61 protein-coding genes and 2 tRNA genes (1 of these 63 cut by a window edge) are annotated in these 54289 nt (G+C 60.3%); 24 read left to right on the top strand and 39 right to left on the bottom strand.

Features of this window, described 5'->3' with window-relative positions:
- On the top strand, positions 1–303 hold the final stretch of the coding sequence (gene thiL / locus PUQ42_RS02915) for a thiamine-phosphate kinase (RefSeq protein WP_273370827.1). Its footprint begins 636 nt before the window's first position; 303 of the gene's 939 nt are visible here — the last part of the coding sequence; its start codon lies off the left edge, out of view; its stop codon occupies positions 301–303.
- 157 nt (positions 304–460) lie between these two features.
- Here thiL and PUQ42_RS02910 read toward each other — a convergent pair whose 3' ends face one another.
- From PUQ42_RS02910 to trkA, 19 genes are all read right to left on the bottom strand, one after another.
- A complete protein-coding gene (locus tag PUQ42_RS02910; RefSeq protein WP_087311631.1) occupies positions 461–736 on the bottom strand; it encodes an FtsB family cell division protein in 276 nt (91 codons plus the stop codon).
- A gap of 6 nt (positions 737–742) precedes the next feature.
- Positions 743–1378 (bottom strand): 7-carboxy-7-deazaguanine synthase QueE, encoded by a 636-nt coding sequence (locus PUQ42_RS02905; RefSeq protein ID WP_122120495.1) that lies wholly within the window; start codon positions 1376–1378, stop codon positions 743–745.
- The gene (hpt, locus tag PUQ42_RS02900) at positions 1378–1920 is read right to left on the bottom strand and encodes a hypoxanthine phosphoribosyltransferase (protein ID WP_122120494.1); all 543 of its coding nucleotides are present in this window, start codon (positions 1918–1920) and stop codon (positions 1378–1380) included. The genes PUQ42_RS02905 and hpt overlap by 1 nt, the downstream gene beginning before the upstream one ends.
- A gap of 193 nt (positions 1921–2113) precedes the next feature.
- Positions 2114–2692, bottom strand: a complete 579-nt coding sequence (gene rsxA / locus PUQ42_RS02895) for an electron transport complex subunit RsxA (RefSeq protein WP_087311637.1) — start codon at positions 2690–2692, stop codon at positions 2114–2116.
- A gap of 2 nt (positions 2693–2694) precedes the next feature.
- Positions 2695–3279, bottom strand: coding sequence for an RnfABCDGE type electron transport complex subunit E (locus tag PUQ42_RS02890; RefSeq protein ID WP_087405051.1), 585 nt, complete (start codon positions 3277–3279; stop codon positions 2695–2697).
- Entirely contained in the window at positions 3272–3937 is a 666-nt protein-coding gene (locus PUQ42_RS02885; protein ID WP_232009178.1) for an RnfABCDGE type electron transport complex subunit G, read from the bottom strand. The genes PUQ42_RS02890 and PUQ42_RS02885 overlap by 8 nt, the downstream gene beginning before the upstream one ends.
- 13 nt (positions 3938–3950) lie before the next feature.
- Positions 3951–4919, bottom strand: a complete 969-nt coding sequence (locus PUQ42_RS02880) for an RnfABCDGE type electron transport complex subunit D (protein ID WP_087311639.1) — start codon at positions 4917–4919, stop codon at positions 3951–3953.
- 42 nt (positions 4920–4961) lie between these two features.
- The gene (gene rsxC, locus PUQ42_RS02875; RefSeq protein WP_273370822.1) at positions 4962–6311 is read right to left on the bottom strand and encodes an electron transport complex subunit RsxC; all 1350 of its coding nucleotides are present in this window, start codon (positions 6309–6311) and stop codon (positions 4962–4964) included.
- 17 nt (positions 6312–6328) lie between these two features.
- Positions 6329–7306 (bottom strand): RnfABCDGE type electron transport complex subunit B, encoded by a 978-nt coding sequence (locus tag PUQ42_RS02870; protein WP_122120490.1) that lies wholly within the window; start codon positions 7304–7306, stop codon positions 6329–6331.
- Positions 7306–7728, bottom strand: coding sequence for a SoxR reducing system RseC family protein (locus PUQ42_RS02865; RefSeq protein WP_273370818.1), 423 nt, complete (start codon positions 7726–7728; stop codon positions 7306–7308). Before PUQ42_RS02865 ends, PUQ42_RS02870 begins: the two co-directional genes overlap by 1 nt.
- Positions 7729–7731: 3 nt before the next feature.
- Positions 7732–9318: an NAD+ synthase gene (locus tag PUQ42_RS02860; protein WP_273370816.1), complete on the bottom strand. Its 1587-nt coding sequence runs from the start codon at positions 9316–9318 to the stop codon at positions 7732–7734.
- A gap of 267 nt (positions 9319–9585) precedes the next feature.
- Positions 9586–10347, bottom strand: coding sequence for a zinc ribbon domain-containing protein (locus tag PUQ42_RS02855; protein WP_087311663.1), 762 nt, complete (start codon positions 10345–10347; stop codon positions 9586–9588).
- A gap of 23 nt (positions 10348–10370) precedes the next feature.
- Complete coding sequence (locus PUQ42_RS02850) at positions 10371–11153, bottom strand: Nif3-like dinuclear metal center hexameric protein (RefSeq protein ID WP_087311747.1); 783 nt, start codon at positions 11151–11153, stop codon at positions 10371–10373.
- Between the two features lie 102 nt (positions 11154–11255).
- Positions 11256–11924, bottom strand: a complete 669-nt coding sequence (locus tag PUQ42_RS02845) for a MerR family transcriptional regulator (RefSeq protein ID WP_273370812.1) — start codon at positions 11922–11924, stop codon at positions 11256–11258.
- A gap of 2 nt (positions 11925–11926) precedes the next feature.
- The gene (locus PUQ42_RS02840) at positions 11927–13513 is read right to left on the bottom strand and encodes a methyltransferase RsmF C-terminal domain-like protein (protein WP_273370810.1); all 1587 of its coding nucleotides are present in this window, start codon (positions 13511–13513) and stop codon (positions 11927–11929) included.
- Positions 13510–14130, bottom strand: a complete 621-nt coding sequence (locus tag PUQ42_RS02835; RefSeq protein WP_087311669.1) for a deoxynucleoside kinase — start codon at positions 14128–14130, stop codon at positions 13510–13512. The genes PUQ42_RS02840 and PUQ42_RS02835 overlap by 4 nt, the downstream gene beginning before the upstream one ends.
- Before the next feature lie 75 nt (positions 14131–14205).
- Positions 14206–14640: a DUF3997 domain-containing protein gene (locus PUQ42_RS02830; RefSeq protein ID WP_087311671.1), complete on the bottom strand. Its 435-nt coding sequence runs from the start codon at positions 14638–14640 to the stop codon at positions 14206–14208.
- A gap of 51 nt (positions 14641–14691) precedes the next feature.
- A complete protein-coding gene (locus PUQ42_RS02825; protein ID WP_273370803.1) occupies positions 14692–16176 on the bottom strand; it encodes a GH3 auxin-responsive promoter family protein in 1485 nt (494 codons plus the stop codon).
- A gap of 111 nt (positions 16177–16287) precedes the next feature.
- Positions 16288–17628: a Trk system potassium transporter TrkA gene (gene trkA / locus PUQ42_RS02820; protein WP_273370802.1), complete on the bottom strand. Its 1341-nt coding sequence runs from the start codon at positions 17626–17628 to the stop codon at positions 16288–16290.
- Between the two features lie 156 nt (positions 17629–17784).
- Here trkA and PUQ42_RS02815 point away from each other — a divergent pair, with 156 nt between their 5' ends.
- Positions 17785–18057: a hypothetical protein gene (locus tag PUQ42_RS02815; protein WP_087260611.1), complete on the top strand. Its 273-nt coding sequence runs from the start codon at positions 17785–17787 to the stop codon at positions 18055–18057.
- A 115-nt stretch (positions 18058–18172) separates the two neighbouring features.
- Here the strand turns inward: PUQ42_RS02815 and PUQ42_RS02810 are convergent, their stop codons facing one another.
- Entirely contained in the window at positions 18173–19018 is an 846-nt protein-coding gene (locus PUQ42_RS02810) for a 3'(2'),5'-bisphosphate nucleotidase CysQ family protein (protein WP_273370800.1), read from the bottom strand.
- 254 nt (positions 19019–19272) lie between these two features.
- Between PUQ42_RS02810 and rplU the strand changes: the two genes are divergently transcribed.
- A complete protein-coding gene (gene rplU, locus PUQ42_RS02805; RefSeq protein WP_122120483.1) occupies positions 19273–19584 on the top strand; it encodes a 50S ribosomal protein L21 in 312 nt (103 codons plus the stop codon).
- Positions 19585–19605: 21 nt separating this feature from the next.
- Positions 19606–19866: a 50S ribosomal protein L27 gene (gene rpmA / locus PUQ42_RS02800; RefSeq protein ID WP_087311677.1), complete on the top strand. Its 261-nt coding sequence runs from the start codon at positions 19606–19608 to the stop codon at positions 19864–19866.
- A 335-nt stretch (positions 19867–20201) separates the two neighbouring features.
- On the opposite strand, the gene PUQ42_RS02795 is transcribed toward rpmA, so the two are convergent.
- The gene (locus PUQ42_RS02795) at positions 20202–20624 is read right to left on the bottom strand and encodes an META domain-containing protein (RefSeq protein WP_232009177.1); all 423 of its coding nucleotides are present in this window, start codon (positions 20622–20624) and stop codon (positions 20202–20204) included.
- A 360-nt stretch (positions 20625–20984) separates the two neighbouring features.
- Here PUQ42_RS02795 and PUQ42_RS02790 point away from each other — a divergent pair, with 360 nt between their 5' ends.
- From PUQ42_RS02790 to PUQ42_RS02745, 10 genes are all read left to right on the top strand, one after another.
- Entirely contained in the window at positions 20985–21494 is a 510-nt protein-coding gene (locus PUQ42_RS02790) for a hypothetical protein (RefSeq protein WP_122120481.1), read from the top strand.
- 382 nt (positions 21495–21876) lie between these two features.
- Positions 21877–21950: transfer RNA gene (locus PUQ42_RS02785), tRNA-Arg, on the top strand.
- 109 nt (positions 21951–22059) lie between these two features.
- Positions 22060–22614, top strand: coding sequence for a 30S ribosomal protein S16 (locus tag PUQ42_RS02780; protein WP_087311683.1), 555 nt, complete (start codon positions 22060–22062; stop codon positions 22612–22614).
- Positions 22615–22701: 87 nt separating this feature from the next.
- Entirely contained in the window at positions 22702–23220 is a 519-nt protein-coding gene (rimM, locus tag PUQ42_RS02775; protein WP_273370794.1) for a ribosome maturation factor RimM, read from the top strand.
- Position 23221: 1 nt separating this feature from the next.
- On the top strand, positions 23222–24427 hold the full coding sequence (gene mnmA, locus PUQ42_RS02770) for a tRNA 2-thiouridine(34) synthase MnmA (protein ID WP_087311687.1): 1206 nt from the start codon (positions 23222–23224) through the stop codon (positions 24425–24427).
- Between the two features lie 309 nt (positions 24428–24736).
- A complete protein-coding gene (locus PUQ42_RS02765; protein ID WP_273370793.1) occupies positions 24737–24964 on the top strand; it encodes a helix-turn-helix domain-containing protein in 228 nt (75 codons plus the stop codon).
- A 15-nt stretch (positions 24965–24979) separates the two neighbouring features.
- Positions 24980–25795, top strand: coding sequence for an endonuclease/exonuclease/phosphatase family protein (locus PUQ42_RS02760; protein WP_273370790.1), 816 nt, complete (start codon positions 24980–24982; stop codon positions 25793–25795).
- 167 nt (positions 25796–25962) lie between these two features.
- Positions 25963–28692: a pyruvate, phosphate dikinase gene (ppdK, locus tag PUQ42_RS02755; protein WP_273370787.1), complete on the top strand. Its 2730-nt coding sequence runs from the start codon at positions 25963–25965 to the stop codon at positions 28690–28692.
- Between the two features lie 450 nt (positions 28693–29142).
- Positions 29143–29604: an outer membrane beta-barrel protein gene (locus PUQ42_RS02750; protein WP_273370784.1), complete on the top strand. Its 462-nt coding sequence runs from the start codon at positions 29143–29145 to the stop codon at positions 29602–29604.
- Between the two features lie 191 nt (positions 29605–29795).
- On the top strand, positions 29796–31259 hold the full coding sequence (locus PUQ42_RS02745; protein WP_122120476.1) for a polysaccharide lyase 6 family protein: 1464 nt from the start codon (positions 29796–29798) through the stop codon (positions 31257–31259).
- A 266-nt stretch (positions 31260–31525) separates the two neighbouring features.
- Here the strand turns inward: PUQ42_RS02745 and PUQ42_RS02740 are convergent, their stop codons facing one another.
- From PUQ42_RS02740 to PUQ42_RS02720, 5 genes are all read right to left on the bottom strand, one after another.
- On the bottom strand, positions 31526–32008 hold the full coding sequence (locus tag PUQ42_RS02740; RefSeq protein WP_273370781.1) for a hypothetical protein: 483 nt from the start codon (positions 32006–32008) through the stop codon (positions 31526–31528).
- A gap of 211 nt (positions 32009–32219) precedes the next feature.
- Positions 32220–32528 carry a TRL-like family protein gene (locus tag PUQ42_RS02735; RefSeq protein ID WP_087311699.1) on the bottom strand — a complete coding sequence of 103 codons (309 nt, stop codon included), beginning with the start codon at positions 32526–32528 and terminating at the stop codon, positions 32220–32222.
- Between the two features lies 1 nt (position 32529).
- On the bottom strand, positions 32530–33075 hold the full coding sequence (gene def, locus PUQ42_RS02730) for a peptide deformylase (protein ID WP_273370777.1): 546 nt from the start codon (positions 33073–33075) through the stop codon (positions 32530–32532).
- Positions 33072–33485 carry a Holliday junction resolvase RuvX gene (gene ruvX, locus PUQ42_RS02725; RefSeq protein WP_087311703.1) on the bottom strand — a complete coding sequence of 138 codons (414 nt, stop codon included), beginning with the start codon at positions 33483–33485 and terminating at the stop codon, positions 33072–33074. Before ruvX ends, def begins: the two co-directional genes overlap by 4 nt.
- Before the next feature lie 22 nt (positions 33486–33507).
- Positions 33508–35052, bottom strand: a complete 1545-nt coding sequence (locus PUQ42_RS02720; protein WP_087405101.1) for a glycine--tRNA ligase — start codon at positions 35050–35052, stop codon at positions 33508–33510.
- Between the two features lie 352 nt (positions 35053–35404).
- Here PUQ42_RS02720 and PUQ42_RS02715 point away from each other — a divergent pair, with 352 nt between their 5' ends.
- Both PUQ42_RS02715 and PUQ42_RS02710 read left to right on the top strand, forming a co-directional pair.
- A complete protein-coding gene (locus PUQ42_RS02715) occupies positions 35405–35776 on the top strand; it encodes a BACON domain-containing protein (protein ID WP_420534944.1) in 372 nt (123 codons plus the stop codon).
- 20 nt (positions 35777–35796) lie between these two features.
- A complete protein-coding gene (locus tag PUQ42_RS02710) occupies positions 35797–36018 on the top strand; it encodes a hypothetical protein (RefSeq protein ID WP_273370768.1) in 222 nt (73 codons plus the stop codon).
- Positions 36019–36346: 328 nt separating this feature from the next.
- Here the strand turns inward: PUQ42_RS02710 and PUQ42_RS02705 are convergent, their stop codons facing one another.
- The 4 genes from PUQ42_RS02705 to PUQ42_RS02690 form a co-directional block, all read right to left on the bottom strand.
- Positions 36347–36985, bottom strand: coding sequence for a JAB domain-containing protein (locus tag PUQ42_RS02705; RefSeq protein ID WP_273370766.1), 639 nt, complete (start codon positions 36983–36985; stop codon positions 36347–36349).
- A 398-nt stretch (positions 36986–37383) separates the two neighbouring features.
- Positions 37384–38157 (bottom strand): ribonuclease III, encoded by a 774-nt coding sequence (gene rnc / locus PUQ42_RS02700; protein WP_232009173.1) that lies wholly within the window; start codon positions 38155–38157, stop codon positions 37384–37386.
- 26 nt (positions 38158–38183) lie between these two features.
- Positions 38184–39431 carry a beta-ketoacyl-ACP synthase II gene (gene fabF, locus PUQ42_RS02695; RefSeq protein ID WP_122120472.1) on the bottom strand — a complete coding sequence of 416 codons (1248 nt, stop codon included), beginning with the start codon at positions 39429–39431 and terminating at the stop codon, positions 38184–38186.
- A gap of 40 nt (positions 39432–39471) precedes the next feature.
- The gene (locus PUQ42_RS02690) at positions 39472–39708 is read right to left on the bottom strand and encodes an acyl carrier protein (RefSeq protein ID WP_018694937.1); all 237 of its coding nucleotides are present in this window, start codon (positions 39706–39708) and stop codon (positions 39472–39474) included.
- Positions 39709–39885: 177 nt separating this feature from the next.
- Between PUQ42_RS02690 and pepE the strand changes: the two genes are divergently transcribed.
- The 4 genes from pepE to PUQ42_RS02670 all read left to right on the top strand — a co-directional run bounded on the left by pepE (position 39886) and on the right by PUQ42_RS02670 (position 43239).
- Positions 39886–40587: a dipeptidase PepE gene (pepE, locus tag PUQ42_RS02685; protein WP_122120471.1), complete on the top strand. Its 702-nt coding sequence runs from the start codon at positions 39886–39888 to the stop codon at positions 40585–40587.
- Positions 40588–40649: 62 nt separating this feature from the next.
- Positions 40650–41492 (top strand): prephenate dehydrogenase, encoded by an 843-nt coding sequence (locus tag PUQ42_RS02680; RefSeq protein ID WP_122120470.1) that lies wholly within the window; start codon positions 40650–40652, stop codon positions 41490–41492.
- A gap of 2 nt (positions 41493–41494) precedes the next feature.
- Complete coding sequence (locus PUQ42_RS02675) at positions 41495–41875, top strand: YraN family protein (protein WP_232009172.1); 381 nt, start codon at positions 41495–41497, stop codon at positions 41873–41875.
- Between the two features lie 134 nt (positions 41876–42009).
- On the top strand, positions 42010–43239 hold the full coding sequence (locus PUQ42_RS02670) for a 3-deoxy-D-manno-octulosonic acid transferase (RefSeq protein WP_273370714.1): 1230 nt from the start codon (positions 42010–42012) through the stop codon (positions 43237–43239).
- Positions 43240–43750: 511 nt separating this feature from the next.
- Here the strand turns inward: PUQ42_RS02670 and PUQ42_RS02665 are convergent.
- On the bottom strand, positions 43751–45037 hold the full coding sequence (locus tag PUQ42_RS02665) for an L-cysteine desulfidase family protein (RefSeq protein ID WP_273370711.1): 1287 nt from the start codon (positions 45035–45037) through the stop codon (positions 43751–43753).
- Positions 45038–45091: 54 nt separating this feature from the next.
- Here PUQ42_RS02665 and PUQ42_RS02660 point away from each other — a divergent pair, with 54 nt between their 5' ends.
- Positions 45092–45718: an NUDIX hydrolase gene (locus tag PUQ42_RS02660; RefSeq protein ID WP_087405550.1), complete on the top strand. Its 627-nt coding sequence runs from the start codon at positions 45092–45094 to the stop codon at positions 45716–45718.
- Between the two features lie 20 nt (positions 45719–45738).
- On the top strand, positions 45739–46593 hold the full coding sequence (locus PUQ42_RS02655; protein WP_122120466.1) for a 4Fe-4S dicluster domain-containing protein: 855 nt from the start codon (positions 45739–45741) through the stop codon (positions 46591–46593).
- Positions 46594–46715: 122 nt separating this feature from the next.
- Here PUQ42_RS02655 and PUQ42_RS02650 read toward each other — a convergent pair whose 3' ends face one another.
- The 6 genes from PUQ42_RS02650 to PUQ42_RS02625 form a co-directional block, all read right to left on the bottom strand.
- On the bottom strand, positions 46716–47906 hold the full coding sequence (locus PUQ42_RS02650) for a transglutaminase-like domain-containing protein (RefSeq protein ID WP_122120465.1): 1191 nt from the start codon (positions 47904–47906) through the stop codon (positions 46716–46718).
- Positions 47903–48637 carry a copper homeostasis protein CutC gene (locus PUQ42_RS02645; RefSeq protein ID WP_122120464.1) on the bottom strand — a complete coding sequence of 245 codons (735 nt, stop codon included), beginning with the start codon at positions 48635–48637 and terminating at the stop codon, positions 47903–47905. The genes PUQ42_RS02650 and PUQ42_RS02645 overlap by 4 nt, the downstream gene beginning before the upstream one ends.
- Before the next feature lie 74 nt (positions 48638–48711).
- On the bottom strand, positions 48712–49290 hold the full coding sequence (locus tag PUQ42_RS02640) for a LutC/YkgG family protein (protein ID WP_273370706.1): 579 nt from the start codon (positions 49288–49290) through the stop codon (positions 48712–48714).
- 1 nt (position 49291) lies between these two features.
- On the bottom strand, positions 49292–50662 hold the full coding sequence (locus PUQ42_RS02635) for a lactate utilization protein B (RefSeq protein ID WP_273370703.1): 1371 nt from the start codon (positions 50660–50662) through the stop codon (positions 49292–49294).
- A complete protein-coding gene (locus PUQ42_RS02630) occupies positions 50659–51399 on the bottom strand; it encodes a (Fe-S)-binding protein (protein ID WP_273370700.1) in 741 nt (246 codons plus the stop codon). Before PUQ42_RS02630 ends, PUQ42_RS02635 begins: the two co-directional genes overlap by 4 nt.
- A gap of 304 nt (positions 51400–51703) precedes the next feature.
- Positions 51704–52141, bottom strand: coding sequence for an Hsp20/alpha crystallin family protein (locus PUQ42_RS02625; RefSeq protein ID WP_087311735.1), 438 nt, complete (start codon positions 52139–52141; stop codon positions 51704–51706).
- 409 nt (positions 52142–52550) lie between these two features.
- On the opposite strand from PUQ42_RS02625, the gene PUQ42_RS02620 reads away from it, so the two are divergent.
- A complete protein-coding gene (locus PUQ42_RS02620) occupies positions 52551–53150 on the top strand; it encodes a GNAT family N-acetyltransferase (RefSeq protein WP_273370697.1) in 600 nt (199 codons plus the stop codon).
- Positions 53151–53233: 83 nt separating this feature from the next.
- Here PUQ42_RS02620 and PUQ42_RS02615 read toward each other — a convergent pair whose 3' ends face one another.
- Both PUQ42_RS02615 and PUQ42_RS02610 read right to left on the bottom strand, forming a co-directional pair.
- Entirely contained in the window at positions 53234–53467 is a 234-nt protein-coding gene (locus tag PUQ42_RS02615) for a helix-turn-helix domain-containing protein (protein ID WP_122121634.1), read from the bottom strand.
- Between the two features lie 126 nt (positions 53468–53593).
- The gene (locus tag PUQ42_RS02610; protein WP_162992865.1) at positions 53594–54004 is read right to left on the bottom strand and encodes a hypothetical protein; all 411 of its coding nucleotides are present in this window, start codon (positions 54002–54004) and stop codon (positions 53594–53596) included.
- Positions 54005–54217: 213 nt separating this feature from the next.
- Between PUQ42_RS02610 and PUQ42_RS02605 the strand changes: the two genes are divergently transcribed.
- A tRNA-Phe gene (locus PUQ42_RS02605) sits at positions 54218–54289 on the top strand.

Raw genomic sequence — 54289 nt, 5'->3', positions numbered from 1 at the left:
GACGGGCTGGCTTCGGATCTGCGCCACATCCTCGACCTCTCGCACGTCGGGGCGGAGATCGACCTCGAACAGATTCCCGTGGCCGCGGACTCCGACCTGCAGACGGCGCTCTGCGGGGGCGAGGACTACAAGCTGCTGCTGACGGCCGACACCGCCTCGGCCGAACGGCTCACGGCGGAGTTCCGCACACGCTTCGGCACGTCGCTCTACCCCATCGGCCGCATCACCTCCGAGGCGGGGCTCACCTGGCTGCGCAACGGCCGCCCCGAGCCCCACGACTGGCAGGGATTTTCGCACTATTAGCGGAGCACCCGCGCGGACCGAAACGACAGCCCGTACTTTCGCTCCACCGTCGTTCCGGGAGCAACTCACCTGCCACTCCCGCCAGCCCCCCCCCAAAAAAATCGGGCCCTCTCCCAATGGAGAAGGGCCCGATTCGTTGGTGCCGCCTATCGGCCGTCTACTCTTCCAGGATGTAGACGTGTTCGTTGCGCCGCTGCATGTGGTAATGCTCGCGGGCATACTCTTCGAGATAGTCGTCGTAACGCAGTCTTTCGAGCAGCGTACTGTCTTGAGCGATCTTTTCGACGTAGAAGTCATACTGCCGCTCGAGGCCATTGATCTGCCGTTTGATCTTCACGGCATGCAGGGCGTTCCGCCCGATCACGAAGACCGAGAAGACCACGATGCCTGCCGTGAGGAGGATCCAGAAACGACGTCCAATCCGAATCTTCATCACCGGCTACGGAATATGCATGTACTTGTGGGTCTGGATCGAGATGTTCCAGCGCGGATGGGCCTTGGCATACTCCACCAGCAGGGGCATGACCTCCTCCGAACGGCTCCACTCGGGCTGCAGGTAGAGCAGGCAACGCCGGCGTACGCGGGCGGCATTCTGCTCGGCCCACTCCAGATCGGCCTCCGATTCGATGATTACCTTCAGTTCGTCGGCCCGGCCGTATGCCTCGTCCAACGGGGGCTGCTGCCGCTTGGGCGAGAGGCAGACCCAGTCGAACACCCCGCTGAAGGGGTGCGACCCGGAGGTTTCGAGGAAGATCTCGAGACCCTTTTTGCGCAGTTCGTCGGTCAGCACGCCCAGAGGATAGAGCAGCGGTTCGCCGCCCGTAATGACGATGGCCTGCGCCGGACACGACGTGGCACGCTCGATGACCGTCCGCACGTCGGTCGGCGGATAGAGCTTCGGGTTCCACGTATACTTGGCGTCGCACCACCGGCAGCCGACGTCGCAGCCGCCCAGCCGGATGAAATAGGCGGGCTTTCCGGCGTGGAAACCCTCGCCCTGAATCGTATAGAAGTCCTCGACAAGGGGCAGCAGCCGCCCGCCGTCGAACAACGCGGGATCAGTTGTCACAGCCATTACTCCGTCACGACGTAAATATCCTTCAGACTGCGGCCCAGCTGGTTGTAGTCCAGACCGTAGCCGACGATGAATTCATTGCCGATCTCCATGGCGCGGTACTTGATCGGGCGTGTCTTGCGGTAGGAGCCGGGCTTGAAGAAGAGCGTGCAGACCTCGATCGAGGCAGGTTTGCGCTTCTCCAGATCGCGGATCATGTGGTCGATCGACTCGCCCGTGTCGACGATGTCCTCGACGATGATGACGTGACGGCCCTCGATCGGCGTGGTCAGACCGATCAGACTGCGCACCTGTCCCGAGGATTCGGTGCCTTCGTAGGAGGCGAGTTTAACGAACGAGAGTTCGTTCTGGAACTCGATCTTCTTGATCAGATCGCTCATGAACATGAACGAACCGTTGAGAATGCCCAGAAACAAGGGGGTCTCCTTGTCGGCGTAATCGTGATTGATCCGTTGGGCGACCGCCTCGACCGCCTGGTCGATCTTGGCCGCGGGAATCATGATCTTGAACTTCCTGTCGTGAAGTTTTATGATATCCTCCATGCAGTTCGGGAATTTTTTGGGATTATGAGATTACAATAGTGCAAAAATAGCGAATTGCCGTCAAGAAACGAAGAAACGCCTCATTTTTTTACAAAGAAACGATCCGCACGTCGCTGCACGAAGGCAGAACGACGTACGGACCGAATCGTTGGCGGGCGGCGGACCGGCGCAGGTCCGTCCCCGGGAGCATTCACTAAACCAGACCCGAGAAGCCGAGGAAGGCCATGGCCAGGATGCCGGCCGTGATCAGGGCGATGGGGACACCGCGGAAGGCCTTGGGCACCTCCTCGAACTCCAGACGCTCGCGGATGCCGGCGAAGATCACCAGCGCCAGGGCGAATCCCAGGGCCGTGGAGACCGAATAGGCGACGCTCTGCAGCAGGTTGAACTCCTTCTGGATCATGAGGATGGCGACGCCCAGCACGGCGCAGTTCGTGGTGATCAGCGGCAGGAAGATACCCAGCGCCTGATAGAGCGAGGGGGAAACCTTCTTGAGGATGATCTCGACCATCTGCACCAGCGCTGCGATGACAAGGATGAAGACGATCGTCTGCATGTACTCGATGTGCAGCGGGACGAGGATATAGGTCTGAATGGGCCAGGCCACCAGCGCGGTCAGGGCCATGACGAACGTAACAGCGGCACCCATACCCATCGAGGTTTCGACCTTCGACGACACGCCCAGGAAGGGGCAGATGCCGAGGAACTGGGCCAGAACGACGTTGTTGACGAAGATGGCGCCGATGATGATTGCGAAATAGGAGATCTCCATGACTACTTCTTGGCTAATTTGTTAAACAGAACCATCAGATACCCCAACACGAGGAAGGCACCGGGTGCGAGGACGAAGATCAGGGGCGTGTAGTCGGAGATACCGAGGCTGACGCCGAAGATGGCGCCGCTGCCGAGGATCTCGCGCACGGCGCCGATGACCGTCAGCGAGAGGGTGAAACCCAGACCGACGCCCAGACCGTCCATCATCGAGTCGACGGGCGAGTTTTTCGAGGCGAAGGCCTCGGCGCGTCCGAGGATGATGCAGTTGACGACGATCAGCGGGATGAAGACGCCCAGCGAGGCGTAGAGTGCCGGCACGAAGGCCTGCATCAGCATCTGGATCACGGTGACGAACGAGGCGATCACGACGATGAAGGCCGGGATGCGGACCTTGTCCGGGATGAGGTTCTTGATGAGCGAGATCACGAGGTTCGACAGGGTCAGCACGGCGGCCGTAGCCAGACCCATACCCATGCCGTTTTCGGCCGAGGTGGTGGTACCCAGCGTGGGGCACATGCCGAGCACCAGTACGAACGTCGGGTTGTTCTTGATGATGCCGCTCAAGGCGATTTTCAGTTTATTCATATTGCCCTCCTTCCTGAGCCGCAGGCTCATTGGTTTGTTCAGCGACGGGATGCGTGGCACCGGAGGCGGTATCCGTAGCCTCGACGCCCGCAGCCACACTCTTGTAGGCCATCCAGGCGCGGTTGACGGCATCGACATAGGCACGCGAGGAGATCGTAGCGGCCGTCAGCGCATCGACATCGCCGCCATCCTTCGTCACGGCGAGTTTTCCGTCGACGAGTTTCTTGTTTTCGAGTTTCTGGCCCTGAATGCTGCCCAGCAGCGGGTTGCCTTCATCGGCCATTTTGGTTCCCAGACCGGGGGTCTCGGACTGTTCGAGGACGTTGACGTTGACGACCTCGCCGTCGGGCGTGAAGCCCACCATCAGCCGAACAACGCCGTTGAAGCCCTGTTTGGTCATCGTCTGCACGGCATAACCGGTCACCTGACCCTCTTTGGTGGCGGTGTAGACCGTAATGGGGAGTTCATCGACGGTCAGGGTCTGCTCCTCGGTCGAATCGAAGGCCGGGAGCACTTCGGCAAGAGCGGCCTTCGTGGCGGCCTCCTTGGCCAGGGCGATCGGCTCTTCGGTGATCATGTTCACGACGCCGACGCCGGCCGACGCCACGAGCGTAATGACGAAGAGGACCGCAGTCATGTTGACAAGTGTACTTTTCATGGATCCTTCCTCCTTATTTTACGCCGAAGCGTTTGGGTTTGACATACTTGTTGATCAGGGGCACGCAGGCGTTCATCAAGAGAATGGCGAACGACATGCCCTCGGGATAGGCGCCCCACAGACGGATGAGCATCGTGATGACGCCGATACCGATACCGAAGATCACGCCGCCCTTGACGGTCATCGGCGAGGTCGAGTAGTCGGTGGCCATGAAGACCGAACCGAGGATGGCGCCGCCGGCCAGTACGTGGAACAGGGGCAGCTGCCAGAGCATGGCGCCCGACTCACCCTTGCACAGGGCCACCACGAAGGCGAACAGGGCCATCGTCACGAGGATCGTCACCGGGATGTGCCACGTGATGACGCGGCGCCACAGCAGGTAGACAAACCCGACGAGCAGGGCCAGTGCGGCAACCTCACCCAGCGAACCGGGCATGTTGCCCAGCAGCAGATCCTGCACGCCGAGGGCATCGGGGGCGGCCAGACCCTGTTTGACGGCCGCCAGCGGCGTAGCGCCCGACAGGGCGTCGAAGGCGCCGTTGACGGGCAGGGGCCAGGTAGTCATCTGCACGGGATAGGCCACGAGCAGGAAGACACGTCCGACCAGAGCCGGATTGAAGGGGTTCTTGCCCAGGCCGCCGAAGGTCATCTTGGCGATGGCGATGGCGACGAAGGCGCCGATGAGGACGATCCACCAGGGGATCGAGGCCGGGAGGTTGAAGGCCAGCAGCACGCCCGTAACGACGGCCGACCAGTTGGAGATGGTCAGCGGGCCGCGGACCACGTATTTCTGAATCAGGAATTCGAACACCACGCAGGCAGCGACCGAGAGGGCCGTCACCCGAAGCACGTCGACCCCGAAGACGATGGTCGAGACGACCAGCGCGGGCAACAGGGCGATCACCACGTCGCGCATGATGTGGGCCGTCGACTGCAAGGTCTGGACGTGCGGCGAGGGAGCGACAATAAGTTTGTTTGCCATAAGTGTTATCGTAAGTTTTAATTTTCGGATTGACGGACCGCGTTATTTTTTGGGGGCAGCGGCGGCCGCACGGGCGCGGATACGCCCCATGGTGGTCTGTTTGCCCAGACGGATCCAGTCCAGCAGCGGCAGATAGGCCGGGCAGGTCGACTGGCAGCAGCCGCACTCGATGCACGAGGTGATCATGCGGGCCTCGATCTCGTCCCAGTTCTTCTTCTGGGTCATCTTCGAGAGGTAGTAGGGCTCCAGACCCATCGGGCAGGCGGCGACGCACTTGGCGCACTTGATGCACTGCGTGGCCACCCGGCGGCGGGCGTCGTGCTCCGACATCACGGTGATACCCGAGCAGCCCTTCGTGACGGGCGAATCGAGGTTGACCATCGCGCGACCCATCATCGGACCGCCGTTGATCACCTTGCCCGTATTTTCGGGCAGACCGCCGGCGGCGGCGATCAGCGTCGAAACGGGGGTACCCATGCGCGTCAGCAGGTTCTTGGGCTCCCTGAGGCTCTTGCCGGTGATCGTCACCACGCGCTGAATGAGCGGCATGCCCTTCTGCACGGCCTGGTAGACGGCATAGGTGGTCGAGGCGTTGCAGACCACGGCGCCGACGTCGATCGGCAGTGCGGGCGGGGGCGGCACCTGACGGCCCGTCACGGCAGCGATCAACTGCTTCTCACCGCCCTGCGGATAACGCACCTGCAGCGGCACGACCTCGATTCCCTTGTACGCAGCGACGATCTTGCGCAGATGGGCGATGGCATCGGGCTTGTTGTTCTCGATACCGATGTAGGCCTTCTCGACGCCCACGGCCTTCATCAGGATCGTGACGCCAACGACCAGCTCTTCGCCGTGTTCGAGCATCACGCGGTGGTCGGAGGTCAGATAGGGTTCGCACTCGACGCCGTTGATGATGACGCATTCGGCCTTCTTGCCGGCCGGGATCGAGAGTTTGACATGTGTGGGGAAGGTGGCGCCGCCCATGCCGACGATGCCGGCCTGCTTGATGCGGTCGATGATCTCCTGCGCGGAGAGGCGGCACTCCTTGACGAGCGTTTCGGAGCGGTCAATACCCTCGGCCCAGTCGTCGCCCTCGCGTTTGATGGTGATCATCATCTGGCGCAGGCCCTGACCGTTGGCCACCAGGTCGACGGCCGTCACCGTACCCGAAATCGGGGAGTGGATGTTTGCCGACATGAAGCTGCCGGCTTCGGCGATGAGCTGCCCCGTGAGGACCTTGTCGCCCTTGGCGACCTTGGCCACGGCCGGAGCTCCGATGTGCTGCGCGAGGGGAATCGTCACCACCTCGGGCAGCGGAAGCACCTCGATGGCCTTGGCGCTGCTCAGTTTGTTTGCCGACGGATGGACTCCGCCTATTGGAAATGTCTTCATATCTCTGCTAACGTTATTTACGATTCATGATTGGGCTCTTTCGGGGTCGAAGGAGCCTCCGCCGGAGCCGCTTTCGGGGCAGCCGGAGCGGCCTTTTCAGCCGGTGCGGCCTTGGGAGCAGCCTTTTCGGCGGGCGCCGCGGCCTTCGGGGCAGCGGGAGCCTTGGGCTCCTTGGGCAGCGGATCCATGCCGACGAGCTTGATGGCACCCGTCGGGCACTCGTTGACACACTTGCGGCAGAGCTTGCACTTCTGCGGGTCGATGTAGGCCAGGTTGTTCGTGACGGTGATGGCCCCGAAGGCGCAGACCTTCTCGCACTTGCCGCAGCCGATGCAACCGGCCTTGCAGGCCTTCATCACGACGGCGCCCTTGTCCTTCGAGACACACGACACATAGACGGCGCGGTTCTTGGGCCACTTCTTGCGCAGTTCGATGACCATCTTGGGGCAGGCCTTGACGCAGGCGCCGCAGGCCGTACACTTGTCGGGATCGACCTCGGGCAGCCCCGTTTGGGGGTTCATGTGGATGGCGTCGAAGACGCAGGCGGCCACACAGTCGCCGAATCCCAGACAGCCGAACGCACATCCGGTCTCGCCGACATAGAGCGATGCGGCCACGGCACACGACCGGGCACCATTGTACTCGTTCGTGCGGGGGCGCTTTTCGCACGTACCGCCGCAACGGACAGTAGCGACTTCGGGCTGTTTTTCGGCCGCAGCCTTGCCCAGATAGCCGGCAATGGCCTTCATGCAGTCGCCGCCGCCGACCGGGCAGAAGAGTTCGGAGATGTCATCGCGCTTGACCAGGGCATCGGCCATACCGCGACATCCGGCGAAACCACAACCGCCGCAGTTCGCTCCGGGCAGCATTTTCTCCACCTCGTCGATCCGGGGATCCTCCTCGACGCGGAACTTCTGGGCCACGAAGTAGAGGATCACGGCGGCGAGCACACCCAACACGCACAGTGTCAGGATCGTGTAAAGTAATACTTCCATCAGATTTTAGTTATTGTAAATTGAATTGTGTGTTCGATTCTGCGGCGGAAGATCCACAGCAACAGGTAGTAGATTGCCACACTGCCCAGTGCGGCCAGCAGCCCTGCGCCCTCGGAGGCTCCGCAGACGACGATCGTCACGACGAGCGCCGCCAGCAAAACGACAAGCGCACCGCCATATGCCAGCATAACGGCGATGCGCCCGGCCTTTTTCCGGACACCGACCCGGACCTCCTCCCCGGGGCGATACTGCTCCGCGTCGGACGTCGGGACGACAATGATCTTCTCCTGCGCCTCGGCCATACCGCACGCCTGCCGGGCCTTGCAGGCTCCACAAGCGCTTTGCGAGGTGATCTTCACGCGAACGCACCTTTTTTCGACGCGTTCGACGATCCCGTCGTGTTCGATGATTCCAGCCTCCACGGTTCAGTCTCCGTATTTGTTCGTCAGTGGCATGAGGCGCTCGTGCCCGAACGAGCAGGAGGACAAACGCAGCACGGGCGGGAACTGGAAACGTTTCTTTTCGTTGTGCATGATCATCGAGTGGATCTTCTCGACCACGGCGGAGTCGAAACCGGCGTTGACGATCTCCTCACGGTGCTGCCCCTCCTCGATCATGCGGAACAGAATGGCGTCGACCACCTCGTAGGGCGGAAGGATATCGCTGTCCTTCTGACCGGGGTGGAGTTCCGACGAAGGCTCCTTGTTGAGAATCGAGTCGGGAATCACATCGCCGAAGCGGCGGTTGATATAGCGGGCCACGTCGTACATTTCGCTCTTGTAGAGGTCGCCCGTGGGGCTGAACGCACCGGCCGTATCGCCGTAGAGGGTGCAGAGGCCCAGGGCATTTTCGCTCTTGTTCGAGGAGTTGAGCAGTACGTATCCCGTCTTGTTCTGCAGGGCCATGAGCAGCACCGTGCGGATACGGGTCTGGATGTTCTCCTCCGTGGAGTCGAACTCCGTGACGCCGATGGCGGGTTTCAGCGTATTGACCACGCTGGTGTAGATCTCCGAGATGGGGATGACGTTGTATTCGATGCCGAGGTTCCGGGCCAGTGTCTTGGCATCCTCGACCGAGGCGTTCGACGAGAACTGCGAGGGCATGAGCAGCGCCCGGACATTCTTCGCGCCCAGCGCGTCGACGGCCAGACAGGCCACTACGGCCGAGTCGATACCGCCCGAGAGGCCGATGGCGGCCTTTTCGTAGTTGTTCTTGCGGAAGAAATCGCGCAGACCGCAACGGGCTGCCTCATAGACAAGCCGGTTGCGGTCGTTGTAGGTCGAGGGGATGACGACGGGGGGCATGGTTTCGGCGACCTCCGTGTCGAAGATCTGGAAATCCTCCTCGAAGTTCTTCATCATCAGCACCGGGACGCCGTGTTTGTTCAGGGCGCCGGACGTGCCGTCGTAGACGATCTCGGTCGAACCGCCGACCTGATTGACCATCACGAGGTTCTTGCCCTCGACGAAGGCCAGGTTGTGCATCATTTCGTAGCGGTAGATCATCGTACCCTTGCCGTAACGGCGGGCGTTGATGGAGATGATGGTCTCGACGGACTTGTCGAAGTCGTGTTCGCGACTGAGGTCATCGCCGACGATGATGGCGCACTTGTGCCCCTTGATGGTGGCGTATTCGTATCCTTTGGAGGGGACCAGGAAACCCATTTCACGGCGTGCGGAGATGTATTTTTTGCCGACATAGCGAAGGACCTTGCGATCCTGGATGAGGGCTGCGGCACTGACGGTTCCCTTGTCGGTAAGAATCGGGAGGCCGACGATGGCGGCGATACCGTCGCAGCAGGAGGCGATCTCCACCAGGGCATCTTCACACAGTTCGAGGAACGTCGTTTTGCGGAGGAGGTCGAACGCCGGAGTCCCGCTCACGGCCTGCTCGGCGAAAATGACCAGATCGGCATGCTGGGCCTTTGCTTTGTTAATGGAATCGATGATTTTCGAAGCATTGCCGTCGATGTCACCGACCGTGTAGTTCAACTGGGCTATGGCTATTTTCATGGCAGTAATTTAAGTCGGAAAGATCCAATCGCGGCAAATTTAAGGATTATTTGGAAAAGTAGGAAAACTTTTCCGTGTTAATAAATTAACATCCGCAGTTCCGAAAAAACTTAAAAAAATAGAGGCATACGAAAACGGGACTCCGCCTGTGCGGAATCCCGTTCCATGATTCGATACTTTCAAGGGAGAAGGCTTTTCAAAGGTGGGACCTTCGGATGACGGCCCCTGCCCCGGCCCCCGGCCCCCTGCCTGCTCCCCCGGGCCCCCTTATTCCTGGGCGGCCTCGGGATCGGCTACGAGAATGCGGCCGCAATACTCGCAGACGATAATCTTCTTGCCCTGACGAATCTCCACCTGACGCTGGGGCGGAATGCGGTTGAAGCAGCCGCCGCAGGCATCACGCTTGACCGTCACGACGGCCAAACCGTTGCGGACATTGCGACGAATGCGATCGTAGGCGGCCAGCAGACGTTCGTCGATCTTGGCCTTGACCTGCTCGCGCTGAGCCTCGTACTCGGCTACCTGCGGGCCGGTTTCGGCCTCGATGCCGTCGAGTTCGGCCTTTTTGGCCGCCAGGTCGGCCGAGCGGTCCTTGGAGAGGTTTTCGGCCTCTTCGAGCTGGAGTTTCTTGGCCTTGATGCCGGCCGCATACTCCTTGAGGCGCTTCTCGGCCAGTTCGATCTCGAGTTCCTGATATTCGATCTCCTTGGAGATGGCATCGAACTCACGGTTGTTACGCACGTTGTTCTGCTGCTCCTTGTAGTTGCCGATCATGATTTTGGCCTGATCCACCTCGCGTTTGCGCTGCTTGGTCAGGGCATTGAGCTCCTCGATCTCCCCGTTGATGTGGTCGATGCGGGTCTTCATTCCGGCCATTTCATCCTCGAGATCCTGGACCTCGAGAGGCAGTTCACCTTTCACCTTGTTGATCTGGTCGATCTTGCTGTCGATCTTCTGCAGCTCGTAGAGTGCGAGGATCTTCTCCTGCATCGAATAATCAACGTCGGCGGTTTTCTTTTGCGTTGCCATATAATGTACTGTATAGTTTAGACTTACACGAGATAATTCACCGGATTGCGCGAGCGTTCACTCTTGCGAACCGCAAAGGTACATAAATTTTTCGACAAAACCTCAAATAATAACTGAATTGCACAATATTCGCTCTCAAAATGACCGACATCCGCCACCATGAGACGCTTGTCGGGGGTCATAAAGTCGTTATACTTGAGATCCGCCGTGATGTAGAGATCGGCCCCGGCCTGCAGGGCATCGCCGATGAGCGAGGCTCCGGCACCCGTGCAGAGGGCCACACGACGCACCGCCGGGATGGCGATATCGCTGTATCGGATGGCACCGCAGCCGAGCCGTTCGCGCACCGTGCCCAGATAAGCGAGGGGCTCCACGGCTTCGGGCAGTTCGCCGACAACGCCGAAACCGACCCCTTCGACCGACGAGGGCTGCAACAGTCGCAGATTCCCGATACCGAGGATCCCGGCCAGACGCCAGCTCATGCCGCCGGGCGCACTGTCGAGATTCGTGTGACAGGCGTAGAGGGCAATGCGGCTGCGGATGGCTCGCTCGACACAGCGCTGCACGGGATCCGCCGAATTGAAGCGTTTCAGAGCGTGGAAGATGATCGGATGGTGCGTGATGATCAGATCGCACCCCGTCTCTTCGGCCTCGTCCAGCACCTCCTCGGTGACATCGACAGCCAGCAGCGCCCGACGTACCTCGTCGTCACTGCGGCCGACCACAAGTCCTGCATTGTCATAGGATTCCTGCCAGCCAAGCGGAGCAAAGCGTTCGATGACATCGGTTATCTCTTTTATTTTCATGGCATTCATAGGTATTTTCAGGTTTCAGGTTTTCGATTCCGGGTGATCGTAAAGCAGGACACGGCGCTGACCGACGGCCTCTGACCGGTGGCCTCGAACCGTTCAGAAAAGTGACTGCTCGTAGAAGGCAAAGAGCTCTTTGTTTTCGGTTTCCTCCTTTTTGCGGCGAGGTTTCCGGGCCGTACGTCGGGTCGGTTGTCCGGGGACGGGTTCGGCAGCGGGTTCAGCAACGGGCTCGGCAACCACGGGGTCGGCAACGGACTCGGCAGGTTCAGCAGCAGGCTCGGAGGCCTCGGGTTCGGCGGCTGGCTCTACATCCACCATCTTCGGTTTGCGGAGCCGATCCGCAGACACTCCCCGGCGTCGCGGCTCCTTGCGGGGCATCTCCTCCTCCGGAGCCGCAACGGAAGATTCCTCCTCTTCATCGACAACCTGTCCGTTGTCGGCCTTCAGATCCTCGCGGACCTCAACCAGCAGCGAACGGATCCGTTGCAGATGCTCCATGAGCTGCGTATCCCGTTCGACCGCCGTGGCTGCCCCCTCCTTGCGAAGCACCTTCCGGGCCCCGTCGAGTGTCATGCCGCACTCCTTGACCAGGTGGTAGATCATCTTCAGATGCTCGACATCCTGCGGCGTGAAGAGGCGGTTGCCCTTCTTGTTGCGCTTCGGGCGGAGAATCGGAAACTGCGACTCCCAGTGGCGGATGAGCGACGTGTTGACGTCGAACATCTCGGCCACTTCGCCCATCGTATAAAAAATCTTTTCGGCCATATCTATTGTTTCATGATTCGCAATGAGTTCGGATAGAGGTTGTTGACCCGCGATCCGATCCGTTTGGCAAAGCCCAGTCCGCGGTCCCGCACACAGATGAGGTTCATCCCCTCGGCCAGTCCGGCTGCCGCAATCTCCTGACGCCGCAGGTAACGCAGCGCCTCCTCCTCCGCCAGTTCTGCCACGGGTACCGCCGTGCGGTTCAGCCCCGGGAAGAAGGCCAGCGCCGGATCGGGTTTCAGCACCCCCTTGAAGATCTGCCCGAGGGCCACCCCCGAGCCGATCACCGGCAGCACTTCGGAGAGCGTCCGCACCGCCTCGGCCTGTCCGGCATACCAGGCGTAGCAGGTGTCGCCCGCCATCCCGAAACGCATCGCTTCGGGTTCCGTCAACCAGCGCCACAGCTCCGCCGCGCATTTGCGGTCGACGGGCGTCAGCACCGAACGGCGCGATTTCGGAGTGCGCGTCCGTGCATCGGCTTCGGCCGACTTGCGGGCCACGGCGGCAAAGAACCCCTCGCCGCAAGTCCGATGGGGATAGAAGCGGAAGGTACGGAAGGCCCCTACCCTGCCGCAGCAGATCCCCCACGCCGGGTCGACCTCGACCGGTCCGGTCTCCTCCACCTCCGTTTCGGCCCATGCGAGCATCCGTTCAAGCGACCCCTCGTCCTCCTCGCGGTTGAAGGTGCAGGTGCTGTAGAGCAGCACGCCGCCGGGCTTCAGGGCCCGCCACGCCTCGCGCAGAATCTCGTCCTGACGCGCGGCACAGAGACGCACGTTCGCCTCGCTCCACTCCTCGCGGGCAGCCGGGTCCTTGCGGAACATCCCCTCGCCCGAGCAGGGGGCGTCGACCGTCACGGCATCGAACCACGCCTCGAAGCGTCCCAGCGAGGCGGCGTCGCAGCACGTCACGGCCACGTTGCCCGTTCCCCACTTGCGCACGTTGTCGGCCAGCACCGAAGCCCGCCGTCGGTCGATCTCGTTGGCCACGACCAGCCCCTCACGTCCGACCAGCGAGGCATAGAGGGTTGTCTTGCCTCCCGGCGCCGCACAGAGATCCAGCACACGGGCCCCCGCGGGGAGCCGGCCGCGCAACAGGTGGCCGACGAATTGCGACGAGGCCTCCTGCACGTAATAGGCCCCGGCGTGGAAATCGGGGTCGAACGTGAACGAGGGGCGTTCACGCAGATACCAGCCGTCAGCGCACCACGGAACCCGTCTCAACAGCGGCAGATGGGGCAAATCCGGCAACAGCCGGGCAACAGCATCGGCATCGGCGGAGTCAGTCGGGAGACATGGGGCTGCGGGTGCAGCTGCGGCCGGCAGCTCCGCGGCTTCCGGCCGTTTATCGGCATCTGACCGGCCTCCGGCATCCGGCAGGCCATCGGCATCCGTCGGCATCGCGACACCCGGCAACGTCGCAGTCTCTTGTCGGTTATCGGCCGGTGAAGCTCCCGCCGGCCGGCACTTCGACGCATTGAGACGCACCGAGGTCGGGGACTCCGACTCCAGCGCCTCGCACAAGGCCCGACCCTCCTCCACGCCGAGTTCGCGCAGCGTGCGTTCGACGAATCGTTCGGGCAGACTCATCGCTCTTCGCGGGCTTTGAGAGCATCCAACCGCGCGCAGATCCGCTCGAAGACCGCCGGATCCGAAACAAAATCCTCGTGGTCCTTGTCCACGACAAAGACCTCCCCTTCGTAGATCGTGTCGATCCAATGGTTGTATTTGTCGTTCAGACGTTTCAGATAGAGTTCATCGATATTCATCTCATACTCGCGGCCCCGTTTGCGGATCTGCGAGATGAGCGTCGGAACGCTCGCCTTGAGGTAGATCAGCAGGTCGGGTTGCGGAATGAGCGACGTCACCAGGCGGAAGATCTTCATGTAGGTCTCGATGTCGCGCGTCGACATCAGTCCCATTTCATGGAGGTTGTCGGCGAAGATGTGAGCATCCTCGTAGATCGTGCGGTCCTGAAAGATCACCCCCGATTTGTTGTCCGAAAGCATATCCATCGTCTGCTGGATCCGGCTCCCGAGAAACGAGATCTGAAGTTGGAACGCCCAACGGTTCATGTCCTCGTAGAAATCGCCGATATAGGGGTTGTCACACTCCTCCAGATAGCATTTGGCATCGTATCGCTGTGTCAACATCTCAGTCAGCGTCGTCTTCCCGCTCCCGATATTTCCTGCAATGGCTATGTACATGACCGTATCCGTTAATGGTTTGAAAAGAGATAACGTAAAGCGTTATCCTCCCGTTAATATCGTTAATAATTTTTATTACAGCTTCTTGAATGTTATATCATCCGGTACTCCCAGCTCTTTCCGCCTCACTTCAAAGGCCTCTTCATCGAATGCCCCGAATTTGTTTTCCTGCGCCTCCCAGGCCTCCTGCGCGTTATTGACGGGAATGATGTAATATTCGGTTGTATGCCTGTCATAACGCGGTAAGGAAACTCCCATACTGTCCTTCAACGCACGGTACGCCTTGACCAGAATAAAATCATCGTCATATCCCACGGCATAAACACTCGCCCCGGTTATGCCCGTATAAGGTGCATCATCTTCCGGTTGATGATAACACACATCCATATCCTCTTTGGTATCCACTGCGATCAAGTAATAATTCCCAGTAAGATGCCGTTCATAGACAAATCCGCAGCTTTGCATGATCAGGAGCAACAACAAAATGAGGAATGATGAAACCGTTTTCATACGCTCGTTTTATCGGATCTGATGACGCCCAGTTTACGAACGACGACAGGCTCAGTGCCCCTCTTCGCCGCCGATCCCCGCAAACGACTTCACGTTGTCGGCCACCCGGCGGTCGTTCATCAGCCGCGGAACCTTGTTCTTCCCCCGCGCCCGCATCCACGCCAGGAACCCCCCGCGCGGCATGTACAGCAGATGCTGCTTCTCGAGCGTCGTGCGGCGCTTGGCGTCATAGTCCGAATTGACGGCCCGCAGCTCCTCGTCGAGCGCCGCCGCAAACGACTCCATCGAATCGGGTTCGCGGTCGAACTCCACGATCCACTCGTGGGCGCCCCGCTCGCGCAGCGACATGTAGCACGGCGAGACCGTATATTCGCTCACCACGGCTCCCGTCCGGCGGCAGGCGGCCGCGAGCGCCCGCTCGGCATTATCGACAATCAGCTCCTCGCCGAATACGTTGATATACTGACGCGTGCGCCCCGCAAAACGGATCCGGTAGGGGTTCGTCGAAGTGAACTCCACCGTATCGCCGATCTCGTAGCGCCACAGGCCGTTGTTCGACGTGATCAGCACGGCATAAACCTTGCCGCACTCCACCCCCTCGAGCGGAACGATCCGTTCGCCGTCGCGGAACTCGAAGAAGGTCCCGTAATCCAGCATCAGCAGCATGTCGCTGCGCGAAGGATCGTCGGCCAGGGCAAAAAAGCCCTCCGAGGCGTTGTAGGTCTCCATGTAGTGCATCCCGTCGGAGGGGATCAGCTCCTCGAACGAACGCCGGTAGGGGGTGAACTCCACCCCGCCGTGGGCGAACATCTCCAGATCGGGCCAAACCTCCAGCAGATTCCGACGCCCGGTGTACTCCAGCACGCGGCGCATCAGCGCCAGGTTCCACGACGGAACCCCCGCAAAGGCCGTGATGTGCTCGCCCGTACATTCGCGGCAGATCGCCTCGCACTTGGCATCGAAATCGGCAATGATGGCCGTCTCGATGCGCGGCGCCCGGAACCACCCGCTCCAGAACTTCGTCTCGTGGATCAGCAGCGCCGAAAGATCACCCACCAGATTGCGGCCCTCGGCAATGCACGAACCGCCCAGCGTCAGCGTCTTGCCCTCAAGCACCCGGCTGCGCGGGTAGTTGGCCGCATAGACCGTCGCCACGTCGCGCATGCCGAGCGTATGGTTGCGCCACAACGACTCCCGCGTCACGGGGATGTATTTGCTCCGGTCCGACGTGGTGCCCGACGAGCGGGCAAACAACGAAACCCGGCCCGGCCACGTGACGTTCCACGCCCCGGCACGCATCTGCTCGATGTAGGGCTTGAAGGTCTCGTAGTCGAACGTCGCAACCAACGACTCGAACTGCTCCACCGTACGGATATGCCGCAGGTCGTAACGTTCGCCGAACTCCGTCATGCGGCCGCGGCGCAACAGCCGGCGGAACATGCGCATCTGGGTCTCGACCGGATGGCGGCGGAACCGGTCTATCGACCGTTCGCGCTGCGAGAACCACGCTCTGAGTATGCTGTTTCGAAAAGACATTTTCTCCAGTTTTCGGCGGATGACGCCGCGTCGTCCGGATCGGAATGCCCGGCGCCCGTCCGCCTCCCGACCGGTATCTCTCCGTCCCGGGGCACCGCCCCGTCAGTTAAATCAGTTAAAGTAATATCCTATGCGCCCTACCGACGCCGGCATGGCAAAGACCACCACGCGGTCGTAGGGGTTGATCTCCATGTTGTCCACGGCGATGAAAACCTTGTCGCCGCGCACGATGCCGCCGATGATCGTATCCTCGGGAAGTCCCAGATCCTTGATCCGGCATTTGGTCGCCGGCGAATTGGGCTTGACGATGAACTCCAGCACCTCGGCGTCGCTCCCCGTCAGGCACTTGATCGCCTGCACGTCGGTCGACATCGTGAAGCGAAAGATGTTCGACGCCGTCACCAGCTTCTTGTTGATGATCGTATCGATGCCGATCGACTCCGCCAGGTTGATGTAGTTCAGGTTCTCGACCTCGGCGATCACCTTCTTCACGCCCATCCGCTTGGCCAGCATCGCCGCCAGGATGTTCGTCTCGCTGCGGCCCGTCACCGCCACAAAGGCGTCCATGTTCGACAGGCCCTCCTCCATCATGGCTTCCGTATTGCGACCGTCCTCGTTGATGATCAGCGTCTTGTCCAGCATCTCGGCCAGCCGGTAGGCCTTCTCGGCGTTGTAGTCGATGAGCTTGATGTTGACCTCGTCCTGCAGCTCCGTGGCTACCCGGATGCCGATGCGCGAACCGCCCAGGATCATCATGTTGCGGATCTCGATGTTCGTCTGCCCCGAAAACTCCATCACCTCGTGCACGGCGTCCTGGCGGGCTATCACGTAGATCATGTCGCCCTCCATGAACTCCTCCCCCGCACGCGGGATGATCGTCTGACCGCCCCGCGTGATGGCCACCGTACGGTAGCTCAACGGAGTCTGGTCGTCGGCAAAGCCCGTCAGCACCTGTCCCACCAGCGGCGAGGCCGGCTCCAGGCGGAAGACCACCAGCGAAAGCTTGCCGCTCGAAAAATCCACGTATTCGGTCGTCGAGGTGTGGCCCAGCAGGTTGATCACCTCCCGCGCCGCCACCTTCTCCGGATAGAACAGGTAGTCGATGCCCATGTCGATGAACATCTCCTTGTTGTTGGGCTCGAGATACTCGTTGTTGTCGATGCGCGCGATGGATTTCCGCGCTCCGAGCTTCTTGGCCAGCATCGCCGCCACGATGTTGTCGTTCTCCTCGTGGTTGACGGCGATAAAGAGGTCACACTTGCGGACCGACGCCTTGCGCAGCACCGCAAAGGTCGTCGAGTCCCCCTCGACGGTGATCACGTCGGCCAGCGCCCCCACCTCGGCCAGCAGTTTCTGATCGCTGTCGATGACCGTGATGTCGTGTCCGTTTCCGCTGAGCATCCGGGCCAGATGGCTCCCCATCTCCCCGGCTCCCGCTATTACGATTTTCATACGCGACTCCGATTAAATACGCATTCAACCCGCTGCCGTTCAGAACGGTACGGACCCCGACCGCTACCTGTCGGGCAACATTTTTGCAATTTATCCTACAAATATATACATTTGTCCCCGAAAGCCAAAATTTAAACCCCCAAAAACCGTCCCGCCATGCCCGCCTGGTTAATCGTCCTGCTCTGCGCCATCGCCGCCGTCGCCTTCTTCGTCGTGGGGATGTCCCTCACGCTGATGATCAAGGGGCACCACATCGACTCGGAGATCTCCACCAACAAGGAGATGCAGCGCCTCGGCATCAAGTGTGCCGTGCAGGAGACCCGCGAGGCCGACGGCAGCGCCGAGTGTTCCGACAGCCACGCGGCCGCCGGTTGTTCCGGAAACTGCGGCGCCTGCGACATCGAACACAAGACGACCCGGCAGGCCTGACCTCCGACATGCCATCCAATAAAAAGTCCCGGTCCGTATCGGAAGACCGGGACGGTTCATTTCAAATCCCATCTGCGGCGGACGTCCGACACCGGACGCCCCCGGCCCGGACGGATCAGAACGGGCAGAATTTCGACCGGCAGTGGAACCACGGGTTGTGCAGGTCCTCCTCGTTGTAGCGCAGCTCCCGCTCCTCGGGCAGCGCCCGCGTCGAACCGCCCGCCTCCGCGAGGATCAACTCCCCGGCCGCCGTATCCCATTCGTAGGTATGCGTCGTGCGGACATAATAATCGACCCGCCCCTCGGCCAGCAGGCAGAACTTGTAGGAACTCCCCTGCTCGACAATTTCCAGATCGGGGAAACGCTCCCGCAGGCGCGCCACATGCTCGTGCGTCTCGGAGGTCTGATGGGAGCGCGACAAGGCCACCCGAAGGTGGTCGTGGTGCGACTCCCCGGCCAGCGGCAGCGGCGTCCAGTCGCGGACGATCTCGTCGTAGGTGTACTCCGCCGCCGCATCGGGAGCGACGCCCTCCTTGACATACGAACCCGAATCCCGCCCCGCGACATACATCTTTTCATAATAGGGCACATAGATCACCGCTCCCATGCAGACGTTGTTCTCCATCAGCGCGATGTTCACCGTGAATTCGTTGTTTCCCTTGATGAACTCCACCGTCCCGTCCAGCGGATCCACCAGCCAGTAGAGCTCCCAGTTGCAGCGCTCCTCGTAACGCATCTCGCGTCCCTCCTCCGAAAGAATCGGGATCCGCGTCGGGCCCAGGTACTCCCGGATCGTGCGGTGGGCCATGCGGTCGGCCAGCGTGATGGGCGTATGGTCCTCCTTGAGGCTGATATCGTAATCGTCGCGGTTCTTGTATACTTTCATGATCGAGGCTCCGGCTCTGACTGCCGCATTGAAAAGCGGCGGCAGCAGATACATGCGCACCTTGTCGTTAATCATCGTAACTCGTAATTTTGGGTCGGATATTCGTATTGCCATGGTAAAGGTAGCAAGAATTTATGAGACCGTAAAATTTTTCGGCACCCGGATCGGCTCTTCCCGTCAAAGTGTACAGATTCGATCCGAAAACCGTCATCCGCCCCACGCCAAAACCGTGCCCCGGAGCCCCGTGCGAAATTTTTTCTGCGCGACCGTATGGTTTATCGGAAATTATCCGTATATTTGCAACCCGAATTCATTCAATTACACGTAGAATGTACGTAATCGTAGAGATCGCAGGTCAGCAGTTCAAGGCTGAAAAAGGTCGGAAACTTTATGTTCACCGTCTCCAGGGCGAAGAGAATTCGTCCGTAAGTTTCGACAAAGTCCTGCTCACAGACAATGACGGTCAGGTCAAAGTCGGCGCACCTGTAGTTGAAGGCGCCGCAGTAAAGTGCAAGATCCTCAAGCATCTGAAGGATGACAAGGTTCTGGTCTTCAAAAAGAAACGTCGCACCGGATACCAGAAGTGCAACGGACACCGCCAGTTCCTCACCCAGATCCTCGTGGAAGAAATCGTTGCATAAACCTTTAAAAACTGAAGCATCATGGCACACAAAAAAGGTGTAGGTAGTTCGAAGAACGGCCGTGAGTCCGAAAGCAAGCGACTCGGCATCAAATTGTTCGGCGGTCAGTTCGCAAAGGCGGGCAACATCATCGTCCGCCAGCGCGGTACGGTGCACAATGCCGGTGAAAATGTCGGCATGGGCAAAGACCACACGCTCTTCGCTCTGGTGGACGGAACCGTCGAGTTCTGCAAGAAGCGCGAAGGAAGATCCTATGTCAGCGTTACCCCGCTGAGCGAGTAGTCTCCCTCTGTCTGAAGATAACGGTCCTCTTCCTTGCGGAAGAGGACCGTTTTTGGTTATCGCACCCCGCTACAACTTCGCCAGCGCCCCTTCACCCCACAAAAAGGGTCCCGCGTCCTTGACTGACGCGGGACCCTTTTTCGAAACCCGAAGCCCAGACCGCTGCAGGTTCGGGTATCGGGAAGAGAGATGGATCGGGACCACAGCGGGCGAATCGGGCCTGAGAGCGAGAGAATCAGACCATTCGCAGACGGTCCCAACCACGGCGGAGGGTTTTGACATTGCCGCCAGACCAAACCGCAGCGGGCAGAACGCACCCCACCCCGGACATCCGGCTATTCGGCGGCAGCCTGCGTTCCCTGGAACTCGGCCAGAACCCGATCGCCGTCGAGAAGCTTCAGATCCGAACCCTTAATCTCGAATCCGTTCACCTTCGAGAGCATCTCGACAAACGAAGTCTCGTACTGCAGATCGGGGCAGGCCATCCGCGTCATGCCCAGATTCCCGAACTTCAGGCTCTTGCCATTGAGGATGTAAGGGCCGAAGAAGCGGTTGCAGTTCGTACGTCCGGCCACCAGCGTATCGGCGGCATTGAACATCAGCGTGAAGGCATCCTCCTCGGCCGAAACGGCCGTTGCGGGGATCGACTCCATCTTGGAGAGTTTCCACGAAGTGCCTTCGAGAGGCAGGTTCTCCTGCTGGCAGCAGCAGGCGGTCATCGCCAGAAGCAGCCCGGCGGCTGCAAGAATCTTTTTCATAATCGCTACAATATATTTAGTTTAGGTGTTATTGCTTCCGCTGTCGGAGTTCAAAAGCCGGGCCAAAACAGGATCGGGGCATGGACTCCGCAACCAAGACAAGCATCGCGGCCAGGCCGGAAGAACCGTTCCTCTCCGCATCGCTCATCGGTCTCCGAGGTTCGTGCCACGGTGCAGATCGCCCCGAATACCGTGTGCAAAGATATTCAATATTCTCAACGCCGGCAATATTGCACGATTGTATTTTTTTCGTATCTTGACATCAGAAGACATGACACCCTCCGTCGCAGGGCGTCGGCCGCATCGACTTCCGATCAGGCCGGAACCGTCACCGAAACATGGACAAAAAGAGATAAAAACATGAGACACGTTGCATATCTTTTTTTACTGACGCTGGCCGCCCTGCTGTCGGGCTGTGCCTCGCAACGGCGGGCAACCGCCACGGCGGACTCCGGCAACCAAACCTTTCAAACGGCGCTTGCAGCGCTCGAATCGCAGCGGTTTGTCGTCGACATCGACGAGGTCTACACCCGAAAGGGGAAAAGACTGGACACCTGCCAGAGCTACGTCCGCATGCAGGGGCCGCAACTCGAGGTCAGCTTCGCACCCGACCTCTTCGGGCCGCGGAACTCCCACAGAATGGACCAGATGCGCGCGACCGACGAACAGGGCCGCATCGAAAGGATCGGCACGAAGGCAAACGGAGATGTGCAGTTCCGAATTCACGGCCGCTGGGGATGGCAGCAGCGAAGCCGCTCCTGTCTGGTGACCCTCTTCCACAACTCCGACCGGGTCTTCCTGGAGTTCCGCACCGAACGGGACCGTCCGGAAGGAACCGCCAAAGGGACGCTTCGCCCGCTCGACCGCTAAGCACCACGCCCCGTTTCGCACCGAAGGAGGACCGGAGGTAGGCCGGAGCCGAACAGGCCTCCGACAGATCCGGTCTGAGGTGGGGCCGGGCTATGTAATCCGAGAGGGGCCGGCCAAAGTAATCCGAGAAGGGCCGGGCTGTGTCGAGTGCCCGGCTGCCGCAGAGCGATCCGAAAGAGGTCCGGACGGGGATGAGAGAAGCGACCCGGAAAGGAACGAGCAATCCGGAGCGAAAACAGAACTGCCCGGGAGAGGATTCTGCCGAGGCTTGGCGATCCGGGCGGACAAAATGCCGTCATCCGCGCATTTCGGCCGGCAAGGGCTTTGCATTTGAGGATTTATTTTATAATTTTGCACCGATTTCCCCGTCATCGGGCAAATTGGTCCCGTAGCTCAGTTGGATAGAGCAGCAGATTTCTAATCTGCCGGCCGCGCGTTCGAGCCGCGCCGGGATCACTTTTTTCTCCCATTATTTGGCCAATCTGTTTTTTTTCCCTACATTTGCACGCTTAAATGCCCGAACCGGGTGAGCGTTTTTACTTTAATTAACAAAATTTTATAGCAAATGGCTGTTAAAATTCGTCTGGCACGCCATGGTAAGAAGGGCTACGCCTTCTATCATATCGTTGCCGCAGATAGCAGAGCGCCACGTGATGGTAAATTCATCGAAAAGTTGGGTACCTACAACCCCAACACGAATCCTGCTACGATCGATCTGAACTTCGAGAAAGCTCTGGATTGGTTACTCAAAGGCGCACAACCTACGGATACTTGTCGGGCTATCCTCTCGTACAAGGGCGTACTTTACAAAAAGCACCTGCTGGGTGGCGTTGCCAAGGGTGCATTCTCGGAGACCGAGGCCGAGGCTCGCTTCAACAAGTGGATCGAGGCCAAGAACGGTAAGATCGAGGCCAAGAGCAACAAGATCGCTTCCGACGCCAAGTCGGCCGAAAAGGCCCGTCTGGCTGCCGAAACCAAGATCAAGGAGGAGCGTGCCGCTGCCATCGCCGAGAAGAAGGCCGCTGCCGAAGCTGCTGCCCGTGAGGCCGCAGAGGCCGCTGCCGCCGAGGCTGCCGCTGCCACCGAGGAGGCCGCTCCGGAAGCTCCCGCTGCCGAATAAGCAGGTTTTCTATTCCGATAAGACAGGAGATCACCCGAAGGGGAGATTTCCTGTTTTTTTTGTACTTTTGTCCCAAACTCTTTCGTAATGGCTGCATCCGCTGGACGTATCAACAAACTTTTCGGCACGGACGGGGGCCTCATGCTCTCGCTCTACTCCACGTTCCCCGACAACTTCGACCCTCAGACCATGCCGCTGATGGTCACGATCGACGCCCTGGAGGTGCCGCTCTGGTGCGACCGGTTCGAGCGCCGCGGAATCGCTGGCGCTACGGCCTCGTTCGCCGACTTCGACACCGAACGCCGCGCTCAGGAGCTCATCGGTCTCGAATTCCGCGTAGACGATCCCGCCGACGAGCAGGATGACGAATTCTATCTCGAGGATCTCATCGGTTTCGAAGCCGTGGCCGAAGAGGCCGGATCCGAGACGAAACATGCCGGAATCGTCACCGACTTCTACGACAGCGAGATGAATCCCCTGTTCGAGGTGGAGACCGGCGGGCATCAGGTGCTCATCCCCGCCGCCGAGGAGTTCATCGCCCACATCGACTTCGAGGAGCGGCGGATCCACTTCGTCCTACCCGAGGGGCTCTTAAATCTGGAATAACATGGCACGCGTTGTAATCGGTCTTTCGGGCGGCGTCGATTCGTCGGTGGCCGCCTGGCTGCTCAGGCAGCAGGGACACGAGGTTATCGGCCTCTTCATGATCAACTGGCACGACACAACTGGTACGCTCGAGGGCGACTGCCCGTGGCACGACGACCGCCTGTTCGCCGAACTGGTGGCCAAGAAACTCGATATTCCGCTCCATGTCGTCGATCTCTCGGCCGACTACCGCACGCGTGTGGTCGACTACATGTTCGCCGAGTACGAACGCGGCCGCACACCCAATCCCGACGTGCTGTGCAACCGCGAGATCAAATTCGACGTCTTCCTGCGCGAGGCGCTCAAACTGGGGGCCGACTACGTCGCCACGGGCCACTACTGCCGCAAGGAGGAGGAGCTGCTGCCGGACGGACGCATCGTCTACCGGCTGCTGGCCGGTTCGGACCCCAACAAGGATCAGAGCTATTTTCTGTGTCAGCTTTCGCAGGAGCAGTTGAGCCGGGCCCTCTTCCCGGTCGGCGGGCTGCTGAAGCCCGAGGTGCGGCGCATCGCCGCCGAGCAGGGACTTGCCACGGCCAAGCGCAAGGATTCGCAGGGAATCTGCTTCGTCGGAAAGGTCGATCTGCCGGTTTTCCTCCAGCAGAAGCTCGCCTCGAAGCACGGAAACGTCCATGAGATTCTCCCCTCGTGGCCCAAGTATGCCCGCAAACCGGCCATGCCGGCTCCGGACATGGAGCCTTCGGACGAGGAGCTGGCCGCTCTGGCCGAACCGTGGCACTATACGGTGCGCGACGGAAAGAAGATCGGCGAGCACAACGGCGCCCACTTCTACACGATCGGTCAGCGCAAGGGGCTCGGAATCGGCGGCCGCAAGGAGTCGTTGTTCATTCTGGCCACGGACACCGTGCAGAATGTGATCTATGTGGGTGAGGGGGACGCCCATCCGGGGTTGTGGCGGCCGGCGCTGCGCATCCTGCCGGGCGACATCCATTGGGTCAACCCCACGCGGGAGATGAAGGTCGGAGAGAGCGCCCGCTTCTCGGTGCGCATCCGTTACCGGCAGCCGTTACAGGGGGCCCGGCTCTTCATCCGCCGCGAGGGGGCCTATCTGCTCTTCGACGAACCCCAGCGGGGCATCACCCCGGGGCAGTTCGCCGCCTGGTATGACGGCGACGAGCTGGTCGGCTCGGGGGTGATCGACGCATGATCCCCGCAGGCAACTGAGACTCACCGGGCTTCAAACTCTATACGACGCACCCGTCGCCGTTTTTACGGCGCTTTCGCGGGAATCGGACAAAGACCGAGCGCCCGATTCTTCGTCCGCTGCAAGCGAAGTGCGGAATTGGCGTGGTGCAGATCGTCGATGTCGATGTTTATACTTGTGAGGTAAAAGGCATACCTCAACCAATCTAAGAAGCTAATAGGTATTTCCACTCTACATTAGTGAGCATGCTCACGTATAGCAGAGCATAACGAATGGCACGTTTTTTAGTTTTGTATACAAAAATACAAAACTTTGAAAACGCCGGTCGACTTGTATGTTATTGATGCAATACGGAAAGAACGGATTGCTCAAAAAGTGTCGCAGGCCATGCTGGCCTATGGCATCGGCGTTTCCAAAGGATTCATCGGCATGGCTGAAAGTCCGAAATACAATATCAAATACAACATCAACCATATCAACGAAATCGCCAAGTTCCTCGGCTGCTCGCCCCGCGATTTCCTTCCCGAAAAACCCCTTTAACCCCTCCGGCCGGTCATGATGCGTCTGCTGTCGATCATCATCGCACTCGTCGCGGCGGGGTTCGCCGCATTCGGACGCCAGCCCGTCGGAATCGCCTTCTACGACGTCGACCGGATCTACGACACCATCCCCGCCCTCTTCTACAATGACGAGGCGTACACGCCACAAGGCCGTTACGGCTGGAACTCGGAGCGTTACGAACGCAAGATCCGAAACACGGCCGCTGTCATCGACTCCATGGCGCTGGAGATCGTCGCCCTGTGGGGCGTCGAAAACGAACAGGTCGTCCGCGACCTCTGCTCGGCCTGCCGCGGCGAATACTCCTACCTCCACCGAACACTCAACACGCTCGACGGCATGGACTTTGCCCTGCTGTACTACGGCGACCGCTTCTACCCGGAACGCGCCGAAGTCGGACGTCGCTATCTGCTGGTCATCGGCGAGCTGGACGGGCTGCGCGTAGGGCTGGCGATGTGCGGCGATCGAAGCACGGGACGATGGCTCGCGGAGGATTTGCGCGACAACTATCCCGAGTTGCCGCTCGTGGTCATGGGCCGTGTCGACGGCCAAAAGGCCGCACGCCTCGGGCTGCGCGATGCCATGGCACGTGCCGAAAAAGCCGGACGCGGAAATATCCGCCGCGCGGGACGCTGGGAGATGCGCGACCGGATTCTCGTCGACACGGCATTCAAATGCCCGGCAGGCGATGTCTACATCCGCCGCCAACTGGTTGACCAAAAGAGCGGTAACCCCCTTGGAACCTTCTCCGGAAGCATCTATCGGGGCGGATACGGGTATTCACTGCCCGTGTTTGTATATATCGGCCACTGAGATTTGTTTTTTCCGGAAAGTTTTGCTATATTCGCAATCCCTCCGGGCAAAAGCCCCTTTTTTACAGGTGGCAAAACGGTTATCACCGCAATTTTTTCGACTTCGGAGGCTCCTTTTTGCGAAAAATTTTTTATATATTTATCATACAATTCAAAAATCTCGAAACTATGGCAGACGTTAAACGAGTCTACACCTTCGGCAACAAAGAGGCCGAAGGAAATGGCAAAATGCGTGAGCTGCTCGGCGGTAAAGGTGCAAACCTCGCCGAGATGAACCTCATCGGCATACCCGTTCCCCCGGGATTCACCATCACTACGGAAGTGTGCACGGAGTACTACAGCCACGGCAAGGAGGCCGTCATCAAACTCCTCAAGCCCGAAGTCGAAAAGGCCATGAAGAATATCGAAAGCCTCACCGGCATGAAGTTCGGCGACAAGGAGATGCCGCTGCTCGTCTCGGTTCGCTCGGGCGCACGCGCCTCGATGCCCGGAATGATGGACACGATTCTCAACCTCGGTATGAACGATCAGGCCGTCGAGGCCGTCGCCAAACGCACCGGCAACCCCCGCTTCGCCTGGGATTCGTACCGCCGTTTCGTCCAGATGTACGGCGACGTCGTGCTCGGCATGAAACCCGCCTCGAAGGAGGATCACGACCCCTTCGAGGAGATTATCGACGCCATGAAGAAAAAACGCGGCGTGAAGAACGACACCGATCTGACGACCGACGACCTGAAGGAGCTCGTCAAGGAGTTCAAGGCCGCCGTCAAGAAGCAGACCGGCGAGGATTTCCCCACCAACCCCTGGGATCAGCTCTGGGGTGCCATCTGCGCCGTGTTCGGCTCGTGGATGAACGAGCGCGCCATCCTCTACCGCAAACTCAACAACATTCCCTCGGAATGGGGTACGGCCGTTTCGGTACAGGCCATGGTCTTCGGAAACATGGGAAACAACTCCGCAACGGGCGTCGCCTTCTCGCGTGACGCCGCCACGGGCGAGAACATCTTCAACGGCGAGTATCTGATCAACGCCCAGGGCGAGGATGTCGTGGCCGGTATCCGCACCCCGCAGCAGATCACCATCGAGGGTTCGAAGCGCTGGGCCAAGGCCCAGAACATCTCCGAGGAGGAGCGCAAGAGCAAATACCCCTCGCTCGAGGAGGTGATGCCCGAGGTCTACAAGGAGCTCAACGAGATCCAGCACCACCTGGAGCAGTACTTCACCGACATGCAGGACATCGAGTTCACGATCCAGGACGGCAAGCTCTGGATGCTGCAGTGCCGCAACGGCAAGCGTACGGGTGCCGCCATGGTCAAGATCGCCATGGACATGCTGCGCGAAGGGCTGATCGACGAGAAGACCGCCGTGTTGCGCTGCGAACCCGCCAAGCTCGACGAACTGCTCCACCCGGTATTCGACAAGAAGGCCATCGCCTCGGCGCAGGTCATCACGAAGGGTCTGCCCGCTTCGCCCGGCGCCGCCACGGGTCCCGTGGTCTTCTTCGCCGAGGATGCCGAGAAGGTCTTCGCCAAGACCGGTCAGAAGGCCGTGCTGGTGCGCATCGAAACCTCGCCCGAGGATCTGAAGGGTATGCTCGACGCCGCAGGTATTCTGACCGCCCGCGGAGGTATGACCTCGCACGCCGCCGTCGTGGCTCGCGGTATGGGCAAGTGCTGCGTGTCGGGTGCCGGTGAGCTGCAGATCGACTACAAGACCCGCACCATTCACGTCAACGGATTCACCGTCAAGGAGGGCGACTGGATCTCGCTCAACGGTTCGACGGGCGAAGTCTATCTGGGTGAGGTAGCCACGAAGGACGCCGATCTGAGCGGCGACTTCGGCAAGCTCATGGAACTGGCTTCGAAATACGCCGTGCTGAAGGTCCGCGCAAACGCCGACACGCCAAAGGATGCCGCTCAGGCCTTCGAATTCGGCGCCGAGGGTATCGGCCTCTGCCGCACGGAGCACATGTTCTTCGAAGGTGACCGCATCAAGGCCATCCGCGAGATGATTCTGGCCGACGACGAGGCCGGACGACGGGTCGCCCTGGCCAAACTGCTGCCGATGCAGCGCGGCGACTTCGAGGGTCTCTTCAAGGTCATGAAGGGTTATCCCGTCACGGTCCGCCTGCTTGATCCCCCTCTGCACGAGTTCGTGCCCCACGATGAGAAGGGCCAGAAGGAGATGGCCAAGGAGATGGGCGTGCCTCTGCAGAAGATCGTCGAGAAGGTCGAGTCGCTGGCCGAGTTCAACCCCATGCTGGGTCACCGCGGCTGCCGTCTGGGCAACACCTATCCCGAAATCACCGAGATGCAGACCCGCGCCATCATCGAGGCTGCCATGAACGTCCGCGCAACGGGTACGCCCGTTCACGTCGAGATCATGGTCCCGCTGGTCGGAAACCACAAGGAGCTCCGCTACCAGAAGAAGATCATCGACCAGACGGCCGATCAGGTATTCTCCGAGCGCAACGACAAGATCGACTACATGGTCGGCACGATGATCGAAGTACCGCGTGCCGCCGTCACGGCCAACCAGATCGCCGAAGTGGCCCAGTTCTTCTCGTTCGGCACGAACGACCTCACGCAGATGACCCTCGGATTCTCGCGCGACGATATCGGCAAGTTCCTCCCGATCTACCTCGAAAAGGGTATTCTGAAGAACGACCCGTTCCAGATCCTCGACCGCAACGGCGTGGGCCAGCTGATCCGTGAGGCCGTCTTCAAGGGCCGCGGCACGCGTCCGACCCTCAAGTGCGGTATCTGCGGCGAGCACGGCGGTGAGCCCTCGTCGGTGGAGTTCTGTCACTATGCCGGTCTGAACTACGTGAGCTGCTCGCCCTTCCGTGTGCCCATCGCCCGTCTGGCTGCCGCTCACGCTGCCCTCAACCAGAAATAACCGGGGCCGTAGAGGGGGGGGGTCAAGCGGAGCCGGGACCAAGTGGAACCGGGGCCATGAGGAGCCGGGGCCATGAGGAGCCGGTGCCATGAGGAGAACAAGCTGAGCTGAGCCGGACCGCCCGGAAGGAGGAATCGGACCGAAAAAACGCCCCGAAAAAAGGCTGGACCTGTCGGGAAGAGAAACGGACCGAAGCAAGCCGCCTGAAAGCGGGAAACAGCCTTAACGTGCCGCCTCAGAAAGATGGCCAACCTACCGGATTCTGCCCCGAACAACCCCCTACCCTTCCAAAGATCATTCGTCAAAATCCCGCAGCCTCGGGCTGCGGGATTTTCCGTATGTTGACAAATCTGCCGGTTTGGTTGAATTTATTTGCACGACACTCCCTTTTTTGCTATATTTGACTTGGTAAAGTTTTTGAACGGACGTTTTTAAAATCTCAACGAAACCATGAAAAAGATCCTCCTTTCGGCGATCGCCGCTTTGTGCGTAGCCACGGCAGCTTCGGCTCAGGATGCAGGGAATTGGGCAGTCGGTCCCCGTATGAACATCTACACCAATACAGGAGACGGCATCGTCGGATTGGGTGCATTCGCCCGATACAGCTTCACGGACAACTGGCGCATCGAACCCTCGATAATCGCCTTGCTCCACAACTATTGCTCGATCGATCTCAACGTCGATGTGCAGTATGTATTCGACCTCGGTAGCGGTTGGAAAATCTATCCCGCAGCCGGTCTGACTGCAAACGATATCGGTCGATGGGCTGCCGGTCTGAATCTCGGCGGCGGTTTCGACTACAAGGTCGCTCGCGACTGGGACATCACGGCCGGACTCAAATGGCAGCCCATGTTCGATGATCTACGCAAAAACCCAGTCACGATCAGTATTGGGGCCGCCTACCGGTTCTGACCAGCCTCTCCCCCAATCCATCCCGGAATGTCATTCATCTGACTTCCGGGATTTTTTCTGCCCCTGTTGAATCATCCTGAACAACGGATTGCAGGTTTCGAATAGATGAAATCAAGAGGCTCCGAATTTGGTTAACCAATTTATTTTCGTTAATATTGCAATTGGCAAACCAATTTCAACCCAAAACAAAGATGAAAAAGACCTTTTGCGCGTGGGTACGGACCGGAATGCTCGGTCTGGCCCTCCTGGCATGCGCAGCGTGCGGCGGCGACAACGACGAAATGCCCGCGTCCGGAACAGAAACCGAAACGGACGGCGGCTCCGGTTCGGATTCAGGGGAGAAGCCCGACGAAGGCAATCCCGACGAGGAGAATAATCCGGACGAAGAGATTCCCGAAGGGGAGGTGACCAGCACCATCTCCTCGGCGGCGGAACTCGAGGCTCTCGGGCCGCTCGAAGCCGGTCGCACCATTATCTGGAAAGACGGCACCTACGATGCCCAGAAGATTCACCTTACAGGTACGGGAAGCGAAGCGGAGCCGATTCTCTTCCGCGCAGAAAACCCGGGCGGAGTCCGCTTCACGGGAGCTTCGACTCTCAGTATCGACGGCAGCTACCTGCACGTAAGCGGATTCCAATGGATTGACCCGGTACCCGACGGCGAACATCTGATCCGCTTCGAAAGCGGTTCACAGGCATGCCGACTGGAGGATTGCGCCATCGACGGTTCGGGGTCGGAGTCCGATGCCGTGAACAGCACGAAATGGGTGTCGCTCTACGGCACACACAATGTCGTTACGCACTGCCGCTTCGAGAACAAGAACAACATGGGCGCACTGTGCGTCGTCTGGCTTGAGGAGGGGGTGACGGCCGGTCACGAAATTTCATACAACCACTTTTCGCGTCCCGAGACAATTCTCGACGCGGACGGTGAACCGGCCAACGAGCAGGAGACCATCCGCGTCGGCGACAGCGCCCACTCGATGCAGAAGGGCGGATGCGTCGTCAAGGGCAACTACTTCTACCGGTGCAACGGCGAGGCGCAGGAGATCGTCTCGAACAAGTGCTGCGGCAACACCTACTCGGGCAACGTCTTCTACGAAAGCAAGGGGACGCTGACGCTGCGTCAGGGAAACGGCTGCACCGTCAGCGGCAACTACTTTCTGGGCAACGACATCGCGGATACGGGCGGTGTGCGCATCATCGGCGAAGATCACGTCGTCGAGGAAAACTGGTTCGAACGGTTGAACAGCGTCGGATACAAGGCGGCATTGTGTCTGGTCCGCGGGGAGGAGAACGTCTCGCTGAGCGGCTATGCGCAGGTAAAGAATGCCCTGGTGAAGGGCAACACCTTCGTGGACTGCAATCTGGCCATGCACATCAACTACGGCTCGTCGAACATGACCCTGCCGGTCATCTCATCACGCATCGAGGACAACATAGCGGTCGTACCCGAGGGCAACACCAGCAACTATGTCGTCCGATACGAGGACTCGGATCCCCAGGCCGAAATCACGTGGAGCAACAACCGGTTCTACGGGCGTTTCAAAAACGACCACTTCGGTCTTACCGCCCTCAAGGTGCGCCCGGACGTCGGCAACGCAGCGGCTGAGATGGATGCCATCGAACAGGCTGCCGGCACCTCCTGGGAGTAGGTAGATCCGTCTTCTGCAGGTACGAAAAACCCCGGCAGCCGTGTTCACGACTGTCGGGGTACTTTTTCGGGGAAAGCCCTCACGCGGAACCGACATCCGAAGCCGATCCGGTAAGATTCAGGAGAATCTCAGAGGATTCGAGAGCAGGCTTCCAGCCCTTCGGAACTATCTGTACCACAGCGCGACGCCTCGCTCAGCCCCCATATTCGGCCTCATATCCGGTCATTGCACCAGGTCCATTCACCGGTCCAGCCCCTATTCGGCCCCTATTCTGCCCCCTCGTTGATGCGGATCATCTCGAAGATCCGGTAGCCGATCGGCGCATAGCTGCGCCAGGCCGAACGTTTGGCCCGATAGAGCCACGGGCGTCCATCGATATAGAGCATCACTTCAGGGAGCTGGCGCTCGTCGAAGAAGCCGCACAGCTGCGAAGCGTCGAGATCGAACGTATAGCGATGTTTCCAGCCTCGCTTTTCGGGCTCTAGGTAGAGTCGGCCGACCGGCCCGGAGAGAATTACGCCGCCCGAAACAAAACGCACGGAATCAACCGTCTCGGGACGTGCCATCCGGCACGTGAAGTTCAGCGTCGCCCGTCCTCCACGGTGCTCCTTGTAGGTAAGGTCAAAGGTCAGATCGCCCGCCTCGGGATTTTCGAACAGCGTCACCGGAAGGGTGTGGTAGATCGTGCCGTCGGTCTCGGCCTTCGAGACATAGTGCGAGCGGATCTCCTGCCCCGAAGCCGTCAACAAGGCTCCCCAGCAGCACACAACCGCCAAAAGGCCCCGACCGATCCGCCTTCCATCCTCCGGCATCGCAAACCTCTTCCACACCTTCTGCTCCTTCTGTCCCTTCAGCTCCTTCTGCCCCTTCGGACCCCTCGGCCCTCTCAGCCCCTTCGGCCCCCTCGGCCCCCTCGGCCCCTTCCGGCATTCGGGAAACGGCCCGCCCGGCTGTCGACAATCAGTCACCGTAGACGATGATCGTATAGATGGTATAGAGCCCCACGTAGGACTTCATCTGGTAGTCGACGTGGTGGATACGCGTGATGCCGGCTTCGCGGGCCGCCGTCTGGATGCTGGCATCGCCCAGCGCCACCAGACCTACGTACCCCTTGACCTCGGCCGTGCCGACCTTGCTCGATCCGGCATTGCCCGTAACGGCCATGCCGTCCTTGATATCCGTATAGGCGAAGCCCGAAACGGGCGACTTCACGCAACCCGTCAGCGAAAGGGCTGCCACGGCAAGGGCTGCAAAGAGGAACTTCTTCATGTTATCGCGTTTTGTAGGCACAACGGAACTTTCCCTTGGCCAGATTCAACAGTTTGCTCTTGAGCAGCTGACGACGCAGCGGCGAGATGCGGTCCGTAAAGACCTTGCCCTGGATGTGGTCGTACTCATGCTGGATGACCCATGCCTTGAGCCCCGTGAACTCCTCGTCGTACTCGACGAAGTCCGTATCCTGGTAGCGCATCCGGATCCGCAGCGAACGCTGCACGTCGGCATAGATCCCCGGAAACGAAAGGCAGCCTTCGTTATAGATCTTCGTCTCCTCGGAGTATTCATAGATTTCGGCGTTGACGAAGGCCCGCTTGTAGTCGGCACACGACGGGTCCTCCTCGGCCCACGGCGTACAGTCAACCACAAAGAAACGCAGATTCTTGCCCACCTGCGGGGCTGCAAGCCCTACGCCGCCCGCCTCGTCGAGGGTCAGGAACATGTCCTCCTCGAACTTCTTCACGTCGAGCGTCTCGGGCGTGACGGGTGCACACGCCTTGCGAAGCACCTCGTCTCCATAGATCACTATCGGGTAAATCATCGGTTGAATTCCATGTAACTTTGTAAAATAATCGTCGCGGAGATCTTGTCCACCAGCGCCTTGTCACGCCGCGCCATGCGTCCGATGCCACTCTGGAGCATCGTGCGGTGGGCCAGCACCGAGGTGAAGCGTTCGTCGTGAAAGACCACCTCCTTGTCGGGCCACGCTCGCTGCAGGCGGCGCGCCAGCGGCTCGATGAAGCGCCACGTTTCGGAAGGCGTGCCGTCCATCTGCATGGGTTTGCCCATGACGATGGTCGAGACCTCCTCCCGCGCAAAATAGTCGGCCAGCCAGCGTTCGAGATCTCGCGTCGGAACGGTCTCCAATCCCCCGGCAATCAACCGCAGAGGATCGCTCACAGCGATCCCCGTACGTTTGGTGCCGTAGTCGATGGCCAGAATCCTTCCCATGTCGGATGGCGTCGCGCGGCGACTACAGATTCAGTTTCTTGAACAATTTGCGGTAGGAGCACTCCTCGTCGACCAGGGCCGGCAGGGCCTCGATCTTGACGCGCTCCTGCTGCATCGTGTCGCGGTGACGGACCGTCACCGTACCGTCCTCGAGCGTCTGGCCGTCAACCGTCACGCAGAACGGCGTACCGATGGCATCCTGACGGCGGTAGCGTTTGCCGACGGAATCCTTCTCGTCGTAGGCCACGTTATAGTCGTACTTCAGCAGGTCGACGATCTTCTGCGCCACTTCGGGCATGCCGTCCTTCTTCACAAGCGGCAGGATGGCCACCTTCACCGGTGCCAGTGCGGCCGGGAAACGCAGCACAACACGCGTATCGCCGCCCTCGAGCTGCTCCTCGGTGTAGGCCGCCGACATCACCTGCAGGAACATGCGGTCGACACCGATCGAAGTCTCCACCACGTAGGGTACGTAGCTCTCGCCCGTCTCCGGATCGAAATACTGCATCTTCTTGCCCGAATACTTCTGGTGATTGCCCAGGTCGAAGTCCGTACGCGAGTGGATGCCCTCGACCTCCTTGAAGCCGAACGGGAAGTTATATTCGATGTCGGTGGCGGCGTTGGCGTAGTGGGCCAGCTTCTCGTGGTCGTGGAAACGGTAGTTGTCGTCGCCGAAGCCCAGCGCACGGTGCCAGGCCATACGCGTGTTGCGCCACTCGTTCCACCACTGCATCTCGGTGCCCGGGCGAACGAAGAACTGCATCTCCATCTGCTCGAACTCGCGCATGCGGAAGATGAACTGACGAGCCACAATCTCGTTGCGGAAGGCCTTGCCGATCTGTGCGATACCGAACGGAATCTTCATGCGGCCGGTCTTCTGCACGTTCAGGAAGTTGACAAAGATGCCCTGGGCCGTCTCCGGGCGCAGGTAGATCGTCGACGAACCTTCGGACGTCGAACCCATCTGCGTCGAGAACATCAGGTTGAACTGACGTACCTCGGTCCAGTTGCGCGTACCCGAGATCGGGCAGGCAATCTCGCAGTCGAGGATGATCTGCCGCAGCCCGGCCAGATCGTTGGCATTCATCGCCTCGGCATAGCGGCGGTGAACCTCGTCACGCTTGGCCTGCGTCTCGGCCACACGCGGCGACGTGGCCCGGTACTTGGCCTCGTCGAAGTCCGCTCCGAAACGCTTGCGGGCCTTCTCGACCTCCTTCTCGATCTTTTCATCCTGCTTGGCGATCCAGTCCTCGATCAGCACGTCGGCACGGTAGCGCTTCTTCGAGTCCTTGTTGTCGATCAGCGGGTCGTTGAACGCTGCCACGTGGCCCGATGCCTCCCAGGTCTTGGGGTGCATGAAGATCGCCGCGTCGAGCCCCACGATGTTCTCGTGCAGCTTGACCATCGAATCCCACCAATAGCGCTTGATGTTGTTCTTCAACTCGACGCCGTTCTGTCCGTAATCGTAGACCGCACCCAGACCGTCGTAGATCTCGCTCGACGGGAATACGAATCCGTACTCCTTGCAGTGAGCGACCAGCTTCTTGAAAAGTTCTTCCTGAGTCATCGTATTTTGAATTTACTGATTTTTCCGATTTGTTCTTCCAAACGACAAAAATACAAAATAAAAAGAAATTGACACCTTCCGCTCCCGATTTATTTCCTATTTGTCACAACGGACGGCCCCGGATCGGGCAAACCGCCGCAAACAACGTCCAATCTCAAGACTCACGATGATGAAAACATGCAGGCCCCTTGCGCTGCTGCTGGTTTCCACGCTGCTGCTGGCGGCCTGCGGCGACAATGACAAAACCCAGGCGGGCGACTTCGGACAGATTCAGATTCCCGACGTTTCCCAACTGGTCCAGATGGCCGAAGCCGAAGCCGAAACGGGAAGCTCCAGCGTAACCTTCACCACCCTGGCAGCGTGGAGCACCTCGATCCGCGAAACGCGCACCGAAACGCCCGAATGGATATCAATCTCGCCCAACCACGGCGACCTGGCCGGAGACTATACCATACGGATCACCCTGCAGCCCAACTTCGGACAGCAATCCCGCACGGCCATCATCCCATCACCTGCGGCTCGACGCAGATCGAAATCTCCGTTACGCAGAAGGCCCCCGCAGACGGGTCGGACGAGGGGCACTACATCTACCAGGATAACAGCTGTTCGCAGATCCGGTGGACGAAGAACGGCACGCAGGAGTTCACCTAAGACGCGAATGTCCACAAGCAGACATACGAGTACGAACGGCTCAACCAGCTTCAGACCATCGATCCGGGGCTGATCTTCATCTACGACTCCGACATGCTGCGCAGTCTGGGACTGCTTGGTCCGACGGGTAACATGCTGCCTGTCAAGGTGGTCACGACGCTGACCAATGGCGAGAAGGTGACCGGAAATCTCTCCTACACCTACCACAGTCTCGACAACTGGCAGCGGGGCGAGGAGATCGACGGCATGGAGTTCACCCTGCGTAACAACCTCGTCTCGGAGTACCGCTACGTATTGACCTATCTGGGAATCTGAACCGCTCCCGACCACAGTACAAAAAAACGACGGCATCCCTCGATGTCGTCGTTTTTCGCTTTCTCGGGATAACTCCGAAAACAATTTTCTCATGGGGCCGTCCGACCGGAAGTTCCCCTTGCGGGCTGCCGCCCGAATGCCCGCCTAACCCATGGAACGCTATCCCAAGGGCCGCTGTCAGCCGGCCAGTCCCCGTCTGCCTCCGTCTGTCCCTGCCGTCTGCCCCGGTCACGCTCGGCCTGCCCCGTCTGTCCCGGTGGCCCCGGTGGCCCCGGTGGCCAACCATCGAGAACTCTCGGGTATTCCGTCCAACCCGCCCCAAGGCCGGTTATCCGATCAATCCCGCCTCCCGAAACGAAAAGTCCCCGCCGCCGCGGGCTATGATCACGTGATCCAGCAGCCGAATGTCAAACAGTGCAGCCGCCTTGGCAATACGTTCGGTCAGCGCCCGATCCTGCGCACTCGCCTCCGGACTCCCCGAAGGGTGATTGTGAATCAGAATAAGCCGCGTGGCGAGCAACTCAAGGGCCCGTTTGGCGATCAACCGGTGATCGACCACCGTCCCTGTCACCCCGCCCTGACTCACCCGTTGGCGCTCAATGATGCGATTGGATGAAGTGAGATAGACTACCCAGCACTCTTCGTGGGTCAGGCGTTCAAGTTGCGGACGAAACAACCGCACCACATCATCGCTCGTTGCAATGGAGTCGGACTCCCCCGCCCCTTCAGCCGCCACCCTGCGGCCCAACTCGGCGGCCAACAACAGATTTCGGGCCCGCCTGAGCCCCATTCCGCCCACCATGCGCAATCGGGCTTCCGGTTCGCGGGTCATGCGTGCCAACGAACCCCCGTAAGTTGCCAACAACATCTCGGCCAGTTGTTCGTCCTCGATCAGCAACGACAACAACTCCTGGTCGTCGAGAGACTCGACGCCTCGTGAAGTCATCTTGCTGCGTATGTTCTCCATGATTTTTACGGTTTTCTTTCCAGACACCTGTCAGTCCCGCAATTCAGGCATATTCCAAGCTACTCGGTACGGCCCGATCCGTGCCCCCGGTACGACTCTCCCGGGCTGTAATCCCGGTCAGCTGTCTCTGTCTGCCTCCGGTCAGCCACCTCCGTCAGTCCCCGGTCAGCCCCTCCGTCAGTCTGTGGTCAGCTCCTTCTGTCAGCCCCCGGTCAGCTCCTTCTGTCAGCCCCCGGTCAGCTCCTTCTGTCAGTCCCCGGTCAGCTCCTTCTGTCAGCCCCCGGTCAGCCCCCTCTGTCAGTCTCCGGTCAGCTCCTTCTGTCAGCCCCCGGTCAGCCCCCGGTCAGCTCCTTCTGTCAGCCCCCGGTCAGCCCCCTCTGTCAATCCCCGACCCCGGGTCAGTGAGAAAGACGATCGACCTTGTCCAGTAACAAGGCGCACTGCTCGTCGGTCAGATACTGCGACACAGAAAAGGCGGCATGCTGTTCGGCCTCCTTCTTCGAATCGCCCGCACCGTGGCCAACCTCCATGTCGTCGACAAGCACCGTGCAGTAGAAGACCGGACGGTTGGCCGACGAACCCTTTTCGTTCTCCGTACGGAAAAGCACCCGGTGGCGGTTCTTCTGGCACCACTCGATCAGGCGGCTCTTGAAATCGGTCTCCGATTCGGTCAGCTCCTCAAGGTCCAGACAGCGGTAATAGATGCGGTTGATGAGCAGCCGGTTGACAAAATCGTACCCCTGATCGAGGTAGACGGCTCCCATCATCGCCTCGAAGGCGTCGCCGAAGATGTGTTTCTGGGCAATGCCCGCTCCGCCGTTCGAAATCACGTAGCGGTCCAGGCCCAGCTTCACAGCCAGGGCATTGAGCGACTGCCGCGACACGATTTTCGAGCGCAGCTGGGTCATGAAGCCTTCGTCGCGATCGGGATATTCGATGAAGATATAGTCGGAAGTTACGGCCTCGATCACCGCGTCACCCAGGTATTCGAGGCGTTCATTGTTGATCGCACGGCCGTCTTCCAAAACCAAAGAAGCTGACTTGTGAATCAAAGCCAGCTTGTAAAGTTCGACGTTGTGCGGAATGAATCCGAACAAGTCGTCGACCATTTTGTAATACGCCCGGTCACGCCCGAAATTCCGCCGTAGCGGACGCAAGAGAAAATCAATCACTGCGCGGACGTTTTTTAGGGGGGGGGTTAGAGCTTGCGGAAGATCACCGTCGAGTTGTGACCGCCGAAGCCGAACGTATTGCTCAGACAGCACTTCACGTCACGTTTCTGTGCCTGGTTGAGCGTCAGGTTGAGTTTCGGATCGATCGCCGGATCGAGGTGCTCGCAGTTGATGGTGGGAGGCACGACTCCGTGCGTCATGGCGAAGATGCAGGCCAGCGCCTCAACGGCTCCGGCGGCACCCAGCAGGTGACCCGTCATGGACTTCGTCGACGAGATGTTGACGTTGTAAACGTGGTCGCCCAGAACCTCCGCTACGGCCTTCAGTTCGGGAAGATCGCCGGCAGGGGTCGATGTGCCGTGAACATTCACATAGTCGATATCCTCGGGGCGGATGCCGGCATCCTTGATGGCATCGCGCATGGCCTTGATGGCCCCCTTTCCTTCGGGGTGCGGAGCCGTGAAGTGGTAGGCATCGGCCGAAGCGCCGCCGCCGATGATCTCGCAATAGATCTTCGCTCCACGGGCCTTGGCGTGCTCGTACTCCTCGAGAATGAGCGCTCCGGCTCCTTCGCCGATCACGAAGCCGTCACGGTCGGCGTCGAACGGACGCGAAGCGTGCTGCGGATCGTCGTTACGCGTCGAGAGTGCCTGCATCGAGTTGAATCCCCCGACGGCCGGTTCGTTGACTGCGGCTTCGGAACCGCCGGCAACCATCACGTCGGCCTTGCCGTAACGGATGGTGTCGAAGGCGGCGATCATGCCGTGGTTCGACGAGGCGCAGGCCGATACCGTACAGTAATTCGGACCCATGAAGCCGTACTTCATGGAAATGAACCCGGCGGCGATATCGGCAATCATGCGGGGAATAAAGAATGGGCTAAACCGCGGGGTTCCTCCCCCTGCGGCATAGCCTAAACACTCATCGAAGAACGATTTGAGTCCTCCGATACCCGAGCTCCAGATCACACCGACCTGCTCCTTGTCGATCGTCTCCAGATCGAGAGCCGAATCCTCCACGGCCTGCGTGGCGGCAATCAGAGCATACTGCGTAAAGAGGTCGTATTTGCGGACCTCCTTGCGGTCGAAATGCTGTGCCGGATCGTAATTTTTTACTTCACAAGCGAATTTGGTCTTAAATTTTTCCGCGTCAAAATGAGTAATGGGTGCGGCACCGCTGACTCCCTTCTCCAGATTGGAAAAATACTCTTCAATATTATTACCGAGCGGGTTGATCGTTCCGATGCCCGTAACAACTACTCTTCTTTCCGTCATAAATTCAAGCCTTATTCCGTGAACGTATTTTCTTGGTTAATTATTTCTTGTGCTCCTCGATGTACTTGATGGCGTCACCTACGGTAGCGATCTTCTCAGCGTCCTCATCCGGGATCTGGATATCGAAAGCCTTCTCGAACTCCATGATCAACTCTACGGTGTCGAGCGAGTCTGCGCCCAGGTGGTTGGTGAAGCTGGCTTCGGGTACTACCTCCGACTCCTTGACACCCAGCTTGTCGACGATGATCTCGACAACTTTTGATTGAACTTCTGACATAATCTTAAGTTTTTAGTTAAACAATTATAGGGAATAGTTTCAATACATTTCCCGGGTAATTTTGCGCAAAAGTAACACTTTTTTTATTACTTTTGACAAAACGGCCCGATTTTTTATTCACAACTTTTTCGACATTTAGCACAAAAACATACACAATAATTTAAGAATCACCGAATTATGAAATTGCTTCTGATCTCGAATTCGACCAATGCCGGCGAAGAATATCTGCGCTATCCGCTGCCCGAAATCGGCCGCTTCCTTGCCGGGATTCACGAAATAGCCTTCGTCCCCTACGCCGCCGTGACCTTCTCCTACGCCGACTACGAAAAAAAGGTCCAGGCCCGTTTCGACGAACTCGGAATCCGCGTCCGCTCGGTCCACCGGGCCAAGGATCCCGCTGCGATGATCCGCACGGCCGAAGCCGTCTGCGTCGGCGGCGGAAATACCTTCGCCCTGGCCCGCAAGATGCAGCAGCAGGGGCTCATGAAGGCTATTCTGGGCCGAATCCGCGCCGGAGTGCCCTACGTCGGCTGGTCGGCCGGCAGCAACGTCTGCTGCCCCACGATCTCGACGACGAACGACATGCCCATCGTCCAGCCCGAATCGTTCCGCGCCATCGGAGCCGTCAGGTTCCAGATCAACCCCCACTACCTCGATGCCAACCCCGCGGGCCACGCCGGAGAAACGCGCGAACAGCGTATTCTGGAGTACATCGAAGCCAATCCGCGCCGTTGGGTCGTCGGACTGCGCGAAGGATGCATGCTGCGCCTCGAGCAGGGAAGGATGGAACTGATCGGCAGCCGTCCGATGCGTGTATTCCGCAAAGGAGTCGAGACCTTCGAGGTCGAACCCGGAGGCGACCTCTCGTTTTTATTATAAATAGGTATCGAAGGGAAGGGGCGTCGTTCTCCACCCCTCAAAAGGCATAAATTCCACCACTGATGAAAGTCATGATCGTCGGACTGGGCCTCATCGGAGGTTCGTTCGCTCTCTCGTTGCGCGACCACGGACTCGCCGACGAGATCCTCGGGGTCGAAAACTCCGAGGAACATGCTGCGGAGGCCCTCCAGCTGGGGTTGGCCGACCGCATCGTTCCGTTCGAAGAGGGAATCGCACAGGCCGACCTCACGGTGCTGGCAACCCCCGTGGACACCATTCCGCTGCTGGCCGTCAAGGCCCTCAACCGCGTCTCGGACCGCCAGGCGGTCATCGACATGGGTTCGATCAAGGGCGAGTTGTGCGAGGTGATCTCGATGCACGCCCGGCGGAGGCGTTTCGTCGCCGTACACCCGATGTGGGGCACGGAGTACAGCGGCCCGAAGGCCGCCCAGCACGGTGCCTTCACTGGCCGTCACGTCGTCTTCTGCGACACGGAACACAGCGATGCCGATGTCCTGCAGACTGTCGAGCGGATCTTCCGCACGCTCCGGTGTCCGGCCATCTACATGAATCCCGAGGAACACGACCTGCATGCGGCCTATGTCTCGCACATCTCCCACGTCTCGTCGTTCGCCCTGGCGCTGACCGTCCTCGAAAAGGAGCTCGAGGAGCGTCACATCTTCGATCTGGCGGGCGGAGGTTTCGAAAGCACCGTGCGGCTGGCCAAGAGTTCCGCCACAACGTGGGTGCCCATCCTGCTGCGCAACAAGTACAACGTCCTGGACGTCCTGCGCGAACACATCCACCAGCTGCAGGTGCTGCGCAAGATGCTCGAGAGAGACGATGCCGAGGGGCTCCGACAGGCCATCGAACGAGCCAACTCCATCCAACGGATCATCCACTGATAATGACGGATCATCCACTGATGACGACGGCCGAAACGGGACGCATCGGCGAAGAGGCCGTAGCCGACTATCTCCGCCAGAAGGGCTTCTCGATCCGGGCGCGGAACTGGCGGCAGGGGCACTACGAACTGGATCTGGTGGCGCTGCGCGACGGGATTCTCCACATCGTCGAGGTCAAGACCCGCCATGCGGGATCGCTCACCCCGCCCGAGGCGGCGGCCACACACCGCAAGTTCCGCGCCGTGAGCCGCGCCGCTGCCGGTTACATCCGCGCCGTCGGGTGGAAGGGCGACGTGCAGTTCGACGTGGCGGCCGTGGAGCTCGACACAGACGGGGGCGTCCGCATCGACTGGATCGAAAGCGCCTGGGAGTACAACTGGTAATTTGGCGTTTAAGACAATTTATACTATCTTTGCCCTGCCAAACGCCTCCGGGAACTCCCGGTGTGACGACCGGCTTGAGAGGTGAAAACGAAAATCAAGAAATTCCTGGAAAAATTCAACACCATAGACTGCTGATGTGGCTCTATAATTTCGGTCTGTTGCTTTACGTTTGGGCAATCCGTCTCGTGGCCCCGCGCCACCGGAAGGCCCACCTTTGGCTCGAAGGACGCAAGGACCTCTTCCGCAGAATGCGGGAAACCATCGACCCCGCGGCGCGTATCGTCTGGATACACGTCGCTTCCCTCGGAGAGTTCGAACAGGGACGCCCCATCATCGAACAACTCCGCAAATTACATCCCGAATACAAGATCCTGCTGACCTTCTTCTCCCCCTCGGGTTACGAAATCCGAAAGGACTACAAGGGCGCCGACTACATCTTCTACCTGCCGCTCGATACCCCGCGGAACGCCCGCCGTTTCCTCGATGCCGCACATCCCGACGTGGCCATCTTCGTCAAATACGAATACTGGTTGAACTTGTTGCGCGAACTCCGCCGCCGGAAGGTCCGCACCTATGTCGTCTCGGCCATCTTCCGCCGCAATTCGGTCTTCTTCCGCCCCTACGGCGGTCTGTGGCGCCAGGCCCTGGAGTCGTTCGACGTGATGTTCGTCCAGAACGAAGAGTCGAAGAAACTCCTCGCCACACTCGGTTTCGACAACGTCCTCGTGGCCGGCGACACACGATTCGACCGTGTGGCCGAAATCGCCCGCGCCGCCAAGCATGTCGATATTGTCGAACGCTTCAAGGGCGAAGACCGCCTCTTCGTGGCCGGATCGACCTGGGGCCCCGACGAAGAGCTGCTGATCCAACTCATGAACGACAACCCCGACGTGAAGTTCGTCATCGCCCCCCACGAAATGGACGAGACGCGCATCGCCCGGCTCATAGCCGAAACGCGCGGCGGCGCACTCCGCTACACGCAGTGCACCTCGCGAACGGGATACGGAACCCGGCAACTGCTGATCCTCGACACGGTGGGGCTCTTGTCCTCGGTCTACTCCTACGCCACGTGGAGCTACATCGGCGGGGGATTCGGCGTCGGAATCCACAACACGCTCGAGGCCGCAACCTTCGGGCTCCCGATCGCCTTCGGCCCCAACTACCAGAAGTTCAAGGAGGCCCGTGACCTCGTGACGCTCGGTGCGGCCCGTTCGGTGACCTCCTACGAGGAGCTGCGGAGCTGGTTCATTCCCCTGCGTGACAACGAGGAGTTCCTGCAGAAGACCTCCCGCATCGCCAAGGACTACACCACCCGTCATCAAGGGGCCACAAACATCATCGTCAAGACCATCTTCCCGCAATAACCGGAGGGGGGGGGTATTAGGGACCGGAAAGAGGCAGGGCCGCAGAGACCGAAAGGGACCGGCCGGACAGAAAAAGGGCAGCAGAGACCGAAAGGGGACTCCGGACAAAGGCAGAGTCGCAGAGAGCGGGAGGAGCAGAAAGAGACTGAGCCGCAGAGACCGGGAGTGCCGAAATAATGTGCCGGAGTGGCAAGTCTGTCTCTCACGGAGAAGAGGAAAAACCGCACCGCATAAAGACAAACAGGCGGGGCCATCCAATCGGATGGCCCCGCTTTCCATATCCGGAGGATTGTGTCAGGCGACCGTCTCACCTGTCGTTTCTGACACCCCTGACGTTCCTGTCGCCCTTCCTGGCCGTTTCTGGCATCCACCGGTCGTCACTTGTCGCTTCCGGGCTCACGACCGTTTCTGGCACCCTCTCACGCCTCGGTCGTCTCTGGTCGCCCTCTCACGCCTCAGACACCTCTGTCGCCCTCTCGCGCCTCGAACACCTCGGAACGCACCACTCCGGTCAACACTTGTGGGTCATAATGTTGAGCACCAGACGGTCGGTCTCGTTCATGCCGTCACGACCGATCTTCGTCAGATTGCGGATACAGCGGTCGACATCCTCTTCGATGATCCCCTCGACGGGCGTCACACACTGCCCGTCCATGGCCATCATCGCCGAAAGAACGGCCGTCGAAACACCGCTCGTGAGCTTCATCGCACAACTCGGTTTCGCACCGTCGCAGATCATACCCGTCAGATTGGCAATCATGTTCTTCACCGCAGCGGCGACCTGGTCGTACCCTCCGCCCATCAGATAGACAATGCCGCAGCTCGATCCCGTCGCAGCCACCACGCAGCCGCACAGGGCCGACAGCCGACCCAGACTCTGCTTGATGTAGATCACCGTCAGATGGCTCAACGTCAGCGCCCGGATCGTCTGCTCCTCCGTGGCGCCGGTCTCCCGCGCGTAGACCGCCACGGGCATCGTCGCCGCAATCCCTTGGTTGCCGCTTCCGGAGTTGCTCATTACCGGAATCATCGCCCCGGCCATGCGCGCATCGCACGCCGCAGACGTATAGGAGAGAATCCGCGTGAAGATGCTGTCGCCCATCACCCGCTGCTCGCGGTCGCAGCGCAGCGTGCGCCCCACGCTGTGACCGTAATCCCCCGAGAAGGCCTTCTCGGCGGCAGCCCAGTTCAGGCGCCGCGATTCGAGAATGAAGCGGATCTCGTCGAGCGGCGTGGTCGTGGCAAACTCCCATACTCGGCGCAGCGTCAGCGAAACATCGCCCGACTCCGTCTCCGACGAAGCCCCGCCCCGCTTGTCGAGCTGCACCTCGCCGTCGTGCTCGACATAGACGAACGTCGTATGTCCACCGGCAATGACGGCCTGCGCCTCGTGGCCTGCCGCCACAACCTCCACTTCGATATAGAGTTTTTCCGAGATACCCTCCTTCAGCTCGATGGTGATGCGCTTCTCTTCGATCATCCGCCGTCCGCGCTCCACCGCCTCGGGCGTCACGTCACGCAACACCTCCAGCTGATACTCCGAGCGTCCGATCAGCGCCCCGAGCGCCACGGCAATCGGCAGGCCGATCATCCCCGTACCCGGAATGCCGACTCCCATGGCATTCTTCAGGATATTGGCACTCAACCGGACGGCGATCCGTTCGGGCTCGGCGCCCAGCGTTTCCGTCGCACGTGCCACGCACAGCGCTACGGCGATCGGCTCGGTACACCCGATGGCCGGAATGACCTCGCGATGAATCAGATCAATGATTTGCTTGCGTTCAGACTCTGGTAGCATAGACTTTTGGGTTTAGCGAAAACAAAGATACTATTTTTTCCCTATTTTTGCAGCATGAAAGATCCCGAAGATCGCAAATGGAGGGTACTCTCGAGCGAATACCTCTTCCGGCGGCCGTGGCTCACCATACGGCACGAGAGCCTCGAGCTGCCCGACGGGCGCCGTGTGCCCGACTATTACGTCCTCGAATACCCCGACTGGGTCAACGTCACGGCCATCACGCGCGACGGACGCTTTGTCCTGATCGACCAGTACCGCCACGGTCTGGGCGAAACCTCCTACGAGATTCCGGCCGGTTGTGCCGAACCCTCCGACGCCTCGATGCTGGACGCCGCACGGCGCGAGCTGGCCGAAGAGACCGGTTATGGCGGCGGGGAGTGGCGTCTGCTGACAACCGTAGCCCCGAATCCCGCCACGCAGAACAACCTCACCCACTGTTTCCTGGCAACGGGCGTCGAGCGTCTCGGTGATCAGCACCTCGATCCTACCGAAGATCTGCGCGTTCACCTGATGACGCGCGGCGAGGTGCTCGAACTGCTCCGCACCAACCGCATCCGACAGGCACTGATGGCCGCACCGCTGTGGCGCTACTTCGCCGAACACCCCTCGCCCGACAACTCCTGTCCGCTTGACGGCACGCCGGCCGGACATGACTCTGCAGAGACCGACGCCCAAGCATAACCCGTAACACGACACACACCATGCAACCATACGATTCAATCCAGACACTCTTCTTTTCGCCGACGGGAACCACCAAACGGGTGGTCCAGGCCATCGCCCACGGAATCGCCGGCCCGAAATCGGGAACTTCCGCAGCCCCGACCCTGCGAAACCTCGACCTGACCTATACGGAGGCCCCCGCGGCACAGATCGCCCGGAAGAAGGTGACGATTCTGGCCGTTCCGGTCTATGGCGGGCACGTGGCCCCGACGGCCCGACAACGGCTCGAAGGGATTCATGGCGCCGGAGGTCCGGCCGTGGTGGTGGTCGTCTACGGCAACCGCGCCTTCGAACACGCCGCCGTGGAGCTGGCCGAACTGGCCCGCCGGCAGGGTTTCGTGCCCATAGCTGCGGCGGCCTTTGTCGGCGAACACTCCTACTCGTCGACGGCCACGCCCATTGCCGCCGGACGTCCCGATGCGGCGGATCTGGCCGCCGCCGAGGAATTCGGCCACAGGGTGCGGCAAAAGCTCGACCGCGGAGACCTCTCGCCGGTCGATGCCTCCCGGCTGAAGGAGCGTCCTACCCCACTCTTCGCCACGCTGCGTTTCATCGGATTCGCCCTGGGCTACCTCTGCCGACAAAAGCGTAATCCGGTCGTCTATCTGCCGGAGTGCGACGCCGCGCTCTGCACCCACTGCGGGCGTTGTGCGGCCATCTGTCCCGTCGGGGCTATCGCGCGCGGCGACGAAACCCGCACCGACCCCGCACGCTGCATCCGCTGCTGCGCCTGTGTCAAGGGGTGCCCCGTCGGTGCACGCACCTTCTACACCCCCTTTGCCGCCGCGCTGTCTCGCAACTTCGCCCGTCGCAAGGAGCCCGTCACCCTGCTGTAGGGACCAGGAAGAAGCCAATCGAAGGAGCGTAAAAGATTCCCGGAAAATCTCCTAAGAATCCCCTGACAAAAAACGGACGCTCCCTGACGGAAGCGTCCGTTTATCAGATCCGTGGGCGTCGGCTACTCCATGTAACCCACCACCGAGAGGGGTTCCTCGCCCACCTCGATGGTCACCTGCGAGGCCTCACCCCGCGCATTCTCGTAGCGGAACGTATAGGTGCGATTCTTTTCGAGCAGGATCCGGTAACCGTCGTTCATGTCCTGCAGCGGCCCCGCCGTGCGTCCTCCGCCCACCTGTTCGGCTCCGCAGAAGACATCAACATTCGCGGCAACACGGCCTTCGGACATTCCTTCAAGAGCCCGGTTGCGGTACATCGTGAAGCGCACCTCGACGTGCGTCTGCCGGGCCCGGCGCAATTCGCTCACCTCCCGGTAGGCGGCCCGATAGCGCGAGGTCACCTCCACGGCGTGCACGTCGTGCGACGACTCGTTCCACACCATCGGGAACCAGTCGCCCGTCGGGTGGAACGACACGGCATAGACGGCATGCTGACGGTCGCCCTCCGTAGCCTGTCCGGCATCGGCCAGAAACCACGCCCGGTCGTAACCCGGAAAGTAGTACTCCGTAAAGTGCCAGGCGTCGTCGAACCACACCTCCGTCCAGCTGTGGTTGCCGCGGTTGTCGTGCCAGGCCGCCGTCCCGACAAAGCGCGCCGGGATACCCACAGCCCGCAGCGCGTCGACCAGCAGCACCGAGAGCCCCGTGCAGGAGGCCATGTGCTGGCGCATCGACTCCGAGGGGCTCTGGTTGGTCTTCTCGCGGCGCGTGTTGTACTCCACGCCGACCCGTTCGACGATGGCCCGGTTGACGGCCTCGGCCGCCTCGCGCAGCGTCCGGCATCCGGCCACGCAGGGCGTGAAGCGGTCGAAAAAGTCGCCGCGCCACGCATCGCGCACCTCGTCAACCACGGCATAGGGCAGCACCTCGTTCAGAAAGAGCGAATCGGGCAGCGCCTTCGTCCAGGGAAACACTTCGCGGGCCTTGCAGGCGTAGGCCACATTCTCGCGCAGCAGGTCGAGGCGCATCGTGTCGCGGTCGCCCTGCGGCATCCAGGCCACCAGCCACGCCATCGCTTCGCGCTCCTCGCGGGGCGTCTCGCGCAGCAGGTGTCGCAGGCTGTCGGCGCGCGGGCACTCGGCCAGCGCCGCATCGAGCAGCGGATCGTACGTTTCGGGAATGCCGCTTCCGTAGCGGCTGCCACCGCAGGCGCACAAACCCAGGCAGGCAATCAGGGTCAGCAGTCGTATCATCGTTCAAGAGCTTTGAGTATTTCCCGGATCTTCGCCTCGTCGGCGCACAGCGTCGCATATTCGGGCACCCCGTCGAGTCCTCCCATCGAGACCTTCGGATTGCGGTAGTGCATGCGGCTCTCGCGCCAGCCCCGGGCACTGAAGTGCAGCGCATCGACCCCCGTTGCGGCCAGCTGCCGCGCATTGGCGGCATTCACGCCGCTGCCGGCCATGATCTCGATGCGCCCCGCGGCCCGCGTGACCAGTTCGCCGAGGGTCGCAATCCCCTCCACGGCCGTATTGCTTCCCCCGGAGGTGAGGATGCGCCGGCATCCGCACGCGATGACCGTCTCAAGCGCCGCCATCGGGTCGCGCGTCATGTCGAAGGCCCGGTGGAAGGTCACCTCCAGCGCTCCGGCCTCGGCCACCAGACATGCCGTGCGCACGCGGTCGACCTCGCCCTCCGGAGTCAGCAGCCCCAGCACCACGCCGTCGGCCCCGCATTCACGGGCGAAGCGGATCTCTTCGGCCATCTGCGCGACCTCGTCATCCGTATAGCAGAAATCGCCGCCTCGCGGGCGGATCATCACCTGGAGACGGATCCCCTCCACACGGCGCGCCCCGCGGATCGAGGCGGCCGAAGGGGTCGTTCCCCCCTCCCACGGCGAAGCGCAGAGTTCCACGCGGTCCACCCCCGCACGTGCCGCCGTACGGCACGATTCGACAGAGTAGGCACACAATTCGGTTTTCATCGTTCTTCGTTTTTTCCGAAAGAGGCGGCCGCCACGATGCGGCAACGCCCTCGCATTCATCCTTTCCCGCCCGGTTACCGGAGCACGACGGTGACCGTCATCGGTCCATGGGCGCCGAAAACCAGCGCCTGCTCGATGTCGGCCGTCTTCGAAGGACCCGACATGAAGCATCCGTAGCCGAAGTCGTCCACCTCGGGACGCACGACGGCCTCCTGCATCGTATCGACCAGCGCATCGCGCGGAATGACGATCATCAGCGACGTGGCGCCGAAGTAGAGCGCCTTGTGGCGGATATCCTGCGCAATCCATACGGCGCCGTTCTCCGCTACGCCGAACGAGCCGCGCACCACGCCCAGATCCACGTCGACCAGTTGGCGCGGATCCTCCACGCGGTCGGGATCCACCGTTGCCGAGGTCACCTCGGGCAGCGTCGAGGCGATGCGCCGCGCCTCGGGGTAGAGGCGGGCGATCAATCCGTCGAGCGTCTCGCCCGGCTCCATCCGCACGGCCGTACCGCCCGCAGCCTCGAGCCGCTCGACAAACGTCTGCTCGCGGTCGGCAAAGCGCTGCGGAACGAAATCCATCGTCGGGCGCGGCCGGACGGCCATGCCGTCCGCCGCCAGACTCTTCAATATCTTCTCCTTGCTGTTCATCTTACTTGTTCGCTTTCTCTTTTTTCCACCAGGCGTTGAAACTCTGCCCCGCAATGGGCGGCAGCGCACGTCCCGGTGCACTCCACGGATTCAGGCCGCTCTCGACCAGCCCCCGGGGCAGCTTCTCGGCCAGGTGTCCCAGCGCAATGCTGCCGTAGAAGCGGTGACGGCCCCCCATGATGAAGTCCATCCCCTTGACGGCCGCCTTCTTCATCGGATCGGCAAGACCCATGCCGTCGAGCCGCTGCCGCCACTCGTAAATCTGCTCCCCGAGGTCAATCTTCGCCGGGCAGACGCCCGAACACGAGTAGCACAGCGAGCAGGCCGAGACGTTGCCGTGATAGAGCTTCGGCGAGCGCAGCATCCCGAGGTTGATCCCCAGCGGGCCGGGGATGAAGTACGAATAGGAGTAGCCGCCCGAACGCCGATAGACCGGACAGGTATTCATGCAGGCGCCGCATCGCAGGCACTTGAGCATGTTGCGGTGCGCCTCGTCGGCCAGCCACTCCGAACGGCCGTTGTCGACCAGAATGACATGGATCTGGCGGCCCGGGTCCGGCCGCCGGTAGAGCGACGTGTAGGTCGTCACGGGCTGTCCCGTACCCGAACGCGCCAGCAATCGCGTGAAGACCCCCAGCGCCTCCATGTCGGGAATCACCTTCTCGATGCCCATGATGGCGATGTGCAAATCGGCGAACGAGGTCCCCATGTCGGCATTGCCCTCGTTCGTGCAGACGGCCAGCGCCCCGGTCGAGGCCACGGCAAAGTTGACACCCGTCATCGAGACGTCCGCCTCGAGGAACTTCTGCCGCAGGGCGCGCCGTGCGGCATGGGTCAGATAGGTCGGGTCGCTGTTGCCCGCCTCGGTCCCCATCTTGCGCTCGAACAGCGCCCCCACCTCCTCTCTGCGCACGGCGATGGCCGGCAGCACAATATGGCTCGGCGGCATGTGCAGCAGCTGCATGATCCGCTCGCCCAGGTCGCTCTCCACGGCCTCGACGCCCCGCGCCTCGAGGTAGGGCGTCAGCCCGCACTCCTCGGCGAGCATCGACTTGCTCTTGACGAGGCGCCGTCCGCCGTGGCGGCGGATCAGCTCCCACACCGTTTCATTCATCTCGGCGGCATCCGCGGCCCAGTGGACCTGCATGCCGTTGGCCGTGGCGTTGCGCTCGAACTCGCAGAGGTAGTCCCCCAGGCGGCTCAGCGTATGCAGCTTGATCTCCGACGAGAGGCGCCGCAACTCCTCCCACTCGGGCACCGTCTCCATCATCCGGTCGCGCTTCCCGCGCACGGCGTACAGCGCCCGGTCGTGCCAGGCCAGCCGTTCGGCATCGGCCACGAATCGTTTGGCGGCTTTGGAATGCGTACTCATGACCTCGAATTGAGAATTTCAACCATGTGGATCGTCCGGATCGGAAGCTTCTCCCGCGTGATGATCCCCTGCATGTGCATCAGGCACGACGAATCGGCCCCCGTGATATACTCCGCTCCGGTGTCGATGTGGCGGCCGACCTTCGCACGGCCCATGGCCACCGAAACCGCGTTCTCTTCGACGGAGAACATTCCGCCGAAGCCGCAGCACTCGTCGCGCCGCTCGGGCTCCACCACGTCGATCCCCTCGACCAGCGACAGCAGGTCGCGCAGCTTCGAGTGGTAGAGAACCTTCTCCTCGCTCGGCGACGAGAGCCCCATGCGCCGCACGCCGTGGCAGGAGTTGTGGAGGCTCACCCGGTGCGGGAAGCGGGCATCGAGCCGCGTCGGGCGCACCACGTCGTGCAGAAACTCGCAGATCTCCCAGATCCGCGCATCGACGCAGGCGTGTTCGCGGTAATCCTTCAGCAGCCGCGGGTAGCCCTCGCGCACGAAAACCACGCAGCTGGCCGACGGCCCTACCACGTAGTCATAACGCGCAAAGAGTTCGTTCATGTGTTCGGCCAGGGCCCGGGCATCCTTCTCGAAGCCCGCATTGGCCATCGGCTGGCCGCAGCAGGTCTGATCCAGGGGGTAGTCCACCTCGCAGCCGACCCGCTGCAGCAGTTCGTACGAGGCGCGACCCACCTCGGGGTAGACCGCATTGATATAACAGGGAATGAACAGTCCGACCTTCATCCGTTCTTGTTGTTCGCTTGTTGTTTGTTATGGGTATGTTCGGTTCTGCGTCCGCCGCGCCGGGGCGCACGAACGCACCGTCAAAGATAGCCGTTTTTTTTCATAGCTGTTCCCCCGCAGGGCACTTTTCCTCGCACGAAGGCGGCTTTTCCGCTCGCCGGAGGGCTCTTCTCCCCGTCGTCCGTCGCGCTCCGCCGGGCCCGGCCCCCCCGAAAGGCGGCCGGCCGGAGAGGGCCAGGCCGCATACGGGCAAAAAAAAGAGAGCCCTGCTCTCGCAGGGCTCTCAAAGGCCGTTTGTCGACGATTATTTGATCTCGATCTGACGAGCCACAGCCGAAGCTTCCGTCTCCTTCTTCTTCGGGAGGTCGATACTCATCACACCGTTCTCCACTTTCGCGGAGATCTTCTCACGCTCGACATTGTCAGGAAGCAGCAGGTTCTGCTGGAACTGCGTGTAGGAAAACTCCCGACGCAGATACGTGCCTTTGTGCTTCTTGTCCTCCTCCTTCTCCTCGCTGTGCTTCTCCATCGAGATGACCAGCTCGTTGTCCTCGTTGATATGAACCTTGAAATCCTCCTTGGTCATACCCGGAGCGGCAACTTCGACCTTATACTCGTCGTCATTCTCGATGATGTTCACAGCCGGAGCCGTTGTGTTGCGGCGTTCCATCAAGAAATCGTTGTTCAGCAAATCGTTGAAAATACTCGGCAACCAGTTTTGATTACGTCTTACAGGTACCATAATTAAATCCTCCTTGGTTTATTTTAGTTTAACATTTTCTTATTCTTCCCCGCCTCTTTCGAAGCGGTTTCACCCCCTATCCGATCAAATCGTGTGCCACGACCAAAAATCCAGAAAATTGTCAGAAATTGTCACATATTGTCCGATTTTGTGTCAAAAAGTGACAAAAAGTCAGCGACGACGAGGTGACAAAACGCCATGTCCGACCGCCCGGAACGCCCGGAACAGGCTTTTTCACCGGTGCGGAGGCTGCACCGCGTCGGAACTTTTCGTATCTTTGTCGGAAACGGAATGCGCTTGGCACGATCCGTCCCCCGAAAATGCCGTCCGCCGGATGGTCGGCGCGCCCCTCGGACAACGGACTTTGGCACGCACGTCCGCCCGAACCTCCGCAAAAGATCGACTCGTCATGGAAAAAACACGCTTCCGAAGCGCCGCTGCCGGCGATATACCCCGCATTCTGGAGATCATCCGCCAGGCCCGGCACCGCATGGCCGCCGCCGGAAGCCAGCAATGGCAGGACGGCTACCCCGCTCTCGACGACATTGCCGCCGACGTGGTGCACGCCTGCGGATATGTGCTTTGTCACGCCGGAGAGGCCGCCGGACATACATTTGCAGAGTCCGGCTCCGGAGAGAACCGCCCGGAAAATGGCAACAGAAAGGAGGAGCCGATCGTCGCCTACGGAGCCATCCTCTTCGACGGTGAGCCCGCTTATGCCGAGATTCGGGGCGCATGGCTCACCGCCGGGCCCTATGTGGTCGTCCACCGGCTGGCCGTGGCCGACGAGGCGCTGGGGCACGGACTGGGGACGGAATTTCTCCGCCATGCCGCCCGTCTGGCCCTTGAGCGCGGCATCCGCGCCTTCCGCATCGACACCAACTTCGACAACCACCGCATGCTGCGCATCCTCGCGCGCAACGGATTCACCCGCTGCGGGACGATCCGCTACCGCAGCGGCCAACGCGAGGCCTTCGAGAAAATTCTCCTTCGGGAAGCAGCCGACTGACAGGCCCCGGTTCACCGCACGCGACAGACACAAAAAAACCGGGGCCAAAGCCCCGGTTTTCAGACAGTGAACGGGCGGACCGTTCATTTACGCGTCACGACCTCCCTGAAGAAGTCCTCCAGCGAGATGTGGTAATAATCGCACAGATCAGCCAGCGTCGTCAGCAATATGCTGTGACGGCCGCTCTCGATACGGCCGATATTGAGGCCGGTATCAAACCGGACGCTCTCCTGAGTCAGGCCCTGGGCACGACGGATCGACTTCAACCGCTCCACGACCTGCTCCACCAAAATGTCATTACGTCGTTGTCGTTTCATGTTACAAAGGAGCGGATTTCTGCTCTCAAAAGTTACTACACGCTTGTGAGAGCCCGCCAACAAAAGAGATTTCTTTTCGGCAACAGGCCCCGCAGCACCGAATCACGGGGGAAGATGGCCGCCGACTCACTCGGCCACAACCGGGACGGGGACGACCGAAGAGGGTTGCTGCACGGGGGCCGAGACGATGCTGTCGACGACAAACTTCGTGAAACCGCGCCAGGGAAGCGCCCCGAAATACTCCTTGTAATGCAACTCGACGGTCCGGCCACCGAGGAGCATCAGTTCACGGGCCAGCGCCTCGTCGTCGACCGAAAATTCAAACTCGTAGGACTGGATCGTACCGGCCGTCCGGGATCGGATCCCCGACTGGATGAGCTTGCCCTCGTAGGTCTTGAAAAGAACCCCCTTGTAGACGACATAGTTCAGTTCTCCGCTCTTGACCCCTTCGCCAAAGACAAAGTAGAAGCGGAAATAGAAAAAGAGTGCCAGCCCTGCGACAAGCACTGAAAGGGTGATGATCCAAAATTTCTTCATGATCGGCTCCTTGAGGATACGGATACAAAGGTAGCAAATTTCGCGGATCGCAGGGGCACGGACCGGAAAAATAATTCTGCCGAAGGGAAATTCGGCGGCATCGGGAAGGGGTAAAGGCGAAAAAACACGATATTTTTCGAGCAAAGATTTGCAGAATGATTTTTTTTGTTTACCTTTGCACCACGATAAAACCGAAAGGCCTAATCGTCGGATGGTGCCATAGCTCAGTTGGTAGAGCAAAGGACTGAAAATCCTTGTGTCCCCGGTTCGATTCCTGGTGGTACC

The organism is Alistipes megaguti, from assembly GCF_944320325.1.
In the GTDB taxonomy this organism is placed as follows: domain Bacteria; phylum Bacteroidota; class Bacteroidia; order Bacteroidales; family Rikenellaceae; genus Alistipes; species Alistipes megaguti.
Note: the sequence above shows the minus strand (reverse complement) of the source record. Positions and strands in the feature narration are given on the sequence as shown.

What these genes read in the sequence shown, in the direction of transcription:
- PUQ42_RS02910 (WP_087311631.1), bottom strand. Translation starts at nt 736, where the DNA reads ATGAAGATTCGGATTGGACGTCGTTTCTGGATCCTCCTCACGGCAGGC.
- PUQ42_RS02905 (WP_122120495.1), bottom strand. Translation starts at nt 1,378, where the DNA reads ATGGCTGTGACAACTGATCCCGCGTTGTTCGACGGCGGGCGGCTGCTG.
- hpt (WP_122120494.1), bottom strand. Translation starts at nt 1,920, where the DNA reads ATGGAGGATATCATAAAACTTCACGACAGGAAGTTCAAGATCATGATT.
- rsxA (WP_087311637.1), bottom strand. Translation starts at nt 2,692, where the DNA reads ATGGAGATCTCCTATTTCGCAATCATCATCGGCGCCATCTTCGTCAAC.
- PUQ42_RS02890 (WP_087405051.1), bottom strand. Translation starts at nt 3,279, where the DNA reads ATGAATAAACTGAAAATCGCCTTGAGCGGCATCATCAAGAACAACCCG.
- PUQ42_RS02885 (WP_232009178.1), bottom strand. Translation starts at nt 3,937, where the DNA reads ATGAAAAGTACACTTGTCAACATGACTGCGGTCCTCTTCGTCATTACG.
- PUQ42_RS02880 (WP_087311639.1), bottom strand. Translation starts at nt 4,919, where the DNA reads ATGGCAAACAAACTTATTGTCGCTCCCTCGCCGCACGTCCAGACCTTG.
- rsxC (WP_273370822.1), bottom strand. Translation starts at nt 6,311, where the DNA reads ATGAAGACATTTCCAATAGGCGGAGTCCATCCGTCGGCAAACAAACTG.
- PUQ42_RS02870 (WP_122120490.1), bottom strand. Translation starts at nt 7,306, where the DNA reads ATGGAAGTATTACTTTACACGATCCTGACACTGTGCGTGTTGGGTGTG.
- PUQ42_RS02860 (WP_273370816.1), bottom strand. Translation starts at nt 9,318, where the DNA reads ATGAAAATAGCCATAGCCCAGTTGAACTACACGGTCGGTGACATCGAC.
- PUQ42_RS02855 (WP_087311663.1), bottom strand. Translation starts at nt 10,347, where the DNA reads ATGGCAACGCAAAAGAAAACCGCCGACGTTGATTATTCGATGCAGGAG.
- PUQ42_RS02850 (WP_087311747.1), bottom strand. Translation starts at nt 11,153, where the DNA reads ATGAAAATAAAAGAGATAACCGATGTCATCGAACGCTTTGCTCCGCTT.
- PUQ42_RS02845 (WP_273370812.1), bottom strand. Translation starts at nt 11,924, where the DNA reads ATGGCCGAAAAGATTTTTTATACGATGGGCGAAGTGGCCGAGATGTTC.
- PUQ42_RS02840 (WP_273370810.1), bottom strand. Translation starts at nt 13,513, where the DNA reads ATGAGTCTGCCCGAACGATTCGTCGAACGCACGCTGCGCGAACTCGGC.
- PUQ42_RS02835 (WP_087311669.1), bottom strand. Translation starts at nt 14,130, where the DNA reads ATGTACATAGCCATTGCAGGAAATATCGGGAGCGGGAAGACGACGCTG.
- PUQ42_RS02830 (WP_087311671.1), bottom strand. Translation starts at nt 14,640, where the DNA reads ATGAAAACGGTTTCATCATTCCTCATTTTGTTGTTGCTCCTGATCATG.
- PUQ42_RS02825 (WP_273370803.1), bottom strand. Translation starts at nt 16,176, where the DNA reads ATGTCTTTTCGAAACAGCATACTCAGAGCGTGGTTCTCGCAGCGCGAA.
- trkA (WP_273370802.1), bottom strand. Translation starts at nt 17,628, where the DNA reads ATGAAAATCGTAATAGCGGGAGCCGGGGAGATGGGGAGCCATCTGGCC.
- PUQ42_RS02815 (WP_087260611.1), top strand. Translation starts at nt 17,785, where the DNA reads ATGCCCGCCTGGTTAATCGTCCTGCTCTGCGCCATCGCCGCCGTCGCC.
- PUQ42_RS02810 (WP_273370800.1), bottom strand. Translation starts at nt 19,018, where the DNA reads ATGATTAACGACAAGGTGCGCATGTATCTGCTGCCGCCGCTTTTCAAT.
- rplU (WP_122120483.1), top strand. Translation starts at nt 19,273, where the DNA reads ATGTACGTAATCGTAGAGATCGCAGGTCAGCAGTTCAAGGCTGAAAAA.
- rpmA (WP_087311677.1), top strand. Translation starts at nt 19,606, where the DNA reads ATGGCACACAAAAAAGGTGTAGGTAGTTCGAAGAACGGCCGTGAGTCC.
- PUQ42_RS02795 (WP_232009177.1), bottom strand. Translation starts at nt 20,624, where the DNA reads ATGAAAAAGATTCTTGCAGCCGCCGGGCTGCTTCTGGCGATGACCGCC.
- PUQ42_RS02790 (WP_122120481.1), top strand. Translation starts at nt 20,985, where the DNA reads ATGAGACACGTTGCATATCTTTTTTTACTGACGCTGGCCGCCCTGCTG.
- PUQ42_RS02780 (WP_087311683.1), top strand. Translation starts at nt 22,060, where the DNA reads ATGGCTGTTAAAATTCGTCTGGCACGCCATGGTAAGAAGGGCTACGCC.
- rimM (WP_273370794.1), top strand. Translation starts at nt 22,702, where the DNA reads ATGGCTGCATCCGCTGGACGTATCAACAAACTTTTCGGCACGGACGGG.
- mnmA (WP_087311687.1), top strand. Translation starts at nt 23,222, where the DNA reads ATGGCACGCGTTGTAATCGGTCTTTCGGGCGGCGTCGATTCGTCGGTG.
- PUQ42_RS02760 (WP_273370790.1), top strand. Translation starts at nt 24,980, where the DNA reads ATGATGCGTCTGCTGTCGATCATCATCGCACTCGTCGCGGCGGGGTTC.
- ppdK (WP_273370787.1), top strand. Translation starts at nt 25,963, where the DNA reads ATGGCAGACGTTAAACGAGTCTACACCTTCGGCAACAAAGAGGCCGAA.
- PUQ42_RS02750 (WP_273370784.1), top strand. Translation starts at nt 29,143, where the DNA reads ATGAAAAAGATCCTCCTTTCGGCGATCGCCGCTTTGTGCGTAGCCACG.
- PUQ42_RS02745 (WP_122120476.1), top strand. Translation starts at nt 29,796, where the DNA reads ATGAAAAAGACCTTTTGCGCGTGGGTACGGACCGGAATGCTCGGTCTG.
- PUQ42_RS02735 (WP_087311699.1), bottom strand. Translation starts at nt 32,528, where the DNA reads ATGAAGAAGTTCCTCTTTGCAGCCCTTGCCGTGGCAGCCCTTTCGCTG.
- def (WP_273370777.1), bottom strand. Translation starts at nt 33,075, where the DNA reads ATGATTTACCCGATAGTGATCTATGGAGACGAGGTGCTTCGCAAGGCG.
- ruvX (WP_087311703.1), bottom strand. Translation starts at nt 33,485, where the DNA reads ATGGGAAGGATTCTGGCCATCGACTACGGCACCAAACGTACGGGGATC.
- PUQ42_RS02720 (WP_087405101.1), bottom strand. Translation starts at nt 35,052, where the DNA reads ATGACTCAGGAAGAACTTTTCAAGAAGCTGGTCGCTCACTGCAAGGAG.
- PUQ42_RS02710 (WP_273370768.1), top strand. Translation starts at nt 35,797, where the DNA reads ATGCTGCGCAGTCTGGGACTGCTTGGTCCGACGGGTAACATGCTGCCT.
- PUQ42_RS02705 (WP_273370766.1), bottom strand. Translation starts at nt 36,985, where the DNA reads ATGGAGAACATACGCAGCAAGATGACTTCACGAGGCGTCGAGTCTCTC.
- fabF (WP_122120472.1), bottom strand. Translation starts at nt 39,431, where the DNA reads ATGACGGAAAGAAGAGTAGTTGTTACGGGCATCGGAACGATCAACCCG.
- PUQ42_RS02690 (WP_018694937.1), bottom strand. Translation starts at nt 39,708, where the DNA reads ATGTCAGAAGTTCAATCAAAAGTTGTCGAGATCATCGTCGACAAGCTG.
- pepE (WP_122120471.1), top strand. Translation starts at nt 39,886, where the DNA reads ATGAAATTGCTTCTGATCTCGAATTCGACCAATGCCGGCGAAGAATAT.
- PUQ42_RS02680 (WP_122120470.1), top strand. Translation starts at nt 40,650, where the DNA reads ATGAAAGTCATGATCGTCGGACTGGGCCTCATCGGAGGTTCGTTCGCT.
- PUQ42_RS02675 (WP_232009172.1), top strand. Translation starts at nt 41,495, where the DNA reads ATGACGGATCATCCACTGATGACGACGGCCGAAACGGGACGCATCGGC.
- PUQ42_RS02670 (WP_273370714.1), top strand. Translation starts at nt 42,010, where the DNA reads ATGTGGCTCTATAATTTCGGTCTGTTGCTTTACGTTTGGGCAATCCGT.
- PUQ42_RS02665 (WP_273370711.1), bottom strand. Translation starts at nt 45,037, where the DNA reads ATGCTACCAGAGTCTGAACGCAAGCAAATCATTGATCTGATTCATCGC.
- PUQ42_RS02660 (WP_087405550.1), top strand. Translation starts at nt 45,092, where the DNA reads ATGAAAGATCCCGAAGATCGCAAATGGAGGGTACTCTCGAGCGAATAC.
- PUQ42_RS02655 (WP_122120466.1), top strand. Translation starts at nt 45,739, where the DNA reads ATGCAACCATACGATTCAATCCAGACACTCTTCTTTTCGCCGACGGGA.
- PUQ42_RS02650 (WP_122120465.1), bottom strand. Translation starts at nt 47,906, where the DNA reads ATGATACGACTGCTGACCCTGATTGCCTGCCTGGGTTTGTGCGCCTGC.
- PUQ42_RS02645 (WP_122120464.1), bottom strand. Translation starts at nt 48,637, where the DNA reads ATGAAAACCGAATTGTGTGCCTACTCTGTCGAATCGTGCCGTACGGCG.
- PUQ42_RS02640 (WP_273370706.1), bottom strand. Translation starts at nt 49,290, where the DNA reads ATGAACAGCAAGGAGAAGATATTGAAGAGTCTGGCGGCGGACGGCATG.
- PUQ42_RS02635 (WP_273370703.1), bottom strand. Translation starts at nt 50,662, where the DNA reads ATGAGTACGCATTCCAAAGCCGCCAAACGATTCGTGGCCGATGCCGAA.
- PUQ42_RS02630 (WP_273370700.1), bottom strand. Translation starts at nt 51,399, where the DNA reads ATGAAGGTCGGACTGTTCATTCCCTGTTATATCAATGCGGTCTACCCC.
- PUQ42_RS02625 (WP_087311735.1), bottom strand. Translation starts at nt 52,141, where the DNA reads ATGGTACCTGTAAGACGTAATCAAAACTGGTTGCCGAGTATTTTCAAC.
- PUQ42_RS02620 (WP_273370697.1), top strand. Translation starts at nt 52,551, where the DNA reads ATGGAAAAAACACGCTTCCGAAGCGCCGCTGCCGGCGATATACCCCGC.
- PUQ42_RS02615 (WP_122121634.1), bottom strand. Translation starts at nt 53,467, where the DNA reads ATGAAACGACAACGACGTAATGACATTTTGGTGGAGCAGGTCGTGGAG.
- PUQ42_RS02610 (WP_162992865.1), bottom strand. Translation starts at nt 54,004, where the DNA reads ATGAAGAAATTTTGGATCATCACCCTTTCAGTGCTTGTCGCAGGGCTG.